This window comes from Neisseria weixii (assembly GCF_042658245.1).
Lineage (GTDB): Bacteria > Pseudomonadota > Gammaproteobacteria > Burkholderiales > Neisseriaceae > Neisseria > Neisseria weixii.
Map to the genome: position 1 here is coordinate 1 of NZ_JBHSPY010000011.1, position 57,671 is coordinate 57,671.

A 57,671-nucleotide genomic window follows, 5' to 3' on the forward strand; every position below is an offset into this window, starting at 1 on the left:
TCCATCCTTGACGGAGTTTTTTGAGTACGGGTTGTTTGAAGTCTTCTGAATAGGCCATGGGGGAATTGTATCGGAGAATATGTTTATTTGCTATATTGTGTAAACACGCGGTTACTTCTAATATCTCAGGGTTATTTTTATCGGATGAAAACTATCTTAATGATCTTTTTTTTTAAAGATTGCAAATAGGTGAAGTATGCTGATCAGTATTGCTGCTTGAGGATTTTGAAAACTAATATAGAATAAAATTTCAAATAATAATAAAAATTAAAAAATTATATAACCAAATGGATTAAAAAATTAGTCTTTTGATATAAAATTTCAATATATTTATTTTACTACTTGTTTAATTCATGTAAAGAAGGTAATCTATACGGCAGTTAGTGAATAATAGAATAGAAAGTTTAACCTAATGAATCAACCACGCCAAACAGATGATGTCCGAATTAAAGCAGTAGCCGAATTATTGCCGCCAATTGTCCACTTATATGAATTGCCGATTAGCGAACAAGCTGCTGAATTGGTTCATCAAACCCGTCAAGAAATTACCGATTTAGTGCATAGTAAAGACAACCGGTTATTGGTGATTATCGGCCCTTGCTCGATTCATGATACCAAAGCAGCCTTGGAGTACGCTGAGCGTTTGTTACCGCTGCGTAAAAAATATGAAAAAGAATTATTGATTGTGATGCGTGTGTACTTTGAGAAACCGCGCACTACAGTCGGTTGGAAGGGTTTGATTAACGATCCTTATTTAAACGGTACTTTCGATATTAACTATGGCTTGCGTCAAGCGCGCAGCTTATTGTTAACCTTGAACAATATGGGCATGCCGGCGTCGACCGAATTTCTCGACATGATTACGCCGCAATACTATGCCGACTTGATTTCATGGGGTGCAATTGGTGCACGTACCACAGAAAGCCAGGTTCATCGCGAATTGTCGAGTGGCTTGTCTTGTCCGGTTGGTTTTAAAAACGGTACAGATGGTAATTTAAAAATCGCCATTGATGCCATCGGTGCAGCGAGTCATCCTCATCATTTCTTGTCTGTAACGAAAACCGGTCATTCCGCTATCGTGCATACTGCCGGTAATCCGGATTGCCATGTGATTTTACGTGGCGGTAAAGAACCGAATTATAGCAACGAACACGTTAAAGCAGCTGCCGAACAGTTAATCCAAGCCGGTCAAACGCCAAAGGTGATGATTGATTTCAGCCATGCGAACAGCCGTAAAGACTACAAACGTCAAATGGAAGTGGCACAAGATGTTGCCCAGCAATTGCGTGATGGTGAAAACAACATTATGGGTGTGATGGTAGAGAGCCACTTGATGGAAGGTCGTCAGGATAAGCCGGAGAACTACGGTCAAAGCATTACCGATGCCTGCATCGGTTGGGACAGTACCGAAGAATTATTGGCATTATTGGCAGAAGCCAACCGCTCTCGGGTATAATTAATTATCTGAACCCATATGGAATATTTCAGACGGCCTGAGCAATATGCAGAGGCCGTCTGAAACATTTGCACATTATGAATATGAAAAAGATTATGAATATGAAAAAGAAACTCACTCCCCAACTACAAAAAGTCCAGAAACAGCTCGACATCATTTCTAGCGCATTTAAGAAAAACATGGCTGCTGGAAATTATGCCCAAGCAGCGGCGGAAGCCATGCGTGCACACAAGCTGATTCCTGCTTCCGTTACCCCCTTGAGCGATGCTGCCACGGCCGCTGTTAAAGGTGGTTTGTTTCAAGATGCGATTGCGTATGCGAAAAAAGCCATTCAACGTAATGCGGAACACATCAATTCCTATGATGCCTTGTCTCATGCTTACGGTGGTTTGGAAGACTGGGACAACGCAGCTATTTATGGCTTAAAGGCACTGCAATTGCGTGATCAGAAAATCGCCACGCAAACTGTGCCTGAACTGCCGATGATAACGCCGAGAGCTGATGGCAAAAGAGTTATTTCGTTTTCATTGTTTGGCAATAGCTCAGCTTATATTGAACCGGCGGTGTTGAATACCGAATTGGCTGCCGAAATCTATCCGGGTTGGGTGTGTCGGTTTTACGTTGATAACAGCGTACCTGAATCCGTACGCCAACGCATGATGCAAAACGGTGCCGAGATTATTGAAGTGAGTAGGGAGCAAGCCCAATGGCCGGGTACTTTATGGCGCTTTCTTGCCATTGATGATCCGGAAGTCTCTTACGTGATTTTCCGCGATGCCGATTCGGTGATTTCGCAGCGTGAAGCACAAGCCGTTGCAGAATGGGTGAAGAGCGGTAAGCTGTTCCACACCATTCGAGATGCGGGTACGCATACTGAATTAATTTTGGCAGGATTGTGGGGCGCAGTAGGACAGGCCGTTCCTGATATGGCGGGGAAAATCCAAAACTATTTGCAGAAGCCGTTGGAATCGCGCCATTTTGCCGATCAATTCTTCCTGCGTGACCATATTTGGGCGTATGTTCGCCAAAGTGTGCATGGGCATGACCGTATTTTTGGTTTTCATGGTGCGCAAACATTCAGTGATACAGAAATGCAGGATTTTAGAAACAACCATATCGGCTGCGACGAAGGTAGTTCGTATTTTGAAGCATCGTACCCCTTGTCCGACGGTAGCGCCGTAATATGGAAGCTATACAGCAAAGTCTCACCTAAGCTGCAAGCTGACGGCAGCATACAAACCCTGTCGCAAGAGCGTTTGGTTTGTGCTTATGAAACTACCGTGCAAAACGGTAAAATTAGTGGCTATGTGCCACGCCGCTATAGCAAAGGCTTTGCACAAGGTTTGTCGCGCATGATTGTTGTGCCGGTCGATGCGAAAGCATAGGTTTATATGTAAACCAGTGTCCAAAAGCCGTTTGGAAAATACCAACCATTCAGACGGCTTAAGAAATATTTTCAGTAAAACTTTGCCACGATGGTTTCAAACTGATAAACTATCCAAATCATTATTTTGATAGAGGCATACACATTCCATGAAAGACGCAGAGCAGGATAGTTCGATATTACGTCCTTCATGTATGTGCCGTATTTGAAGCAGCCGGATGAGTCATATGCATCGGGCTGCTTTCTCACATTTAAAGGAATAGAAAAATCATGGATTTCAGTTGGTTAGCCGACCCGCATACATGGATAGGCTTTGCAACGCTTTTAGTACTCGAAGTAGTTTTGGGTATTGATAACCTAGTGTTCGTGGCGATTTTGGCCAATAAAGTCAAACCCGCATTGCGCGATAAAGCGCGTATAACCGGCTTAGGTTTGGCTGTGGTGATGCGCGTCATCATGCTGGCTTTTATGGCGCACATCATTACCCTGACCGAACCGCTGTTTCACGTTGCCGGCTGGCCGGTGTCGGGTAAAGACATGATTATGCTCGCCGGTGGCTTGTTTTTGCTTTACAAAGCAACCACCGAATTACATGAGCGTTTGGAAGGCCACAATCATTTTGCCATTGCGGAAACACAAAAGAGACACGCTGCTTTCGGTGCGGTCGTGACGCAAATTTTGGTACTGGATGCAGTGTTTTCCATCGATTCGGTGATTACCGCCGTGGCCATGGTGGATCACATTGTGGTGGCGATGGCGGCTGTAGTTGTGGCGATGACCGTGATGATTATCGCCAGCAAACCGCTGACTGAATTTGTTGATAAACACCCGACAGTGGTGATGCTCTGCTTAGGCTTCCTGCTGATGATCGGTTTCAGCCTGATTGCCGAAGCCTTCCATTTCCACATTCCTAAAGGCTATCTGTATGCCGCCATCGGCTTTTCGATTCTGATTGAGGTGTTTAACCAAGTTTCGCAGAAAAACAGCCGCAAAAACGACTACATCAGCAGCTCATGGCGCAAGCGCACTGCCGAAAACGTACTGGGTATGATGGGCATCCGCGAAACGATTCTGGCGAAAAATGGCGATGAAGCAGAAGACAGCAGCCATTTCGAAGAAAACGAAAAATCCATGATTCGCAGTGTGTTGACGCTGGCCGAACGTCCGATTCAAGGGGTAATGATTCCACGCCGTGAAATCGAGCGCTTGGATATTTCGCAAAGCAAAGAAGAGCAGTGCGAACAACTGCAAAACACACCATACAGCCGTTTGCTGGTGGTAGGCAAAGCCGGCGTGGATGAGCCTTTGGGCTATATTAATAAAAAAGATTTGCTGACCCAATTATTACAAGGCGGCGAACTGAATATTCAGACAGCCTTGCGTCAGCCGCTGATTTTGCCGGAAACCACCACTGCTCTTAATGCGATTGAATTGTTCCGCCAAAGCAGCGCTGATTACGCTTTAGTAGTCGATGAGTTCGGTGCGGTGTTGGGGATGGTGACGATGAAAGATATGCTGGAAACCATTGCCGGTGAATTCCCTGAAGAATTTGAGCGCGAAGAAGAGCCGATGATGCAGGCCAATGCCGACGAAAGTCTGACCGTAGATGGCGCATTGGAGTATGTTGATTTGGCGCCGCAACTGGGCTTGCCGCCGCAAGGTGAAGATGCGGACTACCACACCGTCGCCGGTTTGATTATGGAAGAACTGGAAAACCTGCCTAATGTCGGGGATTTTGCCGATTTTCATGGTTGGCGTTTTGAAGTGATTGAAAAAGAAGGTCAGCGCATTGATCGCGTGAAAATTACCCGATTGCCGGAAGAGGAGTAATCGCTTATTTAGAGAGGCCGTCTGAATCATGAAGGTTCAGACGGCCTGAGACTTTTGCAAAATCCTCCATCTTTGGCACATTTCTTCGTTATGCGCTGCTCTCACTTCGAACTGTATTCGAATCTGGGGTTTGCAAAGGTATCGGCCTTTTATAGGCTAAAGCTTTAGATTAAAACAATATCATACTGCTCTTGCGTATAAGCTGTTTCCACAGCCAGAGAGATCGGTTTGCCGATAAAATCAATCAGCATAGCCAGTGATTGCGATTCCTCGTCGAGAAACAAATCAATCACATTTGGCGCAGCGAGAATGCGGAATTCCTTGGCATCAAAGCGGCGCGCCTCACGCACGATTTCCCGCTGGATTTCGTAGCACACGGTTTGTGGTGTTTTCAGACGGCCTCGGCCTTGGCAGGAAGGGCAAGGTTCGCACAAAATTTGATTCAGGTTTTCACGCGAGCGTTTGCGTGTGAGTTCGACCAAGCCTAAGCTGGTAAAACCGTTGAGGGTGACGCGGGTGCGGTCGAAACTCAAGGCTTTGGCCAATTCCTGTAACACGGCTTCGCGGTGTTCTGCTTTGGCCATGTCGATGAAATCGATGATGATGATGCCGCCCAAATTGCGCAGGCGAAGCTCACGGGCAATGGTGTGACAGGCTTCGAGATTGGTACGGAAGATGGTTTCATCGAAATTGCGCGCGCCGACAAAGCCGCCGGTATTCACGTCGATGGTGGTCATCGCTTCGGTCGATTCGATAATCAGATAGCTGCCGAAATTCAGGTTTACGCGCGGTTGTAGCGAGCGGTTGATTTCCTGCTCGATGTTGTGGGTTTCAAACAGCGGACGGTCGCCTTTGAACAATTCCAATTTATCCACCGCACCTTGCACATACAATTGTGCGAACTCATTCATGCGGCGGAAATTTTCGGTGGAATCGACCAGAATTTTTTGCGTATCCAGGCTGAACATATCGCGCAACACACGCAAGTTGAGCGACAAATCTTGGTAAAGCAGGGTTTCGGGCGGCTGAGTTTTCGATTGATGCTGAATATGTTCCCACACCTTGGTCAGATAATGGATATCGGCCTGCAATTGCTCGTCGGTGGCATTTTCGGCGTTGGTGCGGATAATGTAGCCGTGGCACGCGCTTTCAGGCAGCAAATTCAGCAAACGTTCGCGCAGGATGGTGCGCTCGGCATCGTCTTCAATGCGTTGCGAGATGCCGATGTGTTCTTCCTGCGGCAGATGCACCAAAAAACGGCCGGCCAGCGAAATCTGCGTCGAAAGGCGCGCCCCTTTGGTGTTGATCGGGTCTTTGATGACCTGCACCAAAATGGTTTGCCCTTCAAACAGCATATGCTCAATGCGCTGCGTTTCATCGGGATTGCGCCGCTGCTCCAATACATCGACAATGTGCAGAAAGGCTGCGCGTTCCAAACCGATGTCGATAAAAGCGCTTTGCATACCCGGCAAGACACGGCGCACCACGCCCAAGTAGATGTTGCCGACCAAGCTGTGGCCGGTGTTGCGCTCGATGTGCAGCTCGCAAATGTTGTTTTCTTCCAAAACCGCCACGCGCGTTTCCTGCGGCGTGATGTTGACCAAGACGGTTTCGGGCGGACGAATGGTGTCCTTAGGAATCGGAATACCTGCTAACATTTTGAATTTCCAGCAATATAAAAAATACTTTTGCAATCTGCCCGCTGAGGGCAAACAGATTGCAAAAGTAGCTTTGCCTTGCCTTGGTAATGATACTTCAAAAGCCGTTTGCCTGCCATGACTATGATGGCTTTAAAACTGCCCGATAGGCCGAGACCTTTGCAAACCCCAAGACTTTTGCAAAACCCCATGAACCACCAATAAAAAAACCAAACAGCCGCCATTAGCTTCGCAAATCCGCTGCGCGGGGGGAAGCGCAGCGGATTTGCGAAGCTAATGACGTCGATTTTTTGTGCAGTGGCTTTTCAGGCAGTTTTGCAAAGGCCTCGGGCCGTCTGAAAGTGTAGCAGCAAACATCGCCAACTTTCTGCACGACCGCTTATCTGAATTTACCATCGATTTACACGCCCACTTGTAAAATACGCCTTATGCCCATATAGTGTTCAAAAGCATTCAAGAAAGCGCATTATGCAACCGTCACCATGTACACCGGCGCGTTTTGCCCGTATTGCACCATGGCAAAAAAGCTTTTGGCCGCCGTGGGCGTGACCGAAATCAAAGAAATCCGCGTGGAGTGGATAAAAATCCGGCCGATTTTGCCGAAATGCAACAATTGAGCGGTCAGTGCAGCATTCCGCAAATTTTTATAGGCGACACACATGTCGGCGGTTTTACCGATTTATACCGCTTGCAACGGCAAGGCGAATTAATTGAATTACTCAACCCATAACCCTAAACAGATAGGAAAACAAAATGGCAGAAGAATTGCAACCTGTATTCAGTATTGAGCGTTTGTATGTAAAAGATTTGTCTTTGGAAGTGCCTAACGCACCACAAATCTTCTTGGAACAAGGCGATCCTGAAGTCGATATGCGCGTGTCAACCGCCAGCCAAAAGTTGGAAGAAGGCATTTACACCGTTGATGTCACCGTGACCGTTACCGCCAAACTGAACGCAGAGCGCACCATGTTCCTGAACGAAGTGACCCAAAGCGGCATTTTCCGTTTGGAAAACATTCCGGAAGAAGACACCCAATTGCTGTTGGGCGTGGCTTGTCCGAACATCTTGTTCCCATACGCACGCGAAGCGATTTCTTCAACCGTGACCCGCGCCGGCTTCCCACCGGTATTGTTGGCACCAATCAACTTTGAAGCGATGTACCAACAACAGCAAGAAGGCAATGTTTAATTTGCAGCCTTGATGTTTTATCAAAAGGCCGTCTGAATTTCAGACGGCTTTTTTTCCGTTAAAATACGGCAAACCACGATTGCTTTGAATATAGTCACCATGATGACCCCCGAAACTCAAAAACAGCTTAAAGTCACCGATACCACCGCCAAAAAACTCGACAAGCTCCATTTGAATAGCGCGTGGGATTTGGCGCTGCATTTACCTTTGCGCTATGAAGATGAAACCCACATCATGCCAATTGCCGATGCGCCGGTAGGCGTGCCGTGTCAGGTAGAAGGAGAAGTGGTGCATCAGGAAGTCGCTTTCAAGCCGCGCAAGCAATTGGTGGTGCAGATTGCCGATGGTTCCGGCAGCGTGTTGCATTTACGCTTCATCCATTTTTACGCCAGCCACCAAAAGCAGATGGCAGTGGGCAAACGCATTCGCGCGGTGGGCGAAATCAAGCGCGGTTTTTACGGCGATGAAATGATTCACCCGAAAATCCGCGATGCCGACAGTACCGGTTTGGCCGAAAGCCTTACCCCGATTTATCCGACTGTGAACGGTTTAAACCAGCCGACCCTGCGCCGCATTGTTCAGACGGCCTTAGACAGCATCCCGCTGCACGACACCTTGCCCAATGATTTGTTGTGCCGTCTGAAACTGCCGCACTTAGCCGAAAGCCTGCGTCTGCTGCACTCGCCGCTGCCAAGCTTCACCATCCATCAGCTTTCAGACGGCACTTTGCCCGCATGGCAGCGGCTGAAATTTGACGAACTGTTGGCGCAACAATTGTCCATGCGGTTGGCGCGGCAAAAACGCATCAGCGGCGCGGCGGCTCCGTTAAACGGTGACGGCAGCTTGGTACAAAAGCTGCTCGATTCGTTGCCGTTTACTTTGACTCAAGCGCAGCAGCGCGTGGTGGGTGAAATCAAGCAAGACTTGACTGAAACTTTTCCCATGCACCGCCTGCTGCAAGGCGATGTCGGCAGCGGTAAAACCATTGTTGCCGCATTGTCCGCGCTCACCGCCATTGAAGCCGGTGCGCAAGTAGCCGTGATGGCGCCGACCGAAATTTTGGCCGAACAACACTTTATCAAGTTCAAACAATGGTTTGAGCCGCTGGGTTTGACCGTGGCTTGGCTTTCCGGCAGCCAGCGCAAAAAAGAAAAAGACAGCAACAAAACCGCCATTTCAGACGGCCTTGCCCAAATTGCCGTCGGCACACATGCGCTGTTTCAAGACGATGTCGCCTTCCACAATCTCGGCTTTGTGATTGTCGATGAGCAACACCGCTTCGGCGTGGCGCAACGTTTGGCCTTAAAGAACAAAGGCAACGACGTGCATCAGCTGATGATGTCGGCCACGCCGATTCCGCGCACATTGGCAATGAGTTTTTTCGCCGATTTGGACGTATCGGTCATCGACGAATTGCCGCCCAACCGCACGCCGATTAAAACGCGGCTGGTCAACAGCGTGCGCCGCGCCGAAGTCGAAGGGCTGGTGTTGGGCACTTGCCAAAAAGGGCAGCAGGCTTATTGGGTGTGTCCGCTGATTGAAGAGAGCGAAACGCTGCAACTGCAAACCGCCGCCGATACCCTTGCCGAGCTTCAGACGGCCTTACCCGAGCTCAACATCGGCTTGGTACACGGCCGCATGAAACCTGCCGAGAAAGCCGGAGTGATGGCCGAATTTATCGCAGGCCGTCTGAATGTGTTGGTGGCGACGACCGTGATTGAAGTCGGTGTCGATGTACCCAATGCCAGCCTGATGGTGATTGAACACGCCGAACGCATGGGCTTGGCGCAATTGCACCAGCTGCGCGGCCGTGTGGGGCGTGGCGCCGCCGCCAGCGCCTGCGTGCTGCTGTTTACCGAGCCATTAAGCGAACTGGCCAAAGCGCGCCTGAAAGTGATTTACGAACACACCGACGGCTTTGAAATCGCCCGCCAAGACTTAAATATCCGCGGCCCCGGCGAATTCTTAGGCGCACGTCAAAGCGGCGTACCGATGCTGCGGTTTGCCAATTTGGAAGAAGATTTGCACCTGCTCGAACAAGCCCGCGAAATTGCGCCGAAACTGATTGCCGAACGACCGGATACTGTGCAGGCGCACTTGGATCGGTGGTTGAGCAGTCGGGAAGGGTACTTGGGGGTGTGATTTAAGGCCGTCTGAAACGCAATATTTTTCAGACGGCCTGTGTTTACGGTACAATCCAATCACATTATTTATGCCGTCTGAAAAAGGAGAAAAAATCATGAAACCGGAAAATACATTATGCATCGTGGTCGATATTCAGGAGCGTTTGCTGCCTGCGTTGCACGATGCGGAGTCGATGGTTGAGCGCAGCCGCGTAGTGATTCAGGGCTTGCAGGCTTTGGACGTGCCGTTGGTGGCGACGGAGCAGTATCCGAAAGGCTTGGGTAAAACCGTGCCGGCGGTGCAGCTTTTGTTGGGCGATGGGGCGGCGGTGTTTGAGAAAACGCGTTTTTCGGCGGTGATTGCCGAAGTGGAAGCCGTGTTGAATGAGCAGAAGGTTGAAAACGTGATTTTGCTCGGTGCCGAAGCGCATGTGTGTATGTTGCAAACGGTGTTGGATTTGCGCGCGAAGGGTTTGGCGGTGTATGTGCCGTTTGATTGCACCACTTCGCGCAATCCGGCCAATAAAGACAATGCGTTGCAGCAAATGCGTGATGCCGGTGCGGTGGTGAGCAACAGCGAAAGCGTGTTGTTCCAATTATTGGGCGATGCGAAGCATCCGGCGTTTAAAACCGTATCGAAACTGATTCAGTAAAGGCCGTCTGAAATGCAATATGTGGTTGCCGAAGCGGTGCAGGGCGATTTGCCTTCCATTGTCGCTATTTACAACAGCACGATTGAGCCGCGCCAATCGACGGCGGATTTGCAGCCGGTGACGGTAGCCGGGCGCCAGGCGTGGTTTGATGCGCATGGCGGCAAAAGGCCGTTGCTGGTGTTGCGTGATGTGCGCAATGAGATTGTGGCGTGGGGCAGCTTCAGCGATTATTATCCGCGCCAAGCCTACCACATCAGCGCGGAAATCAGCATATATGTACGGCAGGAAGCGCGCGGTGTCGGCGTGGGTAAAGTATTGCTGCGCTACATGCTGGAGCGTGCGCCGTCGTTGGGCATCCGCAATGTGTTGGCGGTGATTTTCGGCCACAATCACGCCAGTATCCGTTTGTTCCGTTCGTTTGGTTTTGAAGAATGGGGGCGTTTGCCGCAGGTGTGTGATTTGGAAACGCAGTTGGCGGATATTGTGATTTTAGGTAAGAAAATTTTGGATTGATTGTATAGTAGTTGAAAATAAAAACAATACAGCGTTACCGGCTCCCTTGTGTACCGGGTATATACGGCGGTCGTCGCCTTGCCTTATTTCTATTTTAAACAACTATAAATCAAAAGGCCGTCTGAATTTCAGACGGCCTTTTGATTTTAGCGGCGTAAAATCGCCGAATCGACATATTTTTGCACGCCTGTGGCAATCGCTTGGGCACAGCGGATGCGGAAAGATGAATCGGCCAGCAGTTTTTCTTCAGTCGGATTGGACAGGAAGGCCGTTTCCACCAGAATAGACGGAATATCCGGCGCGCGCAAGACGGCGAAGTTGGCTTCGTCCACGCGGCCTTTGTGCAGTTGGTTGATCTTACCCAATTCAGTCAACACCGATTGGCCGATCTTGCGGCTGTCGCGCATGGTGGCGGTTTGCGCCATATCCAGTAGGGCATTATCTACATGGCGGTTGCCGCTGGTGCGCACACCACCGATGGCATCGGCGTTATTTTGCGTTTGCGCCAAGAATTTAGCCGCAGCGCTGCTGGCACCGCGTGGGTTGAGAATATACACGCCGGTACCGCGGGCGGTCGGGCTGGTAAACGAGTCGGCGTGTATCGAGACGAATAAATCGGCTCTACGCGCACGCGCTTTGGCCACGCGCACGCCGAGAGGGATAAACACGTCTTCGTCGCGCGTCATGTACACAGTGTAGCCCATGGCTTCCAGCCGTTTTTTGACTTCGCGCGAGATAGACAACACAACGTTTTTCTCTTGCAAACCGCCCCTACTGACCGCGCCGGAGTCTTCACCGCCGTGGCCGGGATCGATTACCACAACCGGACGGCGGCCTCTGCTGCTCGAAGGCGGCGGATTGCTGGTGGTGCGGGACAGATGCGGCGCACCGGAAGTCGGACTACCGTTGAGCAAGGCCATCATCGGGTCGTTGACATCCACACCGTACGGATAAAGGTCGATTACTAAGCGGTGTTTGAACCCACCCACCGGCGCCAGCACAAAGACTTGCGGATGCACGCTTTGCTTCAAATCAATCACGATGCGCACGGTGTTCGGCGTGTTTTGGCCGACTCGGATGCTGCGGATAAAAGGATCGTCGGCCAACACTTTTTTAGAAATACCCTGTAAAACGGTATTGATGCTGGCATTTTGAATATCCACGACCAGCCGGTTGGGGTTGTCGAGCAAGAAATGCTGAAACCGCAATACCGCCGATGCTTCAATCGTCACACGCGTGTAGGAGAGTGCCGGCCAGATACGGGCGGCCACAAATTGAACGGGCTTGGCGGTTTTACCAAGTGCGGCGGAAATCGGTGTCAGTGTAAAAAACAAACCCGCCGCTTGGCGGACCATTTGTCGTCGTGTCAGTTTAACCATGTTTCCAAACTTTTTCGGCCGTGAGCGGTGTGGGCGGTGAACACTACTGTTCTGCCGTGTTCTGCGTGATTTAATGAAAGGGTGATGTCTGCGGCGGGTGTAAATTCGCCGCCTTGCTGCGGCCATTCGATCAGGCAAACATTTTGGCCGTCGAATAAATCGTCTAAGCCGGCATCTTCCCATTCTTCGGGTGTGCTGAAGCGGTAGAGATCGAAATGATGCAGCGTGAAACCGGCGAGCGGGTAGGATTCGACAATGGCATAAGTCGGGCTTTTTACCGCGCCCTGATGCCCCAAGCCGCGCAACAAACCGCGTGTAAACGTAGTTTTGCCGGCGCCCAAGCCACCTTGCAGATAAACCACCAACGGTGCACTCAGCGATTTAGCCCAGCTTGCGCCCAACGCCAAAGTCGCTTCTTCGTCGGCGAGAAAACGGCTCACGCTCGCACCATCAGTCATAAAATTCGGCCTTGTTATTGTGATATAAAGTATAAATTATGCTGGAAACTCGCCGATTTGCAAACCTTACAAATGATAAATTTAGATAAAGTTGGCGTAAAAGCCAAGTAGAGAGGCAGGGTTGATTCAAAAATACAGGTGGGCTGCTTTCAGACGGCCTGGATTTACGGATAAAATATCAGCCGAAACGGCTATTAAAATGCCGTCTGAAAGCGTGTACAATAACCGCCATATCGACTTTTAAACCCAACCAATCATGAGTATCAGAAAACAACGCCCCATCGGAGTATTTGATTCCGGCGTCGGCGGCCTGACCAATGTCCGCGCATTGATGGAGCGGCTGCCGATGGAAAACATCGTCTATTTCGGTGATACCGCCCGCGTGCCCTACGGCACCAAATCACGCGCCACTATCGAAACCTTTTCTCTGCAAATCGTTGATTTTTTATTGGAACACGATGTCAAAGCCTTGGTCATTGCCTGCAACACCATTGCGGCGACCGCCGGCATGAAAATCCGCCAAAAAGCCGGGAACATGCCCGTATTGGACGTGATTTCCGCCGGTGCCGAAGCCGCGCTGGCGACTACGCGCAACAATAAAATCGGCATCATCGCCACCAATACCACCGTCAACAGCAATGCCTATGCCCGCGCCATTCACGCGCAAAATGCCGATACCTTGGTGCGCACCCAGGCTTCGCCTTTGCTGGTGCCGCTGGTGGAAGAAGGGTGGCTTGAGCATGAAGTCACCCGTCTGACCGTGCGCGAATATTTGAAACCCCTGCTGGTGGACGACATCGATACGCTGGTGTTGGGATGCACCCACTTTCCGCTGCTCAAGCCGCTCATCAGTCAGGAAGCACCAAACGTGACTCTGGTCGATTCGGCCATCACTACTGCCGAAGCCACCGCCAAAGCCTTAACCGAAGCCGGATTGCTCAATACCGACAATCCTGCACCGGATTACCGCTTTTATGTCAGCGACATTCCGCTGCGTTTCCGAACCATCGGCGAGCGTTTCTTGGGTCGAAGCATGGAGCAGATTGAAATGGTAACGTTAGGCTAACCTAAGAAGATGATAATGGTTTCAGGCCGTTTGGAAATAGTTTTTCAAACGGCCTTGATGCTTTACCGCTTAGCGATCCATATACAGAAACTGAATATGACGCTCATATTGATTCAAAATATCGATAATCGCCTGCTCTTTGGTGTAGCCGAGAATATCGTAATCCTGACTGCCTTCAATTAAAAAGACTTCGGCGCGGTAGTATTTTTCATGCTCTTGGCTGGAGGCCAGATTGCCTGCTTGGCCGAGCGCGAAAATCGGTTTTTCCGCTTCAATCAGTTCCACCCGATAGATAAAGTCGCGTTGCTCGGGATAGCGCACGGCGATTTGATGTACCAAACCGCCGTTTTCGGTGGTGAGCTCGACTTCAAGGCGCTGTTTTTCCAATTCAACCGCCACTTCCGCCATGGCTTGTTCCAGCGTGTGGGTCATGAAATGTTTGGCCGTCTGAAAATCAGGGAAGCTGGCCAAACGGCTTAAGCGGTTACGCCAATTCAAGCCGTTGTCGAGCACCAAGGCGCGGTCGACTTGACCGGCTTTGCGCTTCATGCCTTCTTGACGCAGGCTTATCCACATCGAAATCATGTACAGCACCAAAATCAGCGAGAAGGGCAAGCCGGCCACCACCGATACCGATTGCAGCGACGCAAAGCCACCGGCAAACAGTAAGCCCAGCGTTACCAAGCCCGTGCCGGCAGCCCAGAATAAGCGCAGCCACACCGGCGCATCGGCGGTTGACGCCAAATCGCGCGAACTCAAATTCGCCAACACTAATGCGCCCGAGTCGGCAGAAGTGACAAAGAAAATCAAACCGATAATCACGCCCAGGGTCGACCACAAGCCCGCCAGCGGATAATGTTCAAACAGCAAAAACATGCCCATCGCCGGATTTTCGACTGCGGTTTTGGCCAAATCGGCGGCTTGGCCGCTGTTGACCAAATCGATGGCGCTGTTGCCGAAAATAGAAAACCACGCAAAGATAAAGCCCAACGGGATAAACATCACGCCGAACACAAATTCGCGCAGCGTGCGGCCGCGTGAAATGCGCGCGATAAACAGGCCGACAAAAGGCGCCCATGCCACCCACCATGCCCAGAAGAAAATCGTCCAAGCCGATTTCCATTCCGCACCAGATTCGCCTTCGTAAGCATACACGCGGAAGGTTTGGTCCATGATGGTTTGGAAATAGCTGCCGATATTGTCGACCAAACCGTTAAATAAAAACACCGTCGGCCCCATCACCAACAGCGCAATCAACAAGCCTGTCGCGCCCAGCATGTTGATTTCGGAAAGACGGCGCACGCCTTTGTCCACGCCCGACATGGCCGATAAAGCCGCTGCCGCGACCACGATCAAGATGATGGCCGTCTGAACCGTTTTGCTGGTGTCGATGCCGAATACATGGTTCAAACCGGCATTGGCCTGCAACACGCCGATACCCAAGCTGGTGGCAATGCCGAGCAGGGTGCACACCACGCCGAAAATATCGACCGTGTTGCCGAGCCAGCCGTTCACGCGTTTTTGTCCGAAAATCGGCAGTAAGGCGCTGCGCAAGGCCAGCGGCATGTTTTTACGGTAGGCGAAATAGGCCAAGGCCATGCCGATCAGCGCGTAAATGCCCCAACCGTGCAAGCCCCAGTGCAAAAAGGTTTGCGCCAAGGCCGCACGCGCCGCTTCAGGTGTGCCGCCCTCGCCGATATTGGGCGCAAGGTAGTGGGTGAGCGGTTCGGATACGCCGAAAAACAGCAAATCAATACCGATACCGGCAGAAAACAACATTGCCGCCCATGCCAAAAACGGAAAAGCGGGTTTGTCTTGGTCTTGCCCGAGTTTGATGTCGCCGTAGCGCGATACGCCGACAAACAGCGAAAACATGCCGTAAGCCGCCACCACCAGCATGTAATACCAGCCGAAATGGTCGGATACCCACTTGAGCGCGCCGCCGAGCACGGTTTCACTAACGGAAGGGAACAAAATGGTGAACAAAATCAGCGCCACCGTAATCACAGACGATGCCAGAAATACGGTTTTATTCACCGCCAGCTTGGCACCGCCGGAAAACGCGGGATTCTGCATAGGCTTTCTCCTTATTGATGATTGATTATTATCGGGATAAGACCGTCTGGAAAGCATTCAGGTTTCCGACGGCCTGAATAAGAAACTCAATCGGGAAACTCTTCGCCTGGTCGATATTGGCAGATTACATCGGCTTGCTTCGGGGAATATCAAACCGGCTGCGGTAGCCAACACAATCAACACCGCTTATTGGTGGTTGATGAGGTTTTGCACAGGTTCGGCCTAAGATAAAGATATCAGGCCGTCTGAAAACCAGTTAAGGCTGCTTATTGCTTTCACTGTTTTGCTGGCGCATTTCTTCATAAATCGCCTGCTGCGCCAATACCGAGCCTTCCGGCGCCTGCGAAGTATCGCCCTCTTCCCACGGCGCGTTATCCGGCACGGTTTCGATGTGAATGGTGCTGAGCGAATAATCCGGTTGGTAGTGCAAATCGTATTTAGCCGCTTTGATGGTGGCCAACATGATTAAACTCATGATGACCAGCAAAGGCGCACCGGCAAAAATCGAGGCCGTCTGAAGGGTGGACAAGTCGCCGATAAACATCAACACCGCCGGCATGAAGCATAAAGTAAATGCCCAGAACAAGCGGTTCCAGCGGTGCGGTTCGTCGTTGACTTCATGCTGCACCACCGAGGAGAGAATGTAGGAAATGCTGTCGAAGGTGGTGGCGGTGAAGATAACCGCCAATACGGTAAACACCGCAATCACCAATTTGGCCATCGGCAAAGTGTTCAATACGGCAAAAATGGCGGCGGTGGCGCCTTGCTCGTTCAACACGGCCACCACATCAAGCGCGCCGCTCAATTGCAGATACATGCCGTAGTTGCCCAAGATGATGAAAAAAACCGAACAGCCGAGCGAGCCGAAGAAAATCGAGCCGGCCGCCATTTGACGGATGGTGCGGCCTTTGGAAATTTTGGCGATAAACAAACCGATGGTTGGGGCAAACACCAGCCACCATGCCCAATAGAACACCGTCCAATCCTGCGGAAAGCCTGTTTTTTGGAAGCCGTGGCCGGAAAATTCGCCGAATGCTTCCGTCCACGTCATCATCTTAATCATATTGGTGAGCGAGCGGCCGATGCTTTCCAAGCCGGTATTGAGCATAAACACCGTCGGCCCCGTGACCAATACAAACAGCAAAAACGCGACCGCCATATAGAAATTGATGTTGGATAAAAACTGGATACCGCCGCGCAAACCCTGATAGGCGCTGTAGGCAAAAATCAAAGTAGTCACCAGCAACACCACCAATTGCATGGTGATGTCTTTCGGCGTGGCGAACAGTTCGTGCAGGCCTTCGGTAATCATCGGCGAGGCCAGACCGAGCGAAGTCGCGCCGCCGCCAATCATGCCGAACACAAAGAAAATATCCACCAGCTTGCCCCAGTTGCTCTTGGCAAATTTCTCGCCGAAAAGCGGCATCAGGCTTTGGCTGACTTTCAAAATCGGCGAATGGCGCACATGGGCGAAATAGGCAATCGACACGGCGGGCACCAAATAAATCGCCCAAGCCACCGGCCCCCAGTGGAACATGCCGTAAGTGGCCGCCCAGCGCACGGCTTCCGGCGATTTGGGCTCAATGCCGAAAGGCGGGCCTTGGTAGTAGTAAACCCATTCCAAAATGCCCCAATACATAATGCTCGCGCCGATACCGCCGCAAAACATCATCGCCGCCCATGAGCCGGTTTTGAACTCGATGTCGTCTTCGGGTTTGCCCAATTTGATGTTGCCGATGTCGGATGAACAGATATACACCACAAACAAAATCGACAATACGCCAAAAGCCAAATAAGCACCGCTGAGTTTGTTGGTGACAAATTGTTTGGTCGCGGCGACCCATGCCGCACCTTGCTCGGGGAACAAAACCAAAGGCAGGGTCACGGCAAACAGAATCAGCAGCGTGCCGAAAAAGGTAAATTTATCAATGCGGGTATCGGGTGTGGCCGAAGTTTTTTGGCGGAAATATTGATCGGTATTGAACATACCCAAATGGCGCGAATGCGTCATTTTGACCGGTTTGTATTTGATTTCGGGGCGGGAATCTTTATTCATGGGATGACTTTCTTATTGTTATGTCACGATACGATAAATGAGCATGTGTTTTCAGACGGCCTGATAGATAAAAAAAGGCCGTCTGAAAAACCGTTAGCCGCGTTTGGCTTCGCCGCGCACAGGCGCGCCGTCGGCCACATAATAGGCTGCGTCCGATTTCGGCAGCTTGCGGCCGCGCATGGCATCGGCGATTTTCTCGCCGATCATGATGGTGGTGGCGTTGAGGTTGCCGGTAATGATGTCGGGCATAATCGATGCATCGACTACGCGCAAACCTTCTACGCCGTGAACGCGGCCTTGCGAATCGACCACGGCATCGTTGCCTTCGCCCATGGCGCAGGTGCAGGAAGGGTGGTAGGCAGTTTCGGCGTGGTTGCGCACATATTCGTCGATTTGGGCATCGGTCTGCACGTCCGCCCCCGGGGTGATAGCTGCGCCGCGGTAAGGGTCGAGCGCGGGCTGATTCATGATTTCGCGTGTGATGCGGATGGCGGCGCGGAATTCTTCCCAGTCTTGTTCGTGGTTCATGTAGTTGAACAGAATGCTCGGATGCTCGGCCGGATTACGCGATTTGAGCTTGATGCGGCCGCGGCTGAGCGAGCGCATTGAGCCGACGTGGGCTTGAAAGCTGTGCGATTTGCTGGCGTTGCGGCCGTCGTAGCGCACGGCAATCGGCAGAAAGTGATATTGGATGTTCGGCCACTCGAATTTTTCGTGGCTGCGGATAAAGCCGCCGCCTTCAAAGTGGTTGGTCGCGCCCAAACCGGTGCCGTTGAACAGCCATTCCGCGCCGATGGCGGGTTTGTTCCACCAATGGGTTGCCGGAGCGATGGAGACGGGCTGGGTGCATTCGTATTGCATGTAGAGTTCGAGATGGTCTTGCAGGTTGTTGCCCACGCCGGGCAAATCCAAGATTTCACTCACGCCTGCTTCAGCCAGCCATGCGCCGGGACCGATGCCGCTGCGTTGCAGGATTTGAGGTGAGGCAATCGCACCGGCCGACACAATCACTTCTTGCCGCGCTTCCACGGTTTTCAGACGGCCTTGATGCTCGAAACGCACACCGCGCGCGCGTTTGCCGTCAAACAGCACTACATCGGTTAATGCGCCGGTGAGAATGGTTAAGCGTTCGCGGTGTTTGGCCATGTCGAGATAACCGCGTGAGGTGGACGAACGGCGGCCTTCGGGATTGACAAACCTGTCCATCGGGCCGAAGCCTTCTTGCTGGTAGCCGTTTAAATCGTCGGTACGCGGATAGCCTGCGTCTGCGCCTGCCTGAATCATGGCTTCAAATAAGGGATTGGCATCTTTTTTGGCAGTGGTCACGTGGATCGGGCCGTTGCCGCCGTGGTAATCGTTTTCACCGGCATCGCGGTGTTCCGATTTTTTGAAATAGGGCAGGCAGTCGAGATAGGACCAGTCGGCCAAGCCGTCTTTTTTCGCCCAATGGTCGAAATCGAGCGCGTTGCCACGGATGTAGCACATGCCGTTAATCAGTGATGAGCCGCCCAAGCCTTTGCCGCGGCCGCAGTCCATCACGCGGTTGTTCATGCAGGGTTCGGGATCAGTTTTGTAGCCCCAGTTGTAGGTGGTGCCTTGCAGCGGCATGGCCAATGCGGCGGGCATTTGGGTGCGGAAATCCAAGCGGAAATCGGGCAGGCCGGCTTCCAAAAGCAAAACGGAAACGTTTTCGTCTTCGGTCAAACGCGCCGCCAACACCGCGCCGGCGCTGCCTGCACCTATGATGATGTAGTCGTAAGCGGATTTTAAAGTCGGGTTGGGATGAATCATTTTTATATTCCTTTCTTGCTATCGGCTTGACGGAAAATACGCTTGAGGCCGTCTGAAACGCGTTACTCGCTTTGATTGTTTTGACCGCTGTGGTTCCGGTCGCGATCCAGTGTTTCGATGCAGTCGCGCATCCATTGCCACGCCAGCGTTTGCTGGTCGCCGTAGGCATCCCACAGCGCGTCTTCGCTCAACACGCTGTATTCGCCCTGCGTAGTCAGATCGGGCTGCCAGCCCTGTTCTTCGGCTTCCAGACAATCGCGGTATTCCCCGCCGAAATAAAACGCCGACAGCTCGCGCATAATCGCGTCGCCGCGCCGCCAGTCTTTGCGCGCAGCTTCAAGCCGGGGCAGAAGCTGCGTCCATTCGCGGTAGAGGGCTTGAATTTCGTCAAGACGTTGTTGGGTTGGTTGGCTCATGTGGTTTTCCTTTTTAAAGAATGAAAATGGTTTTCAGACGGCCTTAAAACACTGATTGAAACCCGCCCAAATCCACCAAGACAGATTTGGTTTGGGTGTAGTGCATCAAGGTTTGAACGCCGTTCTCGCGGCCGATGCCCGATTGTTTGCAGCCGCCCGCCGGCATTTGTGCCGGTGATTCGCCCCATGCGTTTATCCAGCAGATACCGGCTTGCAGGCGGCCAATCAAGCGGTGGGCACGTTTGATGTCGTTGGACACCACGCCCGCGGCCAAGCCGTAATCGGTATGGTTGGCGCGCTCGACGGCTTCGTCTTCGGTTTCATAAACCAAAATGCTCATCACCGGGCCGAAAATTTCATCGCGGCAGATGGCCATGTCGTCGGAGCAATCGGTGAACACGGTCGGCGCAACATAAGCACCATTAGCTAAACCTTCATTTTTCAGACGACCGCCGCCGGTGAGCAGCGTGGCGCCTTCCTGTTTGCCGCGTTCGATGTAGCCCAATACTTTTTCCATGTGCGGAAAGCTGGCCAAAGGGCCGAAATTGGTCGCTTCGTCGAGCGGGTCGCCGATACGGATTCGATTCACGCGCTCGATGATTTTTTGTTCAAACTCGGCTTTCAAGGTTTTCGGCACAAACACGCGCGTGCCGTTGGTGCAGACTTGGCCGGAACTGTAGAAATTCGCCATCATGGCAATGTCGGCGGCGGTATTCAAATCCGCATCGTCGCAGATAACCAGCGGCGATTTGCCGCCCAGTTCCATGGTTACGTCTTTCAGGCTGCTTTCGGCGGCTTGCGCCATCACTTTTTTGCCGGTCGGCACGCCGCCGGTAAAGGAAATTTTGGCAATGTTCGGATGGCTGCTTAAGGCAGCGCCGACACGTCCGCCGCCTTGCACCACGTTAAACACACCGTCGGGCAAACCCGCTTCGGTGAAAATTTCCGCCAGCCTGATGGCGCCGGTGGGCGTGGTTTCGCTCGGTTTGAACACCATCGCATTCCCCGCTGCCAAAGCAGGGGCGGCTTTCCACATCGCAATTTGAATCGGGTAATTCCACGCGCCGATACCGCCGACCACACCCAAAGGCTCTTGGCGCGTGTAGGCAAACGCATTCTCGCGCAACGGAATCTGGCGGCCTTCAATGGCCTGCGCCAAACCGGCATAATATTCAATCACATCGGCGCCTGTTACCACATCGACATACAGCGTTTCCGACAAAGGCTTGCCGGTGTCCAGCGTTTCGATACGTGCAAGCTCGTCATTGCGTGCACGCAAAATCTCCACCGCTTTGAGCAGAATGCGGCTGCGCTCCACCGCCGTCATTGCCGCCCAAACTTTCTGGCCTCCGATGGCCGTCTGAACCGCGCGTTCGATTTCAGCATCATCGCTCTCCTGCACGCGGGCAAGGATTTCACCGTTGGCCGGATTGATGTTGTCGAAGGTGTCGGCATTCGGATTCGGTGCGGCGTGGGCGCCGTTGATGTAAGCGGTAAGCATTTGCATGGTCAACTCCTTCACGGTAATCAGTTTTGATTTTGGTAAAAATTCTCAACTACTTTTACCATAACATAATTTCAACATTATTCAAAATCCGCCCGAAAGCAGGGCTTTGCTTGAAAAGTATTCATAAAAATCAAAGAGTCATTTTAAACTAAACAGCTTTTCAGACGGCCTGATTGCGTTTAAAACCTTACGAAAAGCCGATTTTCGGTTAGAATCAGGAAGTCTGAAATTTCTGTTTCAGACGGCCTGTCTTTACATCAAGGCCGTCTGAAAAAAGTAACCATTAAGCGAGAACATTTATGAGCCAATACGTTTATTCCATGCTGCGCGTGAGCAAAGTGGTGCCGCCGCAGAAAACCATTATCAAAGATATTTCCTTGTCGTTTTTCCCCGGCGCCAAAATCGGCTTGTTGGGTTTGAACGGCGCGGGCAAATCCACCGTGTTGCGGATTATGGCGGGTGTGGACAAAGAATTCGAAGGCGAAGCCGTGCCGATGAGCGGCATCAAAATCGGCTATCTGCCGCAAGAGCCTGAGTTAGACCCTGAAAAAACCGTACGCGAAGAAGTGGAAAGCGGTTTGGGCGAAGTAGTGGCAGCGCAGAAACGTTTGGAAGAAGTGTATGCCGCCTATGCCGACCCCGATGCTGATTTTGATGCCTTGGCGGAAGAACAAGGTCGTTTGGAAGCCATTATTGCGGCAGGTTCGTCTAGCGGTGGCGGTGCAGAGCATGAATTGGAAATTGCTGCCGATGCGTTGCGTCTGCCTGATTGGGATACCAAAATCGGCGTGTTATCGGGCGGTGAAAAACGCCGCGTGGCATTATGCAAACTGTTGTTGTCTAAGCCCGATATGTTGTTATTAGACGAGCCGACCAACCACTTGGACGCGGAATCGGTGGAATGGTTGGAGCAGTTTTTGGTGCGCTTCCCCGGCACCGTGGTCGCCGTAACGCACGACCGCTATTTCCTTGACAACGCTGCCGAATGGATTTTGGAGCTTGACCGCGGCCACGGTATTCCGTGGAAAGGTAATTACTCTTCGTGGCTGGAGCAGAAAGAGCAGCGTTTGGCCAATGAAGCGAAAACCGAAGCCGCCCGCATCAAAGCCATGAAGCAGGAATTGGAATGGGTGCGCCAAAATGCCAAGGGCCGTCAAGCCAAATCCAAAGCACGTCTGGCGCGCTTTGAAGAAATGAGCAATTACGAATATCAAAAACGCAACGAAACGCAGGAAATCTTTATCCCCGTGGCCGAGCGTTTGGGCAACGAAGTAATTGAATTCTTGAACGTTTCCAAATCCTTCGGCGACAAAGTGCTGATTGATGATTTGAGCTTCAAAGTGCCGGCAGGCGCGATTGTCGGCATTATCGGCCCCAACGGCGCGGGTAAATCCACTTTGTTTAAAATGATTGCCGGCAAAGAGCAACCCGACAGTGGCGAAGTGAAAATCGGCCAAACCGTGAAAATGAGCCTGATCGACCAAAGCCGCGACGGTTTGCAAAACGACAAAACCGTGTTCGACAACATCGCCGAAGGGCGCGATATTCTGCAAGTGGGCCAATTTGAAATCCCTGCGCGCGCCTACCTTGGCCGCTTCAATTTCAAAGGCAGCGACCAAAGCAAAATCGCCGGCAACCTCTCCGGCGGCGAACGCGGCCGCCTGCACTTGGCCAAAACCCTGTTGAGCGGCGGCAACGTCTTGCTGCTGGACGAACCGTCAAACGACCTCGATATCGAAACCCTGCGCGCCCTCGAAGACGCTTTGCTCGAATTTGCCGGCAGCGTAATGGTGATTTCGCACGACCGCTGGTTCCTCGACCGCATCGCCACCCACATTCTCGCCGCCGAAGGTGACAGTAAATGGGTGTTCTTCGACGGCAACTACCAAGAGTATGAAGCCGACAAAAAACGCCGCTTGGGCGAAGAAGGCGCGAAACCGAAACGGATTAAGTATAAACCGGTAACGCGTTGATTTGAATGAGTAATAAAAAGGCCGTCTGAAAAAATAGTTTTCAGGCGGCCTTTTCCTTTAAAATAATGCTTCGGCATATTCATCACAACGGGGCGACATGAAAAACAAATCAATCAAACAATCAGCCAAGCCGGATTTGAAGGCGGGGTTTAATGAAGTTTTGGCGGCGTATCAGCGGCAGGATTTTCAGGCGGCCTTGGAGAAGGCTCGGGGGTTGTTGAAGTTTTATCCGCAGCAGGATGCCGTGTTGAATATGGCGGGGGTGATTTTGGCGCAGTCCAACCGCGAAGAAGAAGCGGTGGCGATGTGGCAGAAGATTCCGGAAGCGAAGAAAAGCCATTCGGTGTTAAATAATTTGGGCAATGCCTGCCGCCGTCTGAAAAAATGGGATTTGGCGGAGCAATACTTGCGCAAGGCCTTGAAATTGAAGCCGGATCATGCCGAGGCGCATTGGAATTTGATGTTGGCGCTCAATGATGCGGGACGCAATGCGGAGGGTTTGCAGGCGGCGAAGGCGCTTTTGGCGTTGAAACCGAATGATGCGAATGGTTTGGAATATGCGGCGATGTTGGCGTTTAATGCGCAGAATTTTGCCGAGGCCGATACGTTTCAGACGGCCTTGTTGGCGCAGCAGCCGGAGCGTGCGGATATTTGGTTGAGCAATGCGTGGGCGAGACGCCGTCTGAAACGTTATGCGCCGGCGGAGGCAAGTTACCTGAAAGCCTTGGCGCTGGACGGGCAGAATTACGATGCTTGGTACGGTTTGGCGAAAATGCGCCATTTTCAGCAGAAATATGAAGAAGCGTGCGAAGCTTTGGCGCGGGCGGTGGCGTTGCGGCCGGACAGCATTGAGGCACAAAGCGATTTGGCCTTGAACCGCCTGTATATTTTGGGGCAGGCCGAACAGGGTGCGGCGGAGGGTTTCCGCTTGGGCGATTTGTATGCGGCGCAGGCGGACAATGTGCGCGTGTATGAAATTCGGCCGAAAGACAGGCTGCACATCGGGCTGGTGTCGTCGGATTTGCGCCATCATCCGGTGGGCATGTTTGCGCAGGGGTTGTTGTGTTCTGAAGCGGCCAAGCAGTTTGATTGGACGGCCTATGCCAATTCGCCGGTTTTTGACGCTTTGAGCGAAACCATCCGTCCGGCTTTTCAGGCTTGGCACAAGATTGACGATTGGTCGGATGAGCAGGTGATGGCACAAATCGCTTCAGACGGCATTGATATTTTGATTGATTTAAACGGCCACACCGCCGGCCACCGCATGGGCGTGTTTGCTGCGCAAGCCGCGCCGGTGCAGGCCGCTTGGTTGGGCTATTTCGCCACCACGGGCTTGCCGACCATGCAGGCACTGATTGCCGATGGGTATTGTGTGCCGGAAGGCGAAGAAAAGCTCTACCGCGAAAAAGTGTACCGCCTGCCGCACACGCGTTTGAATATGCGCGTGCCCGAATTGGATATTGCGGTGAACGAATTGCCCGCCCTGAGCAACGGCTACATCACGTTTGGCTGCTTCCAAAATCTGACCAAGCTGAATGATAACGTGTTGAAAACATGGGCGGTGTTGGCGAAAAAATACCCAAGCGCGCATTGGCGTTTTCAGACGGCACGCTTAACCGAAGGCAGTGATGAGCAAGTTGCGTTCAAGCAAAAATTACTTGATTTGGGTTTTTCAGACGGCGTATTGCATTTTCACGGCATGAGTGGCTACGAAGATTATTTGGCCGCGCATCATGAAGTGGATATGGTGTTGGACAGTTTTCCGTTTCCGGGCGGCACGACCACGGTGGATGCACTGTGGATGGGTGTGCCGACGTTAACCTTGGCTTTGGAAGGGATGTTGTCGCGCCAAGGGCAGCAGCTTTTGTCGGCGGCGGGTTTGCCGGATTGGGTGTGTTCGCGCCTTGATGAGTATTTGATGAAAGCGTTTTACTGGGCGGATTCGGCGCGTTGGGCCGAACTCGATACCTTGCGCCAAAACTTGCGTGCGCAGGTGTTGGCAAGTCCGCTGTATGAGGCGGAAACCTTTGCCCGCGATTGGTGCGATACGGTAAAAACAATATGGCAGGATGCGTGTGAAAATAGATAGTAGATAAGAAGAGGCCGTCTGAAACTTTCAGACGGCCTTTGATGTGTTTCAACGGAGTTTTGTTGTGAAGCGTAAAGGAAAAATCAAACTGTTTTCTTGCGCAGTGAAGGATGGTTTTGCAAGTTATCTAAAAGGATATCAAGCATGCGCGGGGCGACAAGGTGCAGCTCGAAATTATGCGGCGCGGACAGCCATTGCTGAATCAGGCCGTCGATGCTGCATTTGACGAACACCGTAGCAAATTCGATATCCAGATTTTCATCTAAAGCGTGCTGCTCAACGCATTCGGCCAAAACCATATTGAGCTTGTGGTTCCATAAGGTTTGGTATTTGGCCACCAGCGAAATGATGGCTTCGTTTTGCTCGGTGTGTTCGCATTTGAGAAACAGAATATTGTAAAACTTATTATGCAGGCTGTTGTTTTCCAAACGCTCGAAAAATTTCATCAAGGACAGGCGGAAATTGAGCCAGCTGTCTTTGTTGGTGCTTTCCAAATCCTGTACCAAACAATTTTCAATGTCGTCTGAAATGCGTTGGAATAAGCCGTCGAACAAATCTTCTTTGTTTTTAAAATGCCAATATAAAGCACCACGGGTCACACCGGCGGTTTGGGCGATTTCGTTGAGTGAAGTGCGGGCCACCCCTTTTTTGTAAAACGTCTCCAAAGCGGCCAACATTAAATATTCTTTGGTCTTCAAGGCCTCGATTTTGGTTTTTCTCATTTTGTGTTCAAATCTTTATGTAAAAAATTCCGTGTATTATAAAAAATAATTTCATAACATGCAATAATGTATGTATAATGACGCCCGTAACACAGCTTATATAATCAATGTTTTAGTTAAAAAATTGATGTTCTCTTGCCTGCCTTACCGGTTCAAACGTGTAAGCAGGCAGTTAGTGTTTATAGGTTGTGTGTAATAAATTTACAGGAACAATCAAGACGATAGGAAAAGTAATGAATCTTCATGCTTCTCAAATGCTGCGTGTGGCAGCAATTGCCGCTGCAACCGCCTTGGCTTTGTCGGCCTGCGGAAAAGGCGGTGATGCGCAAAAACAAGCCGGTCAAAATGCCCAAGCCCAACAAGAAGCCCGTGCGCCTGAAGTGGGTGTGGTGACGGTGTACCCGCAAACAGTTTCCCTGACCACGGAATTGCCGGGCCGCTTAGAATCCCTCCGCACCGCGCAAGTACGCGCGCAAGTGGGCGGTATTATTGAGAAACGTTTGTTCCAAGAGGGCAGCTATGTACGCGCCGGCCAACCGTTGTATCAAATCGACAGCGCCACTTACGAAGCCAACTTGGAAAGCGCACGCGCGCAATTGGCCACTGCTCAAGCAGCGTTGGCCAAAGCCAATGCCGATTTGGCACGTTACAAACCGTTGGTTGAAGCGGATGCCATCAGCCGCCAAGAGTATGATGCGGCTGTTACGGCCAAGCGTTCGGCCGAAGCCAACGTGAAAGCGGCACAAGCATCGATTAAATCAGCCGGTATTAATGTTCGCCGCAGCCGCATTACCGCACCGATTTCAGGTTTTATCGGCCAGTCTAATGTTTCCGAGGGTACGTTGGTGAGTGCAGGCGATACCACTGTATTGGCCACGATTCAGCAAACTAACCCGATGTATGTGAATGTGACCCAATCGGCCACCGATATCATGAAGCTGCGTCAAGATATTGCCGAAGGTAAATTACAAACTGTCAACGGCGGCATCCAAGTTGGCATTAAATTTGAAAACGGTACCATGTACAACCAAACCGGCCGTTTGTTGTTTGCCGATCCGACTGTGAATGAGTCTACCGGCCAAGTGACTTTGCGTGCGGCGATTCCGAATGAAGACAATATTTTGCTGCCGGGTCTGTATGTGCGCGTGTTGATGAATCAGGCTGATGTGGCCAATGCCTTTGTGGTGCCGCAACAAGCGGTGACCCGTGGCGATAAAGACACTGTAATGATTGTGAATGCCCAAGGCGGTATGGAGCCGCGCGTGGTGACTGTAGCGCAACAGCAGGGTGCATATTGGATCATTACCGAAGGCTTGAAAGAAGGCGACAAAGTGATTGTCGACGGTACCATGATTGCCGGTATGACCGGTGCGAAAAAAGTAACGCCGAAAGAATGGACGCCGCCTGCCGAAGCCGGTCAAGCGCAGCAGGCTTCACAAGCTGGGACTTCAGAGCCGCAAGCCGCTTCTGCACCAGCACCGGCAGCGCAACCGCAAGAAACCGCTGCTGCTTCCGAAGCTAAGAAGTAAGGATGCACTAAATGTCTAAGTTTTTTATTGACCGCCCCATTTTTGCATGGGTGATTGCGATTTTTATCATCGCAGCGGGTATTCTCGGCATTCAAAACCTGCCGATTTCGCAATATCCTTCCGTGGCCGCGCCGACCATTACCATGACCGCTACCTATCCGGGTGCCTCGGCACAGGTAATGGAAGACAGCGTATTGGCCGTGATTGAACGTAATATGTATGGCGTCGAAGGGCTGGATTACATGACGACTTCCGCCGACTCGAGTGGTACGGGTTCGGTGAGTTTGACCTTTACGCCGGAAACCGACGAGGATTTGGCGCAAGTTGATGTGCAGAACAAATTGTCGGAAGTGTTGTCAATGCTGCCTTCGACCGTGCAGCAATACGGTGTAACGGTATCGAAAGCGCAATCCAACTTCCTGATGGTGGTGATGCTGTCGTCTGAAGTACAGTCTGTCGAAGAGATGAACGACTATGCGCAGCGCAACATCGTGCCTGAGTTGCAACGTATCGACGGTGTCGGCCAAGTGCGTTTGTTCGGCGCGCAACGTGCGATGCGTATCTGGGTGGATCCGGGCAGGCTGCAAAACTATAACTTATCGTTTGCCGATATTTCCAGCGCATTGCAAGCGCAGAATATTCAAATTTCTGCCGGTTCGATTGGCGCACTGCCTGCTGCACAAGGCCAAACCATGGCCGCAACCATAACCGCACAAGGGCAATTGAGTACGGCTGAAGAGTTCGGCAATATTATTTTGCGTTCGGATACCAGCGGTGCCAACGTGTATCTGAAAGACGTGGCCAAAGTAACTTTGGGTATGCAGGATTATTCGACCTCTGCACGCCTGAACGGCCAACCAACCACCGGTATGGCGGTAATGCTGTCCAATAGCGGTAACGCGATGGCTACGGCGACAGCGGTGAAGGCGCGCATGGAGACACTGCAACGCTTCTTCCCGGAAGGCATGAGCTGGAAAGCACCTTACGATACTTCGACTTTCGTTGAATTATCGATTGAAAAAGTGATTCACACCTTGCTTGAAGCGATTGTGCTGGTGTTTTTGGTGATGTATTTGTTCCTGCAAAACATCCGCTATACGCTGATTCCGACCATTGTGGTGCCGATTTCGTTGTTGGGTGCGTTTGCCTTTATTTCCTACATGGGCATGTCGATTAACGTATTGACCATGTTTGCGATGGTATTGGTCATCGGTATTGTGGTCGATGATGCGATTGTGGTGGTGGAAAACGTCGAGCGTATTATGGCGACGGAAGGCTTGCCGCCGAAACAGGCTACCAAAAAAGCAATGGGTCAGATTACCGGTGCGGTAATCGGTATTACTGCGGTATTGATTTCGGTATTTGTTCCGTTGGCGATGTTCAGCGGTGCGACCGGTAATATTTACCGTCAATTTGCCATTACCATGGCGGCGGCAATTGCATTCTCGGCTTTCTTGGCGCTGACGCTGACACCGGCCTTGTGTGCCACCATGCTGAAACCGATTCCGAAAGGCCATCACGAAGAGAAAAAAGGCTTCTTCGGGTGGTTTAACCGCAAGTTTGATGCCGGTACGCACCGTTATACCGGTGTGGTGGGTAAGGTATTGAATAAAGCAGGCCGCATGATGGTGATTTATGTCTTGCTGGCTGCAGTGGGTGTGTTCTTCTTTGCGCGTCTGCCGACTTCGTTCCTGCCGTCTGAAGACCAGGGCACGATTATGTTGAACGTGCAATTACCTGCCGGTGCGACTAAAGAGCGTACCGATGCCACGTTGGCGTATGTGAACCAACTGGCCAAATCCATGCCTGAAGTGCGTGATGTGATTGCTGTATCGGGTTTCAGTTTCTCGGGTTCGGGCCAAAACATGGCGATGGGCTTCATTATTCTGAAGGATTGGGCGGAACGTACCGAGCCGGGTAGTGGCGCGGCGGCTGTGGCCGGCAAAATGACCGGTGCAATGATGGGTACGATTAAAGACGGTTTTGGTTTGGCGATTGTGCCGCCGGCCATTATGGAGTTGGGTACCGGCTCGGGCCTGACCATTTACCTGCAAGACCGCAACAGCTCGGGCCACGAAGCATTGTTGGCCAAGCGTAATGAATTGCTGCAAAAAATGCGTCAAAGCCCGATTTTTGATGCCAGCACCGTCCGTTCGAATGGTTTGGAAGATGCGCCGCAGCTGAAAATCGACATCAACCGCCAAGCAGCGGCAGCGCAAGGTATCAGCTTTGCCAGCATTCAAAGCCTGTTGTCTAATGCTTTGGGTTCGTCTTATGTCAACGATTTCCCGAATAAAGGCCGTCTGCAACGTGTGATGGTTCAGGCTGATGCCCCTGCCCGTATGCAACCTGCCGATATTCTGAACATGACCGTAGTGAACAATTCCGGTGTGGCGGTTCCGCTTTCCAGTATTGCCACGGTTTCTTGGCAAAACGGTATGGAACAAAGCGTGCGCTTTAACGGCTATCCGGCCATGGAAGTGACCGGCACACCGGCTACCGGCTATTCTTCGGGTGAAGCCATGGCTGCCGTGCAGCAGATGGTGGACGAAATGGAAGGCGGCTACAGCTTAGAGTGGGGCGGTCAGTCCCGCGAGGAAGCCAAAGGCGGCTCGCAAACCATGATTCTGTATGCATTCTCGATTGCAGCGGTATTCTTGGTGTTGGCAGCACTGTATGAAAGCTGGTCGATTCCGTTGGCCGTGATTTTGGTGATGCCTTTGGGCTTGGTCGGTGCGGCAGTGGGGGCGACAGGCCGTAATATGTTTGAGGGCTTGTTCGGTGCGCCGCCGGCTTATCTGAACGACATTTACTTCCAAGTCGGTTTCGTAACCGTGATGGGTTTGAGTGCGAAAAATGCGATTTTGATTATTGAGTTTGCCAAAGATTTGCAGGCTCAAGGCAAGAGCGCGTTGGACGCGGCATTGGAAGCTGCCCGCCTGCGTTTCCGTCCGATTTTGATGACCTCGTTTGCGTTTATTCTGGGTGTGGTTCCGCTGTATATTGCCAGCGGCGCCAGCTCGGCCAGCCAACGTGCCATCGGTACGACGGTATTCTGGGGTATGTTGATCGGTACGATTCTGTCGGTATTCTTGGTGCCGCTGTTTTATGTGGTGGTGCGTAAATTCTTCAAAGAAACCGCACACGAGCATGAAATTGCCGTTCAACACGCTGCTGAAGCAGGTGTGGCAGTTGAGAAAATCACACCATCTGACACTGATAAGCACTAATCGAAGCTAACAGGCCGTCCGAAAAAGACTTTGTTTTTCAGACGGCCTTAAGGATTTATTATGAAAAATACAACCATCAAACCTGTGTTGAGCGCAGTGGCTGCTGCGGTGCTGTTATCAGCGTGTTCGCTGATGCCCAAATACGAGCAGCCGTCTGTGGCCGTTGCCGACACCTTCAAATACGATACGGCCGAACCGGGTATTCAGGCCGCTTCACTGGGTTGGCAGGATTATTTCGCCGACCCGCGCCTGCACCGATTAATCGAAATTGCATTGGAGCGCAACACCGACTTGCGTCAAGCTGTTTTGAATGCGGAAATCTACCGCAAACAATACATGATTGCGCGTAATGATTTGTTGCCGAGCATTGACGGCAGCGGCAGCGCAACCCGTTCACGTACTGCGCGCGATATGAGCGGTACCGGTTCGTCATACGTCCGTGAAGCCTATACCGTGGGCTTGGGCGTGGCTTCTTACGAAATCGATTTGTTCGGCCGTGTGCGCAGCACCAGCGAAGCCGCTTTGCAAGGTTATTTCAACAGCGCCGCCACCCGCGATGCCACGCATTTGACTTTGGTTTCCAGCATTGCCAAAGCCTATTTCAACGAACGCTACGCCGAAGAATCCATGGCTTTGGCGCAACGCGTGTTGAAAACGCGAGAAGTGACTTACGATTTGTCGAAATTACGCCACCGGGCCGGTGTGATTTCCGCCGTAGACTTGCGCCAACAAGAAGCCTTGATTGAATCGGCCAAAGCCGACTACGCTTCTGCCGTACAAGCGCGCGAACAAGCACGCAACGCTTTGGCTTTATTGATTAACCAGCCTTTGCCGGAAGACTTGCCGAAAGGCTTGCCATTGAACCGTCAGTTTAAAATTGACCGTCTGCCGGCCGGTTTGAGCTCAGAAGTATTGCTGAACCGCCCTGACGTGCGTGCAGCGGAATTTGCGCTGAAACAAGCCAACGCCAACATCGGCGCGGCGCGTGCAGCGTTTTACCCGCGCATCAGCCTGACCGGTTCGTTAGGCACCGGCTCTACCGAATTGGACGGCTTGTTTAAAGGTCCTAACCGGATGTGGTCATTCGGCCCGTCAATCAGTATTCCGATTTTCAACTGGGGCACCAACAAAGCCAATCTCGACGTAGCCAAATTACGCCAACAAGCCCAAGTGGCCGCGTATGAAAATGCTGTGCAATCCGCCTTCCAAGACGTATCCAACGCCTTGGTGACGCGCCAACAGCTTGACCAACGCTACACCGCGTTAATCAAGCAAAGCCGCTCATATGGCGACTACCTGCGCCTAGTCAACCTGCGCTACAAACACGGTGTATCCAGCGCCTTAGATTTGCTTGATGCCGAGCGCAGCAGCTATGGTGCCGATACGCAAGTATTGGCCACCCAGCTGACCCGCTTGGAAAATCTGGCGGATTTGTACAAAGTATTGGGCGGCGGTTTGAAACGCTTTACCAACGATTCGGTTGAAACCAGTAATTAAGGTTCGAATCATGAAAAAAAGGCCGTCTGAAAACAATTTTGTTTTCAGACGGCCTTTAAACATTTGAATTTTTGAATAAATTTATATAAGTGTTTTGTCGGTTTGAGCAAGGATAATGTGGTTTTTATACGACAATAATTTGATATTATATTGTTTGTGGCGTATCCGGTGAATTTTAACGATGTGGGATATTTTGTGATAATTTAATTTTAAGTAAGTTTATAAAAATCATTATCTTAATCGTTATTTAATTCTTGCGTAGAGAAGGTGAATACTTTCTTTAGATTAAGGATGGTGATGTTGTTGGATTATTCTAATATCAATTAATGGGTGTTAATTTAAATATAAGTATTAGTAATCATTATTATCTTCTGGAAATTTCGGTAAAATAGTGCTAAGATTCTTTCCTGTTGGCAGAATGAATTTAGTCAAGGAGATAATTAATGAAAGATTTTAGGAAGTTACCATTGGCTTCGGCGGTGATGTGTGCATTGGTGGTGTTGCCTGTGTCGGCTGAAACCGAAGTGCAGAATGCAGTTGATTTGGATACGGTTGTGGTTAAAGGCGACCGTCAGGGCATGAAGGTTAAAACCAATGTTGTGACCACCAAGAAAAAAGACGAAAGTGTTGAGACTGATTTACGCGGTCTGTTTAAGGATGAACCTGCAATCAGTATCGGCGCAGGTAACGGTACTTCCCAATATCTCTATATCCGCGGCATGGGGCAGAACTCGGTGGACGTGAAAGTGGACAACGGCTACGCCGACAGTCAGTTCCTCTACCACCAAGGCCGCCATATGCTCGACCCTGCTTTGGTAAAAATTGTCTCCGTGCAAAAAGGGGCGGGCAGCGCATCGGCTGGTATCGGACAAACCAACGGTGCGGTGGTTGCCAAAACTTTAGATGCGGAAGACTTGCTGAAAAACAGCAGTAATCCGAATTTCGGCGCACGTCTGAATGCAGGCTACAACAGCAACGACGGTCATAATTACGGTGCGGCCGTATTCGGCAAGGCGGGGGGGGTGTTCGATTACCTGATTGCCGGCAACCGCGTCAATGAAGATGAATACAAAGGTGGCAAAGGTTATACCAACGGTTACAATGGTTCAGACCGTGTGCCTTACAGCAAATTGGACAAAACAGGATACTTGGGCAAAATCGGCCTGAACATCAATGAAGACCACCGTGTTGCTTTAAATCACCGTTACGAACAGCATAAAGGCGAGCGATTGGTTCGTGAAGAATTTTCAGTAGGCGGTCGTTTGTCTTTAGATCGTCAAGCACCGGCTATGCGTAAAATGACAGTTAACCATACCAACTTGGAATGGACAGGTAAAAACTTAGGTTTTGCCCAATCTGCCAACGCAAATATTTACCGTTTGGAACAAGGCCGTTGGTCTGCTGATGACAGTGGTAATGGTTATGCGGGTGGCCGACAAAATACTGGTGCGACCAAAACCAAACTCGATACTATCGGCGCAAACGTCAATTTTGACTCTCGTGTGCATGATAAGGTAATATTGAAATACGGTGTGAATTTCCGCAATCAGGAAGTGAAGCCGAATCGGGTTTTCCTCTCGGGCGTACGGAACCAGGAGAAACAGGATATCGGTATGTACGGCGAAGCCATTGCCGATATCAAAGACGTTACCCTGACTGCGGGTCTGCGCTATGATTATTTCAACTTTAAAGCCATGGATGGCAAGAAAATCAGCGACGGCGCAGTCAATCCGAGTGTGGGCGTGATTTGGCAGGCCATGCCGAACCTGAGTTTCAGTGCCAGCCACAACTACGCGACCCGCAGTCCGCGTATGCATGATGCGTTGTTGTCGCACGGTACGCGCGGCGTGGTATCGATTGCAGACGGTACCAAAGCCGAGCAAGCACGCAATACCGAAATCGGTTTCAACTACAACGACAGTACCTTCGGCTTGGAAGGCAGTTACTTCTGGCAAAATATCAAAGATGCTTTGGGTACGACTACCGGCCGCAACAACCATTTGTGTACCGGTGCCAATCTCCAATGCTTTTCAGAAATTGTTAATGCAGGCCGCGTGAAAAACAAAGGCTATGAGTTGGGCGCATCTTACCGCTACGAAGGTTTGACCGCGCGTTTGGGTGTAGCACATGCCAAGCCGCGTTTCTATGGCGAAGGCTTGAGCGCAAACGGCGAATATGCCGCTGCAATCGGCCGTACTTGGACGGCATCATTGGGTTACCGTTTTAACAAACCGAATTTGGAAGTGGCCGTACACCGACGTCAGGTTGAGAAAGTCAAAGCCAAAGATAATTTCTTCCTAAGCAATAATACGGTTAAAGCAGCGGATAAAGGTAAAGCTTCTTATGGCGTAACCGATATTACTGCCAACTGGAAACCGTTGGACAACGACAAAATGAACGTGAATTTTGCCGTAAACAACATTACCAATAAAAACTACGTTCCGCACGCCCAGCGCAGCGATTTGCCAGGCACAGGGCGCGAATACCGTATCGGTATGAATTACACATTTTAAAAGCAGTATGCAAAATGCCCGATTTATGTCGGGCATTTTTTTATGAGATGAATAATTATGAGATGAATAAATTGTTAAGTGAAATTCTTTAAACGGTGCTTAAACTTAACGAGGCCGTCTGAAAATCATATTGGACATCAACCAAGTTTCACGATGTAGAAAATTCTAAATCAATCCTTAATGATTAAAAATATCAACGCTTAATCGCCAAAGTCAGCACACCGGCAGTGACCAAGCCCAAGCCCACCCATTCCTGCGTGCTTGGACGTTCGTCCAAAAACACCACCGCCATCAGCGCGACCAATACCAAGCTGAATTTATCCACTGGCGCGACTTGCGAAGCATTGCCCATTTGCAGGGCTTTGAAATAGGCCAGCCACGATGCGCCGGTGGCGAGGCCGGAGAAAATCAGGAATGTCCAGTTGCGCCCGGTAAAGCTTTCCACACCTTGCCATTTGCCGGTGTAGGTGAGAAACAAGGCCAGCGCGGCGATGATAACCAGCGTGCGGATAAAGGTGGCAAAATCCGAATCAATCCCTTGCAAACCGGCTTTGGCAAAAATAGCGGTCAGTGCGGCGAAAAATGCCGAAGCCAGTGCCCAATAAAACCAAGTAGCACCCATATAAAAATCCCTTTTTTAAAATAAAAACAAACAGATATTTCAAACGGCCTGATGAGCAGTTTCAGGCCGTCTGAAAACAAAAAAAGTTTCTTGATTTGAAAAAATGCGGTTCATTCTCAAAAACGTTATAATGGCATGATACACCCAATTCCATCTATTTGTGAGGAGAACACATGAGTTTCAAAACCGATGCCGAAATTGCCCAAGCCGCGGCCATGCAGCCGATTGCCGACATTGCAGCCAAACTTGGCATCACCCATGAAAAGCTGGAGCCATACGGCCATTACAAAGCCAAGATCAATCCTGATGAAGCATTTGCGTTGCCGGAAAAACAAGGCCGTCTGATTTTGGTGACCGCCATCAACCCGACTCCCGCCGGCGAGGGTAAAACAACCGTGACCATCGGTTTGGCCGACGCGTTGAACTATATCGGCAAACAGGCCGTGATTGCGTTGCGTGAACCGTCTTTAGGCCCGGTATTCGGCGTGAAAGGCGGCGCGGCGGGTGGCGGTTATTCGCAAGTGTTGCCGATGGAAGACATCAATCTGCACTTTACCGGCGATTTCCATGCCATCGGCGCGGCCAACAATCTGCTGGCGGCCATGTTGGACAACCATATTTATCAAGGCAACGAGCTAAACATCGACCCGAAACGCGTGCTGTGGCGCCGTGTGGTTGACATGAACGACCGCCAACTGCGCAACATTATCGATGGTCTGGGCAAGAGCGTTGACGGTGTGATGCGCCCTGACGGCTTCGACATTACCGTTGCTTCCGAAGTGATGGCCGTGTTCTGCCTGGCCAAAGACATCAGCGATTTGAAAAACCGCTTGGGCAATATTTTGGTGGCCTACACCAAAGACGGCAGCCCGGTTTACGCCAAAGATTTGAAGGCACACGGCGCGATGGCGGCCTTGTTGAAAGATGCGATTAAACCGAATTTGGTACAAACCATCGCCGGCACGCCTGCATTTGTCCACGGCGGCCCGTTTGCCAACATCGCCCACGGCTGCAACACCGTATTGGCGACCCGTTTGGCGAAACACTTGGGCGATTATGCCGTGACCGAAGCAGGTTTCGGTGCCGATTTGGGCGCGGAAAAATTCTGCGACATCAAATGCCGCTTGGCCGAATTGCAACCTGATGCCGCCGTGGTGGTCGCCACCGTGCGCGCGTTGAAATACAACGGCGGTGTGGAACGCGTCAACTTGGGCGAAGAAAACTTAGACGCATTGGCCAAAGGCTTGCCAAACTTATTGAAACACATCAGCAACTTGAAAAACGTATTCGGCCTGCCGGTGGTGGTGGCGATCAACCGTTTTGTGTCCGATACCGATGCCGAATTAAAACTGATTCAAGACGAATGCGCCAAACAGGGCGTGGAAGTGTCGTTGGCCGAAGTGTGGGCGAAAGGCGGCGAAGGTGGCGCGGATTTGGCGCAAAAAGTGGTCAACGCCATTGAAACCCAGCCGAACAACTTCCAATTCGCCTACGCAACCGACCTGCCGATTAAAGACAAAATCCGCACCATCGCGCAAAAAATCTACGGCGCAGCCGATGTTGAATTCAGCGGCGAAGCCAACGCCGAAATCGCCTCACTGGAAAAACTCGGCTTGGGCAAATTACCAATCTGCATGGCAAAAACCCAATATTCATTGAGCGACAACGCCAAATTATTGGGCAAACCCGAAGGCTTCACTATCAGCGTGCGCGGCATCACTGTTTCCGCCGGTGCAGGCTTCATCGTTGCCCTGTGCGGGAACATGATGAAAATGCCGGGCTTGCCGAAAGTACCGGCTGCCGAGAAAATCGATGTCGATGAAAATGGCGTGATTCACGGTTTGTTCTGATGGTAGGCAGGTAAAAAGCCGTCTGAAAGTATGTATGATTTCAGACGGCCTTTCTTCAATGGTATGATGAAATCACTTATAATAACGGCAATTCAATACAAAAGGCCGTCTGAAATGACTCAAAACGCAAACAATCTCTGTTGGCTCGACATGGAAATGACCGGCCTCTATCCCGAAACCGACAAAATCATCGAAGTGGCGATGATTATCACCGACCAAGATTTGAATGTGTTGGCGCAGTCGGAAGTGTATGCCATTCATCAAAGCGATGAGGTGTTGAACGCGATGGACGAATGGAACACGGCGACACACGGCCGCACAGGTTTGATCCAACGGGTGCGCGAGTCAAGCTACACCGAAGCGGAAGTTGAGCAGAAATTACTCGATTTTATGGCCGAATGGATTCCGGAAAAAGCCACGCCGATGTGCGGCAACACCATTCATCAAGACCGCCGTTTTATGGTGAAATACATGCCGCGCTTGGAAGCATATTTCCATTACCGCAATCTTGATGTGTCTACTTTGAAAGAGCTGGCCAAACGTTGGCATCCGACTATGGCCAAAGGCGTGGTAAAACACGGTTCGCACCAGGCTTTGGATGATATTTTGGAAAGCATTGAAGAAATGCGTTATTACCGCGAGCATTTTTTGAAATTGCCGCAATAGTTTGAACAGGCCGTCTGAATGTTTCAGTTTCAGACGGCCTTTTATCATTCAGACATCAAACTGCGCTACAATCGTTACACTATTGATAAAATGATTGCCTATGACCTACCGATACCGCCAAACCTTACCCGATACGCCGCTGGATATTGTCGGCGATGTGCACGGTGAATTTACCGCACTGCAAAACCTGTTGCGCCATTTAGGCTACGATTCAGAAGGCCGCCATCCCGGTGGGCGCAGGCTGGTGTTTGTCGGCGATTTGTGTGACCGCGGGCCGGACAGCCCGGCGGTGTTGAAATGGGTAAAACGCGCGCAAGAGCAAGGCCTGGCCTATGTGGCGCTCGGTAATCACGAATTGAATCTTTTGGTGGATGATCGCAAAGACGGTTCAGGCTGGCTTTTTGATTCACGCGCGGAAAAAGACGGAGTCAACTATGCGCCGTGGCGGCGTGCCGATGAAGCGGAAAAAAACGAGTTCACCGCATGGCTGGCCGAGCAACCGATTATTTGCGAACGCGCCGATATCCGCATCATTCATGCTGCGTGGTTGCCGGAAATGTTCCCACGTTTGGACGACGCACAGGCGCGTGGCGAAGATTTGGTCACGCAATACCACCGTTTTGACCAAGAATTGAAACAGCAGCTTCAGACGGCCTCATGGTATGAAGATTACCGCTACGAACAGCAGCATTATGCGGAATTGGCGGAAAATCCCGACCAGGCGCCACCGCCGATGCCGGCTACTGCACAATATGATTTTGCCCGTGGTAAAGCGCACCCTTTGCGTGCCTTGACCAGCGGCGTGGAAAAATTGGTGTCGGAATTGTTTTATGCCGGAGGGCGTTGGCGCGGTACCGGCCGCTGCCCGTGGTGGGAAGATTATCGGGAAGACGTGCCGGTGGTCATCGGCCATTATTGGCGCACTTGGCAGCCGGATCCGAACACCGTTGCCGCCGAACGTAATCTTCTACCTACGCAACCGACGGCATGGCACGGCGCGAAAAACAACGTGTTTTGCGTGGATTTCTCTATCGGCGCCAGTTGGCGCGTGCGCAAGTTTCCCGAAAAATATCCGCCGCAGCAATTCCGCTTGGCGGCGCTGTGTTGGCCGGAGCGGACTTTGATGTTTGATGATGGGGAAGTGGTGGCGACGGATAAATAGCCGCTTTTATCTGTTGGCTGATTGAATGTTTGATTAAGTGAAAAAATGCGTCGATGAATGGATGTAGGCCGTCTGAAAAATGATTTTCAGACGGCCTGAGATGTAGGAAATTGTCGGGTTGTTTACACTTTTTATGCAAAACAGCTTTTATTTTCTGCCTAAATGATTGTTTTAGGATTGTTGAGCATTATCAAGAACCATGCGGCGTTGCCGTGCCTTTCGGCATTCTTGACAACACTCGAAAATCCCAAAATGGGTCTTCAAGCAAAAAAGCAAAAGTGTAAACAACGCTAGGATTTTCTACACCTGAGACCTTTGCAAAACCTCATAAACCACCAATAAAAACCCAAACAGCCGTCATTCCCGCCTGTGCGCGAATGACGTCGATTCTTTGTGCAGTGGCTTTTCAGGCAGTTTTGCAAAGGTCACGGCCTGATGTTTGCTAATCATCATGTTAAGATGATTCTATTGTGGCATATCACGATTGAGAAACCAACGGCTAAGCGGCCAATCAACACTATCAAGCAGGTTTTTGGTTATCAGACCCAGCTCCGTATCGCCTTCAATTTGTAATTTGCGTTTGAAAAATAATGTATCCGGGTCTTCCTCACGCATAATCATGCGCATAAAATCAACACCATTGGCGGCCAAACGTAAATCGGGCGCTCCCTCAAAAGCGTCTGCAATAAATTTTTCTTCATTGGCACCAAATCGGATTTTCACACCGGCATCCAATACATCGATTTCAAACTTTCTTCCGGCAAAAAGGCTCATATCGGCCGGCAGCAGTTCTTTAGCCAGCATGGCGTTTAAGGCGGTGACCAATATAACGCGGGGCGGCTTGGCGGGTAACTTGCCTACCAATTTTCCCAGCCATTGCGGCAAGATGATTTCAGGCAGCACCATAATATTTCTCCTTCACGGCTTCAATTCCCGGCTGGCCAAACCAATATCCATCGACCAAAGTTCCGGTTGATAAACGTTTCAATTCGGGCAGAGCCTCGTTTAAAGACAATATGCCGTCTGTAACGTCACGATGAATTTGAACAATCTCTGCCATACCGGTTATTTGCGGCGACAAACGCAGTATGTCTATACCGATGGCCGCCATGTCTTGATGGTGCGGCAATAGGTTCTGGCAGCAGTAAGACATGGTCTGAATCCCATTAATGGTTAAAAAAGGCTGGCCTTCACGGGTATTCATGGTCATGCCGTGATCGTAATCCAAGCAGCGGAATTCGCAGCTGTCTTTATTCAGATTGTAATGGCGGGCAGTAAAACAGCGGGATGAATAGGCCAGCGGCATTTTCCCCCATGCGAATACTTCGGTTTCAATACCGTTTGTTGCAGAAGTAATCGCAGCCAATTTTTCCCGACTCAATTCTGCAGGAGCCAACCAGCGGTATGCGCCTAAATTTTTAAATAATGTCAGGGTAGTGTCGTTATAGATATTGAGGCTGGCGCCGGCTACAAACGGTATGCCGTGTTCGCGAACCAGTTTGACAGCACCCATATCGTTGGCTTCAATTTTAAATTTTCCTTGCCCGGCAATTTTGCGCAAGCGTTTTAAATCGGATTCACTTTCCAGTAAAACCTGTGAAGATAAAATAATTTCTTTACCGCTGTCTGCCAAGTCTTCTGCCAAGCCGAACCAGTCCGAAAAGCGCATTTTTTGTCGGCGCGAACACACGACTTCTCCAAGATAAATGGTATCGAGCGGGGCATCCAGCATGGTTGTATAAAACTCCAGCAGAGTTTCTTTTTGCCAGAAAAACAATACAGGGCCTAATGATAATTTTAATTTGCTCATACGGTTTATCCTATTTCCACGGACGGCTATATGCCCCTAAAGTTGTTTGGCTGCCTTCAGAGACTTTACCCAAAGCATTGCTCCAAGCAGGTTGGATACGGAAATGTTTCTTATCGGCTGCCGCCGCATCCAAAGCTTGCCGCATGGCTTTCGTCACTTGTGCCGTGTACATCGGACTGCGTTGGCGGCCTTCAATTTTGACGGCACTGACGCCGATATCGATTAATTGCGGCAACATTTCCAGTACATTCAGACTGGTCGGTTCTTCTAATGCGTAATAGGTTTCATCATTCACTTCAAAGCGGCCTTTGCACAAAGTCGGGTAGCCGGCCGGTTCGTTCGGATTGAATTGATCAATCAATATATGGTTTAAACGCACATCCATGCGGTCTGGTTTTTGTTCCCAGCGAACCGATTTCGCCGGAGAACACACTCCCTGCATATTGGGCGATTCGCCGGTAGCATAGCTGGATAAAATACAGCGGCCTTCAACCATCACACACAGGCTGCCAAAACCGAATACCTCGATTTCGACATCGGTATGTTCGATAACATGTTTTACCTGATCAATTGTCAAAACACGGGGCAAAACGACTCGGCGGATGTCAAACAAATCTTTCATCAGGTTGATGGCTTCGTAATTGGTCGCGGAGCCTTGGACAGACATATGCAACCGTAAATCAGGATATTTATCGGCGGCATAAGCCATCAGTGCCGGGTCGGCAACAATAACGGCATCAGTTCTCAGTTGTACCGCCGTATCGATGGCTTTTTGCCACTGTTCGGATTGCCCGGCTTGAGCAAAGGTATTGATGGCCATTAATACCTGCCGCCCGCGCTCATGAGCATAGGAAACCCCTTGCATTGCAGATTTCATATCAAAATTCAAGCCCGGAAAATTTCGAGCATTCGTGGCATTTTTGAGTCCCATATAAACGGTGTCTGCGCCATTATCAATCGCTGTTTTTAAGGCAGGTAAATTGCCAGCCGGGCAGACCAGTTCCGGAATTTTCTGCATATTGTGCTCCTTGCTCATTGTCGTAACTTTGGTTTGAAATCAATATCTGGTATGACAGGGCGGATTTTATGTATAAAAAGCACAATATGTTCTGATTTAAATCAAGCTGATTTTTTTGGTTTTGGCTGTTTGTTCATGTTGGATTAAAGAAGGGACGAATATTTAAATATGTTTTCAATAGGTTACGAAAATTAGAAAAACGTTGTGCTGAAAGAAATTGGCTATTATATTTATAAATTTTTACAATAATAGTATCTTGTTTGGGTTGGATTTGAATAAAAGGCCGTCTGAAAAATCATTTTCAGACGGCCTTTCGTTTACCCAATCAATTAGTTACAAATCAAACACCGCCGTCACCGGCGCATGGTCGCTCGGGCGCTCTTGCCCGCGGGCGGCCAAGTCGACTGCTACGTCTTGCAACACGGCAGACAAGGCCGGGGAAATCAGCAGGTGGTCGATGCGTAAGCCTAAGCCGCGTTGGAACATGGCGCCGCGGTAGTCGAACCATGTGTAAAACGCACCTTCGGGATGGATTTGGCGCAGACTGTCGGTTAAGTCTAAGTTGAGCAGGTTTTGGAACCATTGACGCTCGATGCTTGAGCAATGGATTTTTTCATGCCATTTTTCCGGATCGTAGCAGTCGGCATCGGCCGGGGCGATGTTGAAATCCCCGAGCAAAACCAATTTTTCATGGCGGGCCAGTTCGTCGCGCACAAATTCGTTGAGCGCGGCAAACCATTGTTCTTTATATTGGAATTTCGGGCTGTCGAGGGCTTCGCCGTTGACGCAGTAAACATTAATCACGCGCACGCCGTTGATAGTGGCGGCAATCACGCGCCGTTGCGGGTCGTCGGGCAGGTTGGGCAGACCGGTGTGGACATCCTGCGGTTCGGTGCGGCTGATAATCGCCACGCCGTTGTAGGTTTTTTGGCCGCTCCAAACGGTATGCCAACCCATCATTTGCAGCGCGGCGACGGGGTATTTGTCTTGGTCGAGTTTCAGTTCTTGCAAGGCCAAGACATCGGGTTGGTGTTCGGCCAGCCAGTTTTGTACTTGCGGCAGGCGTACGTTGAGGGAATTGACATTCCAGGTCGTGATTTTCATGGGGATTCCGTGTGTGGATAATAGGCCGTCTGAAAGATTTGGCCGAAAAAACAGCGCGGTGGGCTGATAAACCGCGCTATTTTAGCATTGATTTTGGTGGGATTTAAACTCAGGCAGAGACCTTTGCAAAACCTCATAAATCACCCATAAAAACCAAAACAACCGTTATTTCAGCATAGGCGTAAGTCCATTTTTGAGCATGGAAAACTATTGAATAAAATAAGTTTCTGAAATTTTAAGATGGATTCCCGCCTGCGCGGGAATGACGTCGGTTCTTTGTGCAGTGGCTTTTCAGGAAATTTTGCAAAGGTCTCAGGCAGCTTGTTGGCCGGTTTGTTTCAGGCTTTTGAGCGTGTGCAAAATCACGGCGGCTTCATCGGAAATCAAGCGGTATTCAAGCACGCGGTGGTAGCGGGTGAATTCGACCAAGCCTTCGCTACGCAGTTTGGCTAAATGATTGGACACGGTGGTGGCATGTTGGCCGGTGGCGGCGCATAGTTCATTGACATTGCGATCGCCTTCGAGCAAGAGAAACAGAATACTCATGCGCTCGGGCTGGGCGATGAGTTTTAATAGGGTTGAGAGACGTTGGTTTTCCATGGTTGTGCTTTGTGTCCGGTGGAGTGGATGTGGCTGTAAAAGGTGAAAAGATAGTCATTCTTTTTTCGGTTATTTTGATGCCGAACCGCCTGTTTTGATTGAGTTTAACATCAAAATTGTGCTTTCCGATTTGCTGAGTTTAAAATATCGTAAAGAATTGTTAATAATAGAATTAAAGGCCGTCTGAAATATTTCAGACGGCCTTGGCGTGGATTCAACGCTTATTTTCGGGCAAAACCTTGTTTGTGCAAAAACGGCAGAATTTCAGGGCGGATTCCGCCTTTGAGCGATTCGGTCATTTGCTCGGCCCAGTCGGTGTCCATTTTGCTGCGTTCTTGATAATAAGCGCGGGTAAGGGCGCGGTAATCGGCCAGTACTTGGCTGTCAATCGGCTGATAGTGGTTTTCGGAAACCATGGCTTCCAGCGGCAAACGCGGACGCAGCATCGGGTCTTGTGCCGGATGGCCGAGCGCCATGCCGAACATCGGTACAACGTATTTCGGCAGCTTCAAGATTTCGGCGGTGCGGTTGATGTCGTTGCGGATGTAGCCCAGATACACGCCGCCCAAGCCCAGTGATTCGGCCGCCAGCATCACGTTTTGTGCGATGATGCCGCAATCGACGGCACCGATTAATACCATTTCCGTCCAATCCAGTTGTGATTCAGGGGCGAAGGATTGGTGTTTGGCGAAGTCGAAACAGAAAATCAGCAGTTCGGCGCAGGTGTCGATGCTACTTAAAGCGCGGCCGATGTCTCGGATTTGTGTGCGCACTTCGGGGTCGGTCACGCGGATGATGTGGGTGCTTTGGAAAAAGTTGGAGGTCGAACCGGCACGGCCTGCGTTCAAAATGGCGGTGAGTTGTTCGCTGCTGATGGGCTCATCGGTAAACTTGCGGATAGATCGGTGTGCTAAGGCAGTTTCGATGACGGGTTTGCTGGGTAAAGTCATAATTTTCCTTTCTATTTGATTAGGTGTGCTGAGGCCGTCTGAAAGGGGGGATGATGATTTTCAGACGGCCTTGGTGTGGTGTTTTCCGGATGGGTTGGTGAAAATGTAAAAAGTTACTGTTAACCGGTTTACGCCAATTTCAATGCCAGTTCGGCCAAACGTTTGCCTTGTGCAAAAGCCAATTCGTTTTCATCGGCGCTTAATGCCGCGTTGCCGTTGTGTCCGGTGACATGCGAGGCACCGTAGGGCGTGCCGCCGCTTTGGGTGTGGCTGAGGGCGGTTTCGCTGTACGGAATGCCGCTGATGACCATGCCGTGATGCAGAAGCGGCAGCATCATGGTGAGCAGGGTGGATTCTTGGCCGCCGTGCAGGGAGCTGCTGCTGGTGAACACGGTGGCCGGTTTACCGGATAATTCTGCCCCCAGCCATTGCGGAATCGTGCCGTCGATAAAGTATTTCATGGCGGCGGCCATGTTGCCGAAACGGGTAGGGCTGCCCAATGCCAAGCCGGCGCAGTTTTTCAAATCATCGGCGGTGGCGTAAGGGGCGCCGCTGTCGGGGATGTCGCTTTCTACCGCTTCGCACACGGTGGAAACTTTCGGCACGGTACGCAACACGGCTTCGCAGCCGGCCACGCTTTCGATGCCGCGGGCGATTTGGCGGGCGAGGTTGAGCGTGCTGCCGTTTTGGCTGTAGAACAAAACTAAAATGTTGAGGGAAGTTGGGTTCATGGCGTAATTCCGTTACAATGGCTTAATCAAACTGCTTTTCAGACGGCCTAAAGGGAAGGCCGTCTGAAAAATCATCATCATACAATACATTAAGGAAAAGAGTATGCCGTTTTTAAAATGGTGGCAAGGCTTGTTGGAAAATAAAGTGGTCGGATTTTTGATGTTTGTGTTTGACCGCTTTAATAATGAACGCGTGCCGCAAGTGGCATCGAGTCTGACTTTTACCACGCTGTTGGCCTTGGTGCCGGTATTGACGGTGATGCTGGTGGTGGTGTCGGCTTTTCCGGTATTTGACCAGTGGACGGCATCTTTTGTCGGATTTATCAACCGCATGATCGTGCCGCAGGGTGCGGATGTGGTGTTCGAATACCTGAATCAGTTTAAAGACAAGGCCAGCAAACTGACCGCCATTGGCAGCGTGATGTTGTTTGTGACCTCTCTGATGTTGGTGCAAACCATCGACAGCGCGTTCAACCGTATTTGGAATGTGCATACCCAGCGTCCGTTGGTGCGCCAATTTTTGGTGTATTGGGCATTATTGACGTTTGGCCCCTTGTCGCTGGGTGTCAGTTTGTCGCTGATTGTCGGCGCGGTAAACGGCTTGGGCTTGGAATACATTTCGCCGGTATTGGCCGAAGCGGTCAGATTTTTGATGTCTTTGTTCTTCAGCACAGCCTTGCTGTGCGCGCTTTACCGCTTTGTGCCGCACCGCTTTGTGCCGGCCAAACACGCTTTAATCGGTGCGGTGGTGACAGCGTTTGCTTTGCAGATTGCACGCTATATTTTTGCGTGGTATATGAGTAATTTTGACGGCTATAAATCGATTTACGGCGCGTTTGCGGCGATTCCGTTTTTCTTAGTGTGGTTGAATCTGCTCTGGTCGATGGTATTGGCCGGTGCGGTGTTGACGTCTTCGTTGTCGTATTGGCGCGATAATGCTTTTCGCCGCAATTTCGATTCCTCCGGCCGTTTTGATGATGTGTTGAAAATTTTGTTGTTGCTCGATGCGGCGCAGCAAGAAGGCAAAGCCATGCCGGTGCAGGAATTGCGTGCGCATATCAATATGGGCTATGACGAATTGGGTGAGCTTTTGGAAAAGCTGGCACGACACGGCTATGTCTATGCGGGCAAGCAGGGCTGGGTGTTGAAAACCAGTGCGGATAAAATCGATTTGGCCGAATTGTTTAAGATTTTTGTGTACAGCCCGTCGTATATGAAGAAAGACAAAGTTAACGCTGCGGTCGATCAAATCATGCAGCCTTGCGTGAAAACCATGAACATGACTTTGGCCGAATTCCGCGTGCACACGGATAATCACGATAAATCCGTTGCCGCCTTAAAGAAAATTTTTGACGATATTTAATATTCAGGCCGTCTGAAAATATTTTCTTTTCAGACGGCCTTCACGACTTCTCACTTAAATCCGCCATGAAAATCACCGCTTTTGTCTCACTCATGCTTGCCACGTCTTCAGCGTTTGCCGCCCACGGTTTGGGTTTGGGGCAGCCGCCTAAATATCCACCGCATTTCAAAGCCTTTGATTATGTGAACCTGAATGCGCCCAAAGGCGGGACGTTTACGTTGCCGGTGCAGGGCGGATTTGACACGCTCAATCCGTTTACGCTCAAGGGCGACCATGAAGCGGGCGTGGCCACCTTGACGCTGGATACGCTGATGGAAAAAAGCTTGGATGAGCCGTTTGCCATGTATGGCTTGTTGGCAGAAGACGTCAGCTTGGCTTCAGACGGCCTGTCGGTCACGTTTAAGCTCAATCCGAAAGCACGTTTTCACAACGGTGAGCCAGTATTGGCCAAAGACGTGGCCGCTTCGTTCAACACCTTGACACAAGACAAAGCGGCCGCGCCGATGTATAGATTTTATTGGAGCGATGTCGCCAAAGTGGAAACGCCTGCCGCGCGTACGGTGGTGTTCCGATTCAAGAAGAAAAACGCCGAATTACACATGATTTTGGGCGAACTGCCGGTGTTTTCACACAAAAGCTATCCGCAAGGTTTGGCGGCTGCGGCCAACACTATGCCCATCGGCTCCGGCCCTTACCGTTTTTCCCGCGCCGACAGCGGCCGCCTGAGCGAATACCGGCGTGATAAAAATTATTGGGCAAAGGATTTGCCGGTACGTAAAGGGCGGTACAACTTCGATACCGTGCGCTTCCGATATTTTAAAGATGACAGCGTGCGCATCGAAGGCATTAAGGGAGGGCGGTATGATTTTGTGCAGGAAAACATCGCCCGCAATTGGGCGCGCGCCTATCCTGACGATATATTGAAAAAGCGCGGCTTGAGCAAACATGAGTGGCAACACGGCAATACCGCCGGTATGCAGGGCTTTGTGATGAACCAGCGCCGCAAGCCTTTTGACGATGTTTTGGTGCGCCAAGCGATGGTGGAGAGTTTTGATTTTGAAAACACCAATACCAAGCTCTTTTACGGCACTTATCGGCGCAGCAACAGCTTTTTCACCAACAGCGCCATGGCAGCGACGGGCAAACCAAGCGGCGCGGAATTGGCATTGTTGAATACGGTGAAAACGCAGTTGCCGCAGGCGGTGTTTACGCAAAATGTGCCGCAGCCGCCGGTGGTGAATCCGCAAATCGGTGTCCGTCCGCAGCTTTTGAAAGCGCGAACCTTGCTGCTGAAAGCGGGTTACCGTTATCAAAACGGCAAGCTGGTGGACAAACAGGGCAGGCCGCTGGTGTTTGAATTTTTAAGCCCGAGCAAAACCTATGAGCGTGTGACCGCCAAATGGCAGCGTGACTTGGCCAAAATCGGCGTGGGCATGAACATACGCATCGCCGACCCGGCTGTGTTTCAAAAGCGCATGAATGCATTTGACTACGACATGACGATTGTGGTGTACGCCAACAGTGAAAGTCCGGGCAACGAGCAGTTTAATTACTTCGGTTGTGAAGCAGCCAAAACCGAAGGCAGCCGCAACTGGGCGGGCGTGTGTGACCCGGCGGTGGATGCGTTGCTGAAACGCTTTGAAAATTTCAGCAGCCGTGAAGAATTGATCGTCTCTGCCCGTGCTTTGGACCGGGTATTGCGCCATCAATATATTGTTGTGCCCAATTGGTTCAGCGACCGTTATCGCGTGGTTTACCTCAATAATCTGGGTATTCCGAGTACCTTGCCGAAATATTACAGTCCGCTTGATTGGGCGCTCAGTTCTGCATGGATAAAGCCGTAAGGTGATTGGAGCCTGCTGATAAGAGGCAAAAAATACTGATGGGCGGTTATTTTCTATTGTAAATAATATCATTTGGTTTATAATAATGGGAAAAAATGCAGCATGAATAAGTGCTGCTTAAACCAATAAATATTATTACGTGGAAAATGCAATGAATGCTTCTTTTAATCTTTCAGACGGCCTGTTTGTTTATCTTCTATGGTGGGCGATACCGGTGGTTTTGTTGGTCGTTTTAGCGAAAACCCGTTGGTCGAGAAATTTTACCGCGCGTTTTTCCGTGAATGTGCGTGCCAAATGCTTATTGGATCCCAGAACTTATCACGCTTTTCCTAATTTGGATGTGTACTGTGGTGGCGAGCATGAGCAAATTGATTGCGTATATGTGTCGCGTTTCGGTATTTTTGTGGTCAATACACCGAATCAGCAGGGAAGGATCGAGGGTGACGACGGCAGCGGTATGTGGACGAGCAAGTTGCATAAGAATCAAGCCAAATTTGAAAATCCATTGTTGAAAAATCAGCAATATATTCAGGTATTGTCGGATCAATTGTCGGTGTCGCAGAAAATGTTTTATTCGGTGGTGGTGTTTCCGAAGTATTGCTATTTTCAAACCATGATGCCGGATAATGTGTTGGACATCAGCGATTTTAAAGAATTTGTCGCGCAATATGATGAAGTGGTATTTACGGATGAAGAAATTGTCGAGATTCGCGCAGCATTGGAAACCAGTGAATTTGATGTGGTGTTTAAACGCATAGGCTTGAGTGCTTAAGCAAGAGAATGAGTGAACGATGAAAGGCCGTCTGAAAGTTTATCTTTCAGACGGCCTTTTGATTGAATCCATTAACGCTTCACGCCGCTTAAACGTGCCCAGCCTTCATCGATTTCGGTAGGTTCGATGTCGAACCATTGACCGTAAATTTCGCTTAATTCTTCTATTTGTTCGTCTAACAAGCCCGATAAAATAATGCGTCCGCCCGGTTTGGTGCGGTCGGCCAGCATTTCGCCGAGCATACGCAAAGGGTTGGCCAAAATGTTGGCGACAACTACATCAAACTGACCTTCAGGCACGCTATCCGGCAGATAGAATTGCGCTTGCACATTGTTTTGGCCGGCATTGGCTTTGCTGGCGCGAATGGCTTGTTCGTCAATATCCACACCCACCGCCGAACCTGCGCCCAATTTCAATGCGGCAATCGCTAAAATGCCCGAGCCGCAGCCGTAATCCAATACGCTTTCGCCGCCTTTTAATTGTGCATCCAGCCATTGCAGGCACAGACGGGTGGTCGGATGGCTGCCGGTACCGAAGGCCAAGCCGGGGTCGAGCTGCAGGTTGACGGCGTTTTCATCGGGGGCATCGTGCCAGGAAGGGGTAATCCACAGCCTGTCGGAAATCTGAATCGGGTCGAATTGGGCTTGGGTTAAGCGCACCCAGTCTTGGTCTTCCAAGATTTCAGTGGTGTAGTTTAGGTCGTTCAAACCACAGGCTTTTGTGGCGGTTTCGACCACCGCAGCAGCATCGTCGTTTTCGCCAAACAGGACAATCACTTTGCTTTGCTGCCAGATTTGTTCGGTTGGCATACCCGGTTCGCCGAAAATGGCCTGTTCGTTTTCGGTACCGGCGTAGGCATCTTCTATGGCGGCGGAAAGCGCGCCGTGTTCCATTAAGGCATCCGCCAACGGCTCGGCAATGGTGTCTTTAACGGCAAGGGTAATTTGTTGGTATGGCATAATAGGTCTTTATCGGGGATAGGCCGTCTGAAACAGGAAACAACTCTCCAGGCGGTCATGAATAAAATGGGTTTATTGTAACGGATTCAGCCGGATTGAAAAAGGCCGTCTGAACGGTAGGGCAGCTTCCCTTTGTTTCAGACGGCCTTGGTGTTGATCCGCTTACTTCTCAGCCAATTTGGCTTTGCGTTGCTCCAACCATTTTTCCAAATAGTGAATGCTCACACCGCCTTGAGCAAAGCCTTCGTCTTTGAACAAATCGCGGTGCAAAGGGGTATTGGTTTTGATGCCGGTCACAGCCAATTCGGCCAACGCCACGCGCATTTTCGCCATCGCCTGCGCGCGGTCTTTGCCAACCACGCAGATTTTACCGATCAGGCTGTCGTAAAACGGCGGGATGCGGTAACCTTGGTAAATGTGGCTGTCGACGCGGATACCAAACCCGCCCGGCAAATGGCAACTTTCAATCAAACCCGGGCTTGGAATGAAATTGTATGGGTCTTCGGCGTTGATGCGGCACTCAAAGGCGTGGCCTTCGATTTGGATGTCGTCTTGGGTGTATTGCAACGGCAGGCCGCTGGCGATGCGGATTTGCTCTTGCACGATGTCCACGCCGGTAATCAGCTCGGTCACAGGGTGTTCGACCTGAACGCGGGTATTCATTTCGATAAAGAAGAATTCACCGTCTTCATACAAAAATTCAAACGTGCCAGCGCCACGATAACCAATGCGTTTACAGGCATCAGCACAGGCTTGGCCGATTTTGGCACGCTCTTCCGGTGTGATGCCAGGTGCAGGTGCTTCTTCGATGACTTTTTGGTGGCGGCGTTGCAAAGAGCAATCGCGCTCGGCTAAATAAATCGCATTGCCTTGTTCATCGGCCAATACTTGAATCTCAACGTGGCGCGGACGTTGCAGGTAACGCTCCATATACACCATCGGATTGCCGAATGCGGCACCGGCTTCGGTTTTGGTCATTTCCACCGAGCGAATCAGGTCTTCTCTTTTTTCGACCACGCGCATACCGCGACCGCCGCCGCCGCCCGATGCTTTGATAATTACCGGGAAACCGACTTTATCGGCGATTTTCAGGATTTCTTCGTCATCATCAGGCAGAGCGCCGTCCGAGCCCGGCACGCAAGGCACACCGGCTTCAATCATGGCGTGTTTGGCAGAAACTTTATCACCCATCAGGCGGATGGTGTCGGCTTTGGGGCCGATAAAGGTAAAGCCGGATTGCTCAACTTGTTCGGCAAAATTGGCATTTTCAGCCAAGAAGCCGTAGCCGGGATGAATGCCGTCGGCGCCGGTTACTTCGGCAGCAGCAATCAGCGCGGGAATATTCAGGTAGCTTTGTGCGGAATTGGCAGGGCCAATGCATACCGATTCGTCGGCCAATTTGACGTGCAGGCTGTCTTTGTCAGCTTCGGAATGCACGGCGACGGTGGCAATGCCCATTTCGCGGCAGGCACGCAGCACGCGCAAGGCGATTTCACCGCGGTTGGCGATTAATACTTTGTTCAACATAATGATTTTCCTGTGTTTTTCAGGCGGAATTTTCAACAAGGAGGCCGTCTGAAAATGTTTATGCTTCAAATGTTCCGTAAAGTTTCAGACGGCCTATGTTTATCAGGCCGTCTGAAAGCGGATTATTCGATGATAAACAACGGTTCGCCAAATTCCACAGGAGTGGCGTTTTCTACCAGAATTTCTTTGACCACGCCCGATTTCTCGGCTTCGATTTCGTTCATCAGTTTCATGGCTTCGATGATGCACAGGGTATCACCGGCTTTTACGCTTTGGCCGACTTCGACAAACGGTTTAGCGTTCGGGCCGGGGGCGCGGTAGAAAGTGCCGACCATCGGTGATTTTTGGGCATCAGCCAAGTTGCGTACAGATGCTTCTGCGGCAGGTGCGGCAGCGGTAGCCGGAGCAGCGGTCACGGCGGTAGGAGCGGCAACCGGAGCTGGGGCATAAACAGGTGCCGGAGCGGCGGTGGCACGGGTAATACGGACTTTTTCTTCGCCTTCGGTGACTTCGATTTCGGCGATACCGGATTCTTCAACTAAATCAATCAGTTTTTTCAGTTTGCGCAAATCCATTTTGGTTCCTTACTTATTTAGAGACGGTCTGTTGCAGAGCCGTGTTACGTTACATGGTGATGTTGAATCAGATTGTGTTTGCCCGTTATTCACATTAAGACAACGAACAAATGAGATAGTGTATGTGCCAGCCGTAGCCGGAATTTAATCAAGCTATTTTCCCGAAGTCACAGCAAAATGTCTAGCAAAATATCGAAAAACCGCTCATTTGGGCGTTAAATGGTCAGATTGGAAAGTGGGAACGAGATGATTTTGTTAATAAGAGTATATATTCTAATCAGTTGGTTTTATAAGAAAACAGGCCGTCTGAAAAGAGGAAATATGCGTATAATAACGGCTGTTTTGGATTGTGAAAAAAATCATGGATATTGCTGATTTTGACTTTGAACTACCTGAAAAATTAATCGCGCAACGCCCGCCTGAAGTTCGCGGCAGCAGCCGTTTGCTGGCGGCTTTGCCCGAGAAGCCGATAACCGATGCGTATTTTGTCGATTTGCCGGATTATGTCGGACGCGGCGATGTATTGGTATTCAACAATACCAAAGTGATTAAAGCGCGTTTGTTCGGCCAAAAAGCCAGCGGCGGCAAAATAGAAGCCTTGATCGAGCGAGTGTTAGACGAACATACCGCCTTGGCACATGTGCGTTCGTCAAAATCGCCCAAGCCGGGGACGGAATTGATTTTTGAAGGCGGTATTAAAGCGGTGATGGTTGAGCGGCAGGAAGAGTTGTTCTGTTTGCGTTTTGATGGCGCGCAAACGGTTTACGAGTTATTAGAGCAAAGCGGCCATTTACCCTTGCCGCCTTATATTGAGCGCACGGCGGATGATAAGGATGACAGCCGCTATCAAACGGTTTACGCCAAGCATCAGGGTGCGGTAGCCGCGCCGACAGCAGGCTTGCATTTTACCGATGAATTGCTGGCGGCTTTAAGAGCCAAAGGCGTGGAAATGGCGGAAGTGACCCTGCATGTGGGAGCCGGCACGTTCCAGCCGGTGCGTGTAGACAATATTGCCGATCATAAAATGCACAGTGAATGGTTTGATGTGCCGTCTGAAACGGTAGCGGCGATTGAAGCGGCTAAAGCACGCGGTAACCGGGTGTGGTCGGTCGGTACTACCTCGATGCGGGCGCTGGAATCGGCAGCGCGTGAAACAGGCCGTCTGAAAGCCGGACAGGGCGATACCGATATTTTCATTACGCCGGGCTATCGTTTCAATGTGGTTGACCGCTTGATTACCAATTTCCATTTGCCGAAATCAACGTTGTTGATGTTGGTCAGTGCATTGTCGGGTATGCAGCATATCCGTGAGGTGTACCAACATGCGGTTGAGCAGGAATACCGTTTTTTCAGCTATGGTGATGCGATGATTTTAGGGCGCGTTGAACAACGGAAGACTAATTGAATCACAATAAAAAGGCTGTCTGAACGTTTCAGACGGCCTCTGATCTTGTGTCAGCAGTTATTTTTTTGCTTTAGCGTTGTTGCTATAGTTGGCATAAGCATAATAATCATAGCTGCTGTTGTCTTCACGTTTCATGCCGTTCAAGATCACGCCTTTGATTTGAACATTGCTTTGCTTCAAGCGGTCGGCGCTGAGGTCCAATTCTTTGGCAGTGGTGTTGCCATAGCGTGCCACCATCAGGGTGGTGCCGGCATGTTGCCCCACAATCGAAGCATCGGTCACGGCCAACACCGGTGGGGTATCGATGATGATGTAATCAAAATGTGCTTGAGCATAAGCCAGCAATTCATTGAAACGGTTGTCTAACAACAATTCAGACGGATTACTTGGGTAGCCGCCATTGCCGATAATGCTTAAGTTTTCAATGGTCGTGGTTTGCACTGCTTGGGCAGGCGATGCTTGGCCGGACAGGATATGGGTCAAACCAAACTCTGAATCGGTACCGAAGGCTTGCTGCAAATAGCCTTTGCGCATATCAGCGTCAATCACCAGTACTTTTTTGCCGGATTGAGCCATGACCACAGCCAAGTTGGCCGAAATAAACGATTTGCCGGCTTCCGGGGCGGCACCGGTAATCATCAGCACGTTGTTTTTGGCTTCCAACATGGAGAAGTAAATATTGGTACGTAAAGCGCGTACAGCTTCAACGGCTACGTCGGTGCTGTCTTCATTGGCCAATAGGTAAGCAGGTTGATTGGCAAGTGATTTAAATTTACTTTTTAATTTGTCACGCTTCTGTTGGATAGGCGAATGTGGCACCAGCGCCGTCACTTCCATATCCAAATCTTCAATTTCTTCCGAAGAAGTAATGCCGTTGCGCAAACCGCCGCGCAGTAGAATCCACAATGCGGCCAAGGTACCTGCGCCCAACGCGCTCAATAAGGTAATCACTGTTTTGCGTGGTGCGATCGGTGTTTCCGGCGGATAGGCATGATCAACCACGCGTACATTGCCTTGGGCGCTGGCACGCATGATGTTCAACTCTTGCTGTTTGCTCAGCAATTGCACATAAGTCGCTTGATTGGTTTCTACATCGCGGGTCAGGCGGATCACTTCTTGTTGCGTGTTGGGCAGGTTGGCAATTTGCTGATTGATTTTGTTTTTGGCGTTTTCCAAGACCGATAATTTATCCAGCACGGCTTTGTAAGAAGGGTGTTCAGGTGTGTAGAGTTCGGCCAAACCGGCTTCTTCGGTACGCAGCATGGTAATTTGGGTTTCAATGCTGGTCAGGCTTTCTAACGCACCTTTGGATTCTAACGGAATATCCAAAGAGCCTGAACGTTCACGATAGGTATTGAGTTTGTTTTCCGCATCTTGCAGGGTTTCTTTCAGACGCGGTAATTCTTCACTGATAAAGGCTAAACCGCTGGAAGCCACTTGAATATCGCGCTCACGGTTTTGTTCGACATAATTATCCGCAATGCTGTTTAAGATAAGGCTGGTTTTTTTCGGATCAGTGCCGGTATAGGTCAGATTGATAATCGGACTGCTTTTCCCTTTGCTGGAAACGCCCAGTTTGGTTTTAATGTGGGTGATGGCATTGGGTCTCGAAAATTTGGTCAGTAAGAACTCTTGACCCGGATTGGCCAAAATCTGATCGATTTTCAACACGGTTTCATTATTGATGCGTACCGGCACACCGACACGACCTTCAACAGCGCGTTCATCCGGCAGGGTCAAAATAAATGATTTATTGTCGCGTACGGCTAGTTTAATCGGCTGATTCAACCATTCTTCTTGAGCTGTAAACGTGCTGACTTTCAGTTCAGGCTTGAGATCGTTGCTTAGGTTGTAAATCAAAGAGCCGAAAATAGGGAAGAATTTAGGGGTAATTTGTTGATCTAATTGTAAATCGTCAACTGTTTTACCCAATACCAAACGCGATTGAATCAGCTCCAATTCCGCTTCAGAAGGCAATGGTTCATTAGAAAAAATGCTGTTGATTTCAGTCAGAATCTGGTTTTGTTTGGTTTCGATTTCCAGCATGGCATCGGCTCGATAAACCGGCGTAGAGACCATACTGAATAGCGCACCCAATACACCGCCGGCCAAAACGGCCAGTGCGATTTTGTACCTATTCGACCAAAGTTTGTGTATGTGACGATTAATATCGATTTCGTCGTTATTGCTAGGTGCTGATGTTGTTGGTTTCGTCATCAGTAAACTTTCTCTTTAAAACTTAAAAGTAATCTTAATTTATGGCTGGTGAATATTCATCTACCCCAAAGTCATAAAGGGTTATGCTGAGAGTTGCTCAGCTTGTGCGCCCAGCTTTGCGCCGCTTCTTCAAGTTGCTGATAAACGGCTTCAAACATTTCCGGACTTTGGCGAAAAGGGTCGGGAACTGTTTTTTTATTTAACCATTGGGCAAACAAAATAGTTTTGCTGCGGGCAGAGGGGTGAATATTGGCCACCTTGTCGATTTGCTCTGGCTCCATCACCAAAATCAAATCGGCTTTATCACACATCTCAACCGTTAATTGCCGCGCAGTATGGCCGGCAACAACCACACCGTGTTTCAGTGCGGTTTTGATGGCTTGAAAGTCGGCATCTTTTCCGGTCAGTGCCTGAATACCTGCCGAACTGATCTGATGTTTGGGCAGTTTTTTCTGCAAAATGCGTTCGGCAGTCGGCGAGCGGCAGATATTTCCATGACAAACAATTAAAATATTTTGAAACATAGGCAGTTATCGGTAATATCTAATCGTTAGTTACCAAATGTATTATCCAAAGAATTGACGTTGCTGATGGAATTGGTAATCAAAGAAACCACACGATTCCAGCGGGCAACCGGTGCGGCAGTTACATAAATCACGTCTTCGGCACGCAGTTTGAATTCGCTACCGACAGCGTAGGCAGTCGCATCACGCAAATTCAGCTGATACACATGAATCGGTTTTTCCAAATCACTTGGCGCACGACGAATTACGAAGACACCGGTGGCATCAGCGTAGTTTTGGTTCATGCCACCAACATCACCCAAGGCTTGGGTCAGGTTTAGTCCATGGTTGCCGATAGGCAGCGCTGCTTGACGGCCGACTTCACCCATTACATATACTTTGCTGTTGCTGTTGTTCGGTACGTAAATAATATCGCCGTTACTCAGCATATGGTTTTGCGACATATCGCCGTACTGCAACATGTTTTGCAGCGAAATAGTACGGTCAACACCGTTATGCGTCCATTTGATGTTTTGCGTATCAGCATTAGAAGCTACGCCGCCGGCTTGGTTAACCGCATCTAAAATGGTCATTGGGATATTGGTAATGGGCAGTTGGCCTGCTTGATTAACGGCTCCGGCAATGGATATGCGTTGGGAACGGAATTCGGTCACGTTAATCACGACTTGCGGGTTTTTCAGATAACGGCGCAAACGTGAAGTTAAGATATTTTGCAGTTCGTTAATGGTTTTGCCCTTAGCATGGATATTGCCGATTAAAGGATAAGAAATATAACCGCGTTCGTCTACCCATGCGCCTCGGCTGACCTGATGGTCTTGCGGGCTGCTCTGTTGTACCGGTGAATTTAAATCCGCATGCGCCCACA

General features: G+C 50.4%; 45 protein-coding genes and 1 pseudogene (1 of these 46 running past the window's edge). 23 read left to right on the top strand and 23 right to left on the bottom strand.

Annotated elements, in window-relative coordinates:
- Nucleotides 1-412 precede the first annotated feature (412 nt).
- From aroG to ACFPVS_RS06995, 3 genes are all read left to right on the top strand, one after another.
- Complete coding sequence (aroG, locus tag ACFPVS_RS06985) at nucleotides 413-1,456, top strand: 3-deoxy-7-phosphoheptulonate synthase AroG (RefSeq protein WP_096295810.1); 1,044 nt, start codon at nucleotides 413-415, stop codon at nucleotides 1,454-1,456.
- A gap of 101 nt (nucleotides 1,457-1,557) precedes the next feature.
- Entirely contained in the window at nucleotides 1,558-2,841 is a 1,284-nt protein-coding gene (locus ACFPVS_RS06990; RefSeq protein WP_378595527.1) for a tetratricopeptide repeat protein, read from the top strand.
- Nucleotides 2,842-3,110: 269 nt separating this feature from the next.
- A complete protein-coding gene (locus tag ACFPVS_RS06995; RefSeq protein ID WP_096295809.1) occupies nucleotides 3,111-4,670 on the top strand; it encodes a TerC family protein in 1,560 nt (519 codons plus the stop codon).
- A 164-nt stretch (nucleotides 4,671-4,834) separates the two neighbouring features.
- On the opposite strand, the gene rng is transcribed toward ACFPVS_RS06995, so the two are convergent.
- The gene (gene rng / locus ACFPVS_RS07000; RefSeq protein ID WP_096296182.1) at nucleotides 4,835-6,328 is read right to left on the bottom strand and encodes a ribonuclease G; all 1,494 of its coding nucleotides are present in this window, start codon (nucleotides 6,326-6,328) and stop codon (nucleotides 4,835-4,837) included.
- 292 nt (nucleotides 6,329-6,620) lie between these two features.
- Between rng and ACFPVS_RS07005 the strand changes: the two genes are divergently transcribed.
- The 6 genes and pseudogenes from ACFPVS_RS07005 (at nucleotide 6,621) to ACFPVS_RS07030 (ending at nucleotide 10,805) form a co-directional block, all read left to right on the top strand.
- A complete protein-coding gene (locus ACFPVS_RS07005; RefSeq protein ID WP_255419120.1) occupies nucleotides 6,621-6,746 on the top strand; it encodes a hypothetical protein in 126 nt (41 codons plus the stop codon).
- 64 nt (nucleotides 6,747-6,810) lie between these two features.
- Nucleotides 6,811-7,058, top strand: a pseudogene (gene grxC, locus ACFPVS_RS07010) (glutaredoxin 3).
- A gap of 23 nt (nucleotides 7,059-7,081) precedes the next feature.
- Nucleotides 7,082-7,516: a protein-export chaperone SecB gene (gene secB, locus ACFPVS_RS07015; protein WP_096295808.1), complete on the top strand. Its 435-nt coding sequence runs from the start codon at nucleotides 7,082-7,084 to the stop codon at nucleotides 7,514-7,516.
- Nucleotides 7,517-7,615: 99 nt separating this feature from the next.
- The gene (gene recG, locus ACFPVS_RS07020; protein WP_378595528.1) at nucleotides 7,616-9,658 is read left to right on the top strand and encodes an ATP-dependent DNA helicase RecG; all 2,043 of its coding nucleotides are present in this window, start codon (nucleotides 7,616-7,618) and stop codon (nucleotides 9,656-9,658) included.
- 97 nt (nucleotides 9,659-9,755) lie between these two features.
- On the top strand, nucleotides 9,756-10,292 hold the full coding sequence (locus tag ACFPVS_RS07025; protein ID WP_096296181.1) for an isochorismatase family protein: 537 nt from the start codon (nucleotides 9,756-9,758) through the stop codon (nucleotides 10,290-10,292).
- Nucleotides 10,293-10,304: 12 nt separating this feature from the next.
- The gene (locus ACFPVS_RS07030) at nucleotides 10,305-10,805 is read left to right on the top strand and encodes a GNAT family N-acetyltransferase (protein WP_096295807.1); all 501 of its coding nucleotides are present in this window, start codon (nucleotides 10,305-10,307) and stop codon (nucleotides 10,803-10,805) included.
- 146 nt (nucleotides 10,806-10,951) lie between these two features.
- Here the strand turns inward: ACFPVS_RS07030 and ACFPVS_RS07035 are convergent, their stop codons facing one another.
- Together ACFPVS_RS07035 and tsaE are read right to left on the bottom strand one after the other, a co-directional pair.
- Entirely contained in the window at nucleotides 10,952-12,184 is a 1,233-nt protein-coding gene (locus ACFPVS_RS07035) for an N-acetylmuramoyl-L-alanine amidase (protein WP_378595529.1), read from the bottom strand.
- Complete coding sequence (tsaE, locus tag ACFPVS_RS07040) at nucleotides 12,172-12,642, bottom strand: tRNA (adenosine(37)-N6)-threonylcarbamoyltransferase complex ATPase subunit type 1 TsaE (RefSeq protein WP_096295806.1); 471 nt, start codon at nucleotides 12,640-12,642, stop codon at nucleotides 12,172-12,174. Before tsaE ends, ACFPVS_RS07035 begins: the two co-directional genes overlap by 13 nt.
- A gap of 256 nt (nucleotides 12,643-12,898) precedes the next feature.
- Here tsaE and murI point away from each other — a divergent pair, with 256 nt between their 5' ends.
- Nucleotides 12,899-13,708 (top strand): glutamate racemase, encoded by an 810-nt coding sequence (murI, locus tag ACFPVS_RS07045; protein ID WP_378595530.1) that lies wholly within the window; start codon nucleotides 12,899-12,901, stop codon nucleotides 13,706-13,708.
- 69 nt (nucleotides 13,709-13,777) lie between these two features.
- On the opposite strand, the gene betT is transcribed toward murI, so the two are convergent.
- The 5 genes from betT to betB form a co-directional block, all read right to left on the bottom strand.
- Nucleotides 13,778-15,784: a choline BCCT transporter BetT gene (gene betT / locus ACFPVS_RS07050; protein ID WP_378595531.1), complete on the bottom strand. Its 2,007-nt coding sequence runs from the start codon at nucleotides 15,782-15,784 to the stop codon at nucleotides 13,778-13,780.
- 256 nt (nucleotides 15,785-16,040) lie between these two features.
- Complete coding sequence (locus ACFPVS_RS07055; RefSeq protein WP_378595532.1) at nucleotides 16,041-17,840, bottom strand: BCCT family transporter; 1,800 nt, start codon at nucleotides 17,838-17,840, stop codon at nucleotides 16,041-16,043.
- Between the two features lie 93 nt (nucleotides 17,841-17,933).
- Nucleotides 17,934-19,631 (bottom strand): choline dehydrogenase, encoded by a 1,698-nt coding sequence (gene betA / locus ACFPVS_RS07060; RefSeq protein ID WP_096295804.1) that lies wholly within the window; start codon nucleotides 19,629-19,631, stop codon nucleotides 17,934-17,936.
- Nucleotides 19,632-19,693: 62 nt separating this feature from the next.
- Nucleotides 19,694-20,047 (bottom strand): DUF4298 domain-containing protein, encoded by a 354-nt coding sequence (locus ACFPVS_RS07065; RefSeq protein ID WP_096295803.1) that lies wholly within the window; start codon nucleotides 20,045-20,047, stop codon nucleotides 19,694-19,696.
- A gap of 43 nt (nucleotides 20,048-20,090) precedes the next feature.
- Complete coding sequence (gene betB / locus ACFPVS_RS07070) at nucleotides 20,091-21,554, bottom strand: betaine-aldehyde dehydrogenase (RefSeq protein WP_096295802.1); 1,464 nt, start codon at nucleotides 21,552-21,554, stop codon at nucleotides 20,091-20,093.
- Between the two features lie 299 nt (nucleotides 21,555-21,853).
- On the opposite strand from betB, the gene ettA reads away from it, so the two are divergent.
- Together ettA and ACFPVS_RS07080 are read left to right on the top strand one after the other, a co-directional pair.
- On the top strand, nucleotides 21,854-23,527 hold the full coding sequence (gene ettA, locus ACFPVS_RS07075; RefSeq protein WP_096295801.1) for an energy-dependent translational throttle protein EttA: 1,674 nt from the start codon (nucleotides 21,854-21,856) through the stop codon (nucleotides 23,525-23,527).
- A 97-nt stretch (nucleotides 23,528-23,624) separates the two neighbouring features.
- Entirely contained in the window at nucleotides 23,625-25,616 is a 1,992-nt protein-coding gene (locus ACFPVS_RS07080; RefSeq protein WP_378595533.1) for an O-linked N-acetylglucosamine transferase, SPINDLY family protein, read from the top strand.
- 83 nt (nucleotides 25,617-25,699) lie between these two features.
- Here ACFPVS_RS07080 and mtrR read toward each other — a convergent pair whose 3' ends face one another.
- Nucleotides 25,700-26,338 (bottom strand): multidrug efflux system transcriptional repressor MtrR, encoded by a 639-nt coding sequence (gene mtrR / locus ACFPVS_RS07085; protein WP_096295799.1) that lies wholly within the window; start codon nucleotides 26,336-26,338, stop codon nucleotides 25,700-25,702.
- 233 nt (nucleotides 26,339-26,571) lie between these two features.
- On the opposite strand from mtrR, the gene ACFPVS_RS07090 reads away from it, so the two are divergent.
- The 4 genes from ACFPVS_RS07090 (at nucleotide 26,572) to ACFPVS_RS07105 (ending at nucleotide 35,107) form a co-directional block, all read left to right on the top strand.
- Nucleotides 26,572-27,867, top strand: coding sequence for an efflux RND transporter periplasmic adaptor subunit (locus ACFPVS_RS07090; protein WP_096295798.1), 1,296 nt, complete (start codon nucleotides 26,572-26,574; stop codon nucleotides 27,865-27,867).
- An 11-nt stretch (nucleotides 27,868-27,878) separates the two neighbouring features.
- A complete protein-coding gene (locus ACFPVS_RS07095; protein WP_096295797.1) occupies nucleotides 27,879-31,097 on the top strand; it encodes an efflux RND transporter permease subunit in 3,219 nt (1,072 codons plus the stop codon).
- A gap of 60 nt (nucleotides 31,098-31,157) precedes the next feature.
- Nucleotides 31,158-32,594: an efflux transporter outer membrane subunit gene (locus ACFPVS_RS07100; RefSeq protein WP_096295796.1), complete on the top strand. Its 1,437-nt coding sequence runs from the start codon at nucleotides 31,158-31,160 to the stop codon at nucleotides 32,592-32,594.
- 443 nt (nucleotides 32,595-33,037) lie between these two features.
- Nucleotides 33,038-35,107, top strand: coding sequence for a TonB-dependent receptor domain-containing protein (locus ACFPVS_RS07105; RefSeq protein WP_123804451.1), 2,070 nt, complete (start codon nucleotides 33,038-33,040; stop codon nucleotides 35,105-35,107).
- A gap of 193 nt (nucleotides 35,108-35,300) precedes the next feature.
- On the opposite strand, the gene ACFPVS_RS07110 is transcribed toward ACFPVS_RS07105, so the two are convergent.
- Nucleotides 35,301-35,729 carry an EamA family transporter gene (locus ACFPVS_RS07110; RefSeq protein ID WP_096295795.1) on the bottom strand — a complete coding sequence of 143 codons (429 nt, stop codon included), beginning with the start codon at nucleotides 35,727-35,729 and terminating at the stop codon, nucleotides 35,301-35,303.
- A gap of 173 nt (nucleotides 35,730-35,902) precedes the next feature.
- Here ACFPVS_RS07110 and ACFPVS_RS07115 point away from each other — a divergent pair, with 173 nt between their 5' ends.
- From ACFPVS_RS07115 to ACFPVS_RS07125, 3 genes are all read left to right on the top strand, one after another.
- Complete coding sequence (locus tag ACFPVS_RS07115) at nucleotides 35,903-37,579, top strand: formate--tetrahydrofolate ligase (RefSeq protein WP_096295794.1); 1,677 nt, start codon at nucleotides 35,903-35,905, stop codon at nucleotides 37,577-37,579.
- A gap of 114 nt (nucleotides 37,580-37,693) precedes the next feature.
- A complete protein-coding gene (gene orn / locus ACFPVS_RS07120; protein WP_096295793.1) occupies nucleotides 37,694-38,245 on the top strand; it encodes an oligoribonuclease in 552 nt (183 codons plus the stop codon).
- Nucleotides 38,246-38,345: 100 nt separating this feature from the next.
- Nucleotides 38,346-39,407, top strand: a complete 1,062-nt coding sequence (locus ACFPVS_RS07125; RefSeq protein ID WP_096295792.1) for a metallophosphoesterase — start codon at nucleotides 38,346-38,348, stop codon at nucleotides 39,405-39,407.
- Nucleotides 39,408-39,872: 465 nt separating this feature from the next.
- On the opposite strand, the gene ubiT is transcribed toward ACFPVS_RS07125, so the two are convergent.
- The 7 genes from ubiT to wrbA all read right to left on the bottom strand — a co-directional run bounded on the left by ubiT (nucleotide 39,873) and on the right by wrbA (nucleotide 45,620).
- On the bottom strand, nucleotides 39,873-40,313 hold the full coding sequence (ubiT, locus tag ACFPVS_RS07130) for a ubiquinone anaerobic biosynthesis accessory factor UbiT (RefSeq protein ID WP_096295791.1): 441 nt from the start codon (nucleotides 40,311-40,313) through the stop codon (nucleotides 39,873-39,875).
- Nucleotides 40,300-41,217 (bottom strand): U32 family peptidase, encoded by a 918-nt coding sequence (locus ACFPVS_RS07135; RefSeq protein ID WP_096295790.1) that lies wholly within the window; start codon nucleotides 41,215-41,217, stop codon nucleotides 40,300-40,302. Before ACFPVS_RS07135 ends, ubiT begins: the two co-directional genes overlap by 14 nt.
- 10 nt (nucleotides 41,218-41,227) lie before the next feature.
- Entirely contained in the window at nucleotides 41,228-42,235 is a 1,008-nt protein-coding gene (ubiU, locus tag ACFPVS_RS07140; RefSeq protein ID WP_096295789.1) for a ubiquinone anaerobic biosynthesis protein UbiU, read from the bottom strand.
- Between the two features lie 333 nt (nucleotides 42,236-42,568).
- Entirely contained in the window at nucleotides 42,569-43,339 is a 771-nt protein-coding gene (gene xth, locus ACFPVS_RS07145; protein WP_096295788.1) for an exodeoxyribonuclease III, read from the bottom strand.
- Between the two features lie 312 nt (nucleotides 43,340-43,651).
- Entirely contained in the window at nucleotides 43,652-43,939 is a 288-nt protein-coding gene (locus tag ACFPVS_RS07150; protein WP_096295787.1) for an ArsR/SmtB family transcription factor, read from the bottom strand.
- Nucleotides 43,940-44,160: 221 nt separating this feature from the next.
- Nucleotides 44,161-44,889 carry an oxygen-insensitive NADPH nitroreductase gene (gene nfsA / locus ACFPVS_RS07155; RefSeq protein ID WP_123804446.1) on the bottom strand — a complete coding sequence of 243 codons (729 nt, stop codon included), beginning with the start codon at nucleotides 44,887-44,889 and terminating at the stop codon, nucleotides 44,161-44,163.
- 128 nt (nucleotides 44,890-45,017) lie between these two features.
- On the bottom strand, nucleotides 45,018-45,620 hold the full coding sequence (gene wrbA, locus ACFPVS_RS07160) for an NAD(P)H:quinone oxidoreductase (RefSeq protein ID WP_096295786.1): 603 nt from the start codon (nucleotides 45,618-45,620) through the stop codon (nucleotides 45,018-45,020).
- A gap of 103 nt (nucleotides 45,621-45,723) precedes the next feature.
- Between wrbA and ACFPVS_RS07165 the strand changes: the two genes are divergently transcribed.
- The 3 genes from ACFPVS_RS07165 (at nucleotide 45,724) to ACFPVS_RS07175 (ending at nucleotide 49,599) form a co-directional block, all read left to right on the top strand.
- Nucleotides 45,724-46,983, top strand: a complete 1,260-nt coding sequence (locus ACFPVS_RS07165; protein ID WP_096295785.1) for a YihY family inner membrane protein — start codon at nucleotides 45,724-45,726, stop codon at nucleotides 46,981-46,983.
- Between the two features lie 65 nt (nucleotides 46,984-47,048).
- Nucleotides 47,049-48,827, top strand: a complete 1,779-nt coding sequence (locus tag ACFPVS_RS07170; RefSeq protein WP_096295784.1) for an extracellular solute-binding protein — start codon at nucleotides 47,049-47,051, stop codon at nucleotides 48,825-48,827.
- A 151-nt stretch (nucleotides 48,828-48,978) separates the two neighbouring features.
- Nucleotides 48,979-49,599 carry a nuclease-related domain-containing protein gene (locus tag ACFPVS_RS07175; protein WP_096295783.1) on the top strand — a complete coding sequence of 207 codons (621 nt, stop codon included), beginning with the start codon at nucleotides 48,979-48,981 and terminating at the stop codon, nucleotides 49,597-49,599.
- Between the two features lie 71 nt (nucleotides 49,600-49,670).
- On the opposite strand, the gene prmA is transcribed toward ACFPVS_RS07175, so the two are convergent.
- The 3 genes from prmA to accB all read right to left on the bottom strand — a co-directional run bounded on the left by prmA (nucleotide 49,671) and on the right by accB (nucleotide 52,660).
- A complete protein-coding gene (gene prmA / locus ACFPVS_RS07180; protein WP_378595534.1) occupies nucleotides 49,671-50,558 on the bottom strand; it encodes a 50S ribosomal protein L11 methyltransferase in 888 nt (295 codons plus the stop codon).
- Between the two features lie 162 nt (nucleotides 50,559-50,720).
- Complete coding sequence (gene accC, locus ACFPVS_RS07185) at nucleotides 50,721-52,085, bottom strand: acetyl-CoA carboxylase biotin carboxylase subunit (protein ID WP_096296180.1); 1,365 nt, start codon at nucleotides 52,083-52,085, stop codon at nucleotides 50,721-50,723.
- Nucleotides 52,086-52,207: 122 nt separating this feature from the next.
- Entirely contained in the window at nucleotides 52,208-52,660 is a 453-nt protein-coding gene (accB, locus tag ACFPVS_RS07190) for an acetyl-CoA carboxylase biotin carboxyl carrier protein (RefSeq protein WP_096295782.1), read from the bottom strand.
- 361 nt (nucleotides 52,661-53,021) lie between these two features.
- Here accB and queA point away from each other — a divergent pair, with 361 nt between their 5' ends.
- A complete protein-coding gene (gene queA / locus ACFPVS_RS07195) occupies nucleotides 53,022-54,065 on the top strand; it encodes a tRNA preQ1(34) S-adenosylmethionine ribosyltransferase-isomerase QueA (RefSeq protein ID WP_096296179.1) in 1,044 nt (347 codons plus the stop codon).
- A 57-nt stretch (nucleotides 54,066-54,122) separates the two neighbouring features.
- On the opposite strand, the gene ACFPVS_RS07200 is transcribed toward queA, so the two are convergent.
- The 3 genes from ACFPVS_RS07200 to ACFPVS_RS07210 all read right to left on the bottom strand — a co-directional run.
- The gene (locus ACFPVS_RS07200) at nucleotides 54,123-56,282 is read right to left on the bottom strand and encodes a polysaccharide biosynthesis tyrosine autokinase (protein WP_096295781.1); all 2,160 of its coding nucleotides are present in this window, start codon (nucleotides 56,280-56,282) and stop codon (nucleotides 54,123-54,125) included.
- Between the two features lie 71 nt (nucleotides 56,283-56,353).
- Nucleotides 56,354-56,806, bottom strand: a complete 453-nt coding sequence (locus ACFPVS_RS07205) for a low molecular weight protein-tyrosine-phosphatase (RefSeq protein WP_096295780.1) — start codon at nucleotides 56,804-56,806, stop codon at nucleotides 56,354-56,356.
- Nucleotides 56,807-56,832: 26 nt separating this feature from the next.
- Nucleotides 56,833-57,671: the 3' portion of a polysaccharide export protein gene (locus ACFPVS_RS07210; protein WP_096295779.1), read on the bottom strand. 298 nt of this gene lie beyond the right edge of the window; only the last 839 of its 1,137 coding nucleotides appear in the window; the start codon falls outside the window, past its right edge; the stop codon is at nucleotides 56,833-56,835.

What these genes read in the sequence shown, in the direction of transcription:
- ACFPVS_RS07200 (WP_096295781.1), bottom strand. Translation starts at nt 56,282, where the DNA reads ATGACGAAACCAACAACATCAGCACCTAGCAATAACGACGAAATCGAT.
- secB (WP_096295808.1), top strand. Translation starts at nt 7,082, where the DNA reads ATGGCAGAAGAATTGCAACCTGTATTCAGTATTGAGCGTTTGTATGTA.
- ettA (WP_096295801.1), top strand. Translation starts at nt 21,854, where the DNA reads ATGAGCCAATACGTTTATTCCATGCTGCGCGTGAGCAAAGTGGTGCCG.
- ACFPVS_RS07150 (WP_096295787.1), bottom strand. Translation starts at nt 43,939, where the DNA reads ATGGAAAACCAACGTCTCTCAACCCTATTAAAACTCATCGCCCAGCCC.
- ACFPVS_RS07125 (WP_096295792.1), top strand. Translation starts at nt 38,346, where the DNA reads ATGACCTACCGATACCGCCAAACCTTACCCGATACGCCGCTGGATATT.
- xth (WP_096295788.1), bottom strand. Translation starts at nt 43,339, where the DNA reads ATGAAAATCACGACCTGGAATGTCAATTCCCTCAACGTACGCCTGCCG.
- ACFPVS_RS07035 (WP_378595529.1), bottom strand. Translation starts at nt 12,184, where the DNA reads ATGGTTAAACTGACACGACGACAAATGGTCCGCCAAGCGGCGGGTTTG.
- ACFPVS_RS07110 (WP_096295795.1), bottom strand. Translation starts at nt 35,729, where the DNA reads ATGGGTGCTACTTGGTTTTATTGGGCACTGGCTTCGGCATTTTTCGCC.
- ACFPVS_RS07135 (WP_096295790.1), bottom strand. Translation starts at nt 41,217, where the DNA reads ATGAGCAAATTAAAATTATCATTAGGCCCTGTATTGTTTTTCTGGCAA.
- ACFPVS_RS07080 (WP_378595533.1), top strand. Translation starts at nt 23,625, where the DNA reads ATGAAAAACAAATCAATCAAACAATCAGCCAAGCCGGATTTGAAGGCG.
- nfsA (WP_123804446.1), bottom strand. Translation starts at nt 44,889, where the DNA reads ATGACTTTACCCAGCAAACCCGTCATCGAAACTGCCTTAGCACACCGA.
- ACFPVS_RS07170 (WP_096295784.1), top strand. Translation starts at nt 47,049, where the DNA reads ATGAAAATCACCGCTTTTGTCTCACTCATGCTTGCCACGTCTTCAGCG.
- betA (WP_096295804.1), bottom strand. Translation starts at nt 19,631, where the DNA reads ATGATTCATCCCAACCCGACTTTAAAATCCGCTTACGACTACATCATC.
- queA (WP_096296179.1), top strand. Translation starts at nt 53,022, where the DNA reads ATGGATATTGCTGATTTTGACTTTGAACTACCTGAAAAATTAATCGCG.
- ACFPVS_RS07095 (WP_096295797.1), top strand. Translation starts at nt 27,879, where the DNA reads ATGTCTAAGTTTTTTATTGACCGCCCCATTTTTGCATGGGTGATTGCG.
- accB (WP_096295782.1), bottom strand. Translation starts at nt 52,660, where the DNA reads ATGGATTTGCGCAAACTGAAAAAACTGATTGATTTAGTTGAAGAATCC.
- ACFPVS_RS06995 (WP_096295809.1), top strand. Translation starts at nt 3,111, where the DNA reads ATGGATTTCAGTTGGTTAGCCGACCCGCATACATGGATAGGCTTTGCA.
- ACFPVS_RS07090 (WP_096295798.1), top strand. Translation starts at nt 26,572, where the DNA reads ATGAATCTTCATGCTTCTCAAATGCTGCGTGTGGCAGCAATTGCCGCT.
- mtrR (WP_096295799.1), bottom strand. Translation starts at nt 26,338, where the DNA reads ATGAGAAAAACCAAAATCGAGGCCTTGAAGACCAAAGAATATTTAATG.
- aroG (WP_096295810.1), top strand. Translation starts at nt 413, where the DNA reads ATGAATCAACCACGCCAAACAGATGATGTCCGAATTAAAGCAGTAGCC.
- ACFPVS_RS07065 (WP_096295803.1), bottom strand. Translation starts at nt 20,047, where the DNA reads ATGAGCCAACCAACCCAACAACGTCTTGACGAAATTCAAGCCCTCTAC.
- rng (WP_096296182.1), bottom strand. Translation starts at nt 6,328, where the DNA reads ATGTTAGCAGGTATTCCGATTCCTAAGGACACCATTCGTCCGCCCGAA.
- murI (WP_378595530.1), top strand. Translation starts at nt 12,899, where the DNA reads ATGAGTATCAGAAAACAACGCCCCATCGGAGTATTTGATTCCGGCGTC.
- ACFPVS_RS07115 (WP_096295794.1), top strand. Translation starts at nt 35,903, where the DNA reads ATGAGTTTCAAAACCGATGCCGAAATTGCCCAAGCCGCGGCCATGCAG.
- ubiU (WP_096295789.1), bottom strand. Translation starts at nt 42,235, where the DNA reads ATGCAGAAAATTCCGGAACTGGTCTGCCCGGCTGGCAATTTACCTGCC.
- accC (WP_096296180.1), bottom strand. Translation starts at nt 52,085, where the DNA reads ATGTTGAACAAAGTATTAATCGCCAACCGCGGTGAAATCGCCTTGCGC.
- ubiT (WP_096295791.1), bottom strand. Translation starts at nt 40,313, where the DNA reads ATGGTGCTGCCTGAAATCATCTTGCCGCAATGGCTGGGAAAATTGGTA.
- ACFPVS_RS07025 (WP_096296181.1), top strand. Translation starts at nt 9,756, where the DNA reads ATGAAACCGGAAAATACATTATGCATCGTGGTCGATATTCAGGAGCGT.
- ACFPVS_RS07030 (WP_096295807.1), top strand. Translation starts at nt 10,305, where the DNA reads ATGCAATATGTGGTTGCCGAAGCGGTGCAGGGCGATTTGCCTTCCATT.
- betT (WP_378595531.1), bottom strand. Translation starts at nt 15,784, where the DNA reads ATGCAGAATCCCGCGTTTTCCGGCGGTGCCAAGCTGGCGGTGAATAAA.
- tsaE (WP_096295806.1), bottom strand. Translation starts at nt 12,642, where the DNA reads ATGACTGATGGTGCGAGCGTGAGCCGTTTTCTCGCCGACGAAGAAGCG.
- betB (WP_096295802.1), bottom strand. Translation starts at nt 21,554, where the DNA reads ATGCAAATGCTTACCGCTTACATCAACGGCGCCCACGCCGCACCGAAT.
- orn (WP_096295793.1), top strand. Translation starts at nt 37,694, where the DNA reads ATGACTCAAAACGCAAACAATCTCTGTTGGCTCGACATGGAAATGACC.
- recG (WP_378595528.1), top strand. Translation starts at nt 7,616, where the DNA reads ATGATGACCCCCGAAACTCAAAAACAGCTTAAAGTCACCGATACCACC.
- ACFPVS_RS07205 (WP_096295780.1), bottom strand. Translation starts at nt 56,806, where the DNA reads ATGTTTCAAAATATTTTAATTGTTTGTCATGGAAATATCTGCCGCTCG.
- ACFPVS_RS07105 (WP_123804451.1), top strand. Translation starts at nt 33,038, where the DNA reads ATGAAAGATTTTAGGAAGTTACCATTGGCTTCGGCGGTGATGTGTGCA.
- ACFPVS_RS07100 (WP_096295796.1), top strand. Translation starts at nt 31,158, where the DNA reads ATGAAAAATACAACCATCAAACCTGTGTTGAGCGCAGTGGCTGCTGCG.
- ACFPVS_RS06990 (WP_378595527.1), top strand. Translation starts at nt 1,558, where the DNA reads ATGAAAAAGAAACTCACTCCCCAACTACAAAAAGTCCAGAAACAGCTC.
- ACFPVS_RS07175 (WP_096295783.1), top strand. Translation starts at nt 48,979, where the DNA reads ATGAATGCTTCTTTTAATCTTTCAGACGGCCTGTTTGTTTATCTTCTA.
- prmA (WP_378595534.1), bottom strand. Translation starts at nt 50,558, where the DNA reads ATGCCATACCAACAAATTACCCTTGCCGTTAAAGACACCATTGCCGAG.
- wrbA (WP_096295786.1), bottom strand. Translation starts at nt 45,620, where the DNA reads ATGAACCCAACTTCCCTCAACATTTTAGTTTTGTTCTACAGCCAAAAC.
- ACFPVS_RS07165 (WP_096295785.1), top strand. Translation starts at nt 45,724, where the DNA reads ATGCCGTTTTTAAAATGGTGGCAAGGCTTGTTGGAAAATAAAGTGGTC.
- ACFPVS_RS07055 (WP_378595532.1), bottom strand. Translation starts at nt 17,840, where the DNA reads ATGAATAAAGATTCCCGCCCCGAAATCAAATACAAACCGGTCAAAATG.